The sequence below is a fragment of the Thalassotalea coralli genome (assembly GCF_055786205.1).
This window is the reverse complement of sequence record NZ_JBVVBK010000007.1, coordinates 57,672-115,342: the sequence shown is the minus strand read 5'-3', so window position 1 is coordinate 115,342 and position 57,671 is coordinate 57,672. Positions and strand designations below refer to the sequence as shown.

Below are 57,671 nucleotides of genomic sequence, written 5' to 3'. Positions count from 1 at the left end.
AGTGGAAAAATTACGCCCATGTCATTGGTGACATAGACAGCCAACTAGAACGCTACATTGAAAAATATGGTTATGCAGAATAAAACACAACTTTTTCATGTTTAACTCTATCCCGTAAAAATAGATAAATATTTAATTTTTTATGAATTGTGTTTTTTGTGAGAAATGATTGATTAGCGTTTTTATGGAACAACAAAAAACGCGATATTGTAACAGAATAGAAACAGGTAATTTAAGGGTATTTACGTTGTTTATCGCAGATATAGCAATGACTTTTTAAAAATGCACCTAAATCCTTAGCGCTTCATTATTTTTTGAATAGTCTGCCTCGACAAAGTATCCAACCCAAAAACAACTTTAACTAGTATTTAACAAATCATAATTAGCCTAAAGCTAACTTCATCGTTAAACCTAAATTATTCCTTTACTATTCATATAATTAAAATCGCGCCCATACTTACCTTTTTCGCTTCAATAAGTATAAACCACCACCATACATACTATAAATTTGTTACCAGCTCTTTACATATTTGTCACATTGATCAATATTATAAATAGCATAATACTATTTATAATATAAATAGTATTTGCGTAAGGAATCTCTCAAATATTGTTAGAACAACGGATATTGGACAACCCCCATGAATATAAAAAGAATAAGTCTAATGTTTGCTCTTCTTGGCGTTGCAAGTAGTTCGATTGCAACTCCTCTAAACAAAGCGCAAACTGACAAGGTCATAAAAAATAAAAATATAAGCAGTAAAATCAAAAAGCTTTCGAGCAATTCGTCAATTACTTCAATTGGCAAATCTACACTAGAGCAAGAAGCTCATCACGTGTGCGCTATCGATGATAACGGACAAGATTGGGCTAAATTACAATTAAAAATGAAGCAGCACCTTAACAAGGTGAAATTCAAGCTTGCAAAAAGTAGTGACAGAAATACCTTAAATACAGCCAGCTTCGAAGATAATGGTGTTGCTGGTCGCTATTATATTCCTGTCGTTTTTCATGTTTATGGAAGTGAATTTAACTGTTCCGATGCTGAGCAAAGCTGTTTAACGGAAGAAAAAATAGTTGATGCACTAAATCGTACCAACGAAGACTTTTTAGGAACAAATACGCTAGACGGCCCAATCGACCCCGTTTTCCAGGCCATTAGAGAAAATCTCAATATTGAATTTGTACTCGCTAAGAAAGATCCAAGCGGTAATACAACCAATGGTATCGTTAGATATGCTGAAGATAAAAAAGGATACGGTAATGGCTCAGGCTATAACGCTCAAATAGCCGCAGATGCTTGGGACAACGATCGCTATATGAATGTTTTCATTATGAAAGATTTATATGACGACGGCTCTACTAATAACTCTGGTGTTGCTTGGTACCCTGAGCAATCAATGACTGATAACAATCTTGCTCGCGTGGTCTACAACGGCTTGTATGTAGGTAGCAACACAGATGAAAATTTCCGTTCTGTATTAACGCATGAATTCGGTCATTGGCTAAACCTACCTCATACTTTTGCCGGTGAAACCTGTTCATTAGAAAACGAAAGTTTCTGTTCACTTACTGGTGATAGAAGTTGTGACACTCCACAAATGTCTCTAAGTGGTTTGTACGAAAATGCACCTAACTGTTTAGGGCAAAAAACGAATACAGAAAACTTCATGCACTATACCAGTAACTACGCCATGTTTACTGCTGATCAAGTTGACCGTATGACGGCTGCATTGCACAGTCCAATGCGAAGCAACTTATGGTCTAATGCCAACCTTGTGGCGACCGGTTTAGACGATTTCACCAGTAACTCCGAAAGATATTGGGATGGGGTTTCAGGTATAGATTCTGCACCTGAAGGCAACCTGATAGCGAGCCACTCGAACATTTCGGCCGAACAAGGTACGCAAACATCATTCGAAGTGAATGTGCCAGAAAATACCGAAGCTGTAGGGTTCTATCTTTCAGGCTATTCACAAGACCCAGACATGTATGTATCGTTAGGAAGAGAATCTACTCACGATGGTCAGGGTACTTGGGATGCTGATTACATTTCATTTGAAGCAGCCGGCTCTCCAGAATTTATCGGTGTGTTATCACCGGACTCAACTCAACCTTATCACGTAACAGTTGATGCCTACTCTGCCTATTCAAATGCTCAGCTTCAAGCGATTGGTGTTGACGATCCGCTTCTAGCGCCTGGTACAAAAAGACACCATGTGTATCTAGAAAAAGATATTTGGTCTTATCAAGGTAAAACACCAAAAGAGTATAAAATACAAGTTCCTGCTAATGCCGAAAAAACTGTTGTTGTACTTGCAGGAAAATATGGCGGTGATCCTGATATTTTTGTCAATCTAGACAGACCGATAGACTTTAGCAGAGATACTGATGACTGTGTTCCTTTTTCAGCAGCAAGGTTCGCCGAGTACTGTGAATTCGACCGCGGTGGCTTGATCAATATCGCCATTGACCCATTTGCAGAATACTGGGAAAGTACACTGCACGTTTACTATGAAACATCAGATTCAAGTAATCAGGCACCTATTGCTATCACTAAGCCAAAATACAGTGCAATTGTCGAACACGAAGTTCACTTTAAGGGTTTTAGCTCAACGGATGTAGACGGTGATATTACTGCCTACGCATGGGATTTTGGTGATGGTAACACTAGTACAGAGATAAACCCTATCCACCAATACAGTGAAATTGGCGACTATACTGCGACGTTAACGGTAACTGACGATCAAGGCGTTAGCGCAACCACCAGTACCAACGTCAGTATTACCTTACTTAGTCCAGATGACGAAACCCTTTGTAATAACTGTCGCCGAGTGTATTTAACGGAAGAAATTGATATTTCTGCCGAAGAAGGTGAAACACCTCGCGCATATCAATTTTTAGTACCAAACGCCGCTGCATTAGTTGCAATTGAAATTGTCGAAGGCTCGAACGGTGACCCTGATTTACACGTTAGCAGAAACCAAGAAGTATCAACCACAGTTTACGATTGTCGTCCTTTTGAAGGCCCTGGTGCAGCCGAAATCTGCCACTTCAGGGAAGGTGGTGTTTACAATGTCATCATAGATACGCCTAAAGCATACAGCGCAGTAACGTTTAAAGCGTATTATGACATTCCAATTGATGCTGATGACTCTTTACCGAATCAACTACCTGTAGCCCAAATTTTAAGTAGCACATACGCATACTTAAATAGCCCTGCACAACTAAGTGGTGAAAACTCTACAGACCCTGATGGCGAAATTGCTAGCTACGCTTGGCAGCTATCTGACGGGACTAATTACGGTTCAATGAGCCCTGCACATAGCTTTTCCAAACTAGGCGTTAATATGATTTCACTAACAGTTACCGATGATCAAGGTGCTACAGATAGTGAAACGAAAGAAATAACTGTGCTTCCTGTCGGTGATATGGACGCAGATGGCGATGTCGACAAAATCGATATGCAACAATTCATTTTAGCAGTTAGAAAGCGTGAAACGTTAGATCCTGCCTTTGACCTTAACGGCGATGGTGCAATCAATTCTCGCGACGCTAGACTATTTAGAGCACTTTGTTCTTACCAAAATTGTTCAACTGTTGCGCCTGAAGCACAAGCGCCAGTGGTAGAAATCAGTTCGTTAGATATGGTGACGCTAGGTGAATCGGTTGCTTTTAATAGTAACAACTCTCAAGCTGATGCTAGCGACCGATATGCTTATATTGAGAAATATGAGTGGACTTTTGGCGATAACCAAACTAGCACTGACGCGAACCCTAACTTCACTTTTGATGCAGTTGGCGAATACGAAGTCACACTAACATTAACCAACAACAAAGGCTTATCTTCAACGGCTAAGAAAACTATTTTCGTTGAGTTTCCTCCGTTAACGGGTGAAGAGTGTGCGACTTCAGAAAGTAACTCGCTTGAGAAGAACACCCCTAAATGTGTTACTGAAGATAAAGTACGTTACGACTTTACCATTCCAGGAATGAATCAACACAAAACTCTCGCCTTAACGGTTGCGTTTGCTGAAGGTGATTTCCAACTTTACTACGAAAATGGTGGCTGGCCTTCAGCACATTCAGAAGAGTACGACGAAAAGGTCATCGGTAATGGCAGTGCATGTTTATATATCAACCTAGATTCAGACACTGAATATTGGGGCTACTTGCAAGTGACCGGCGACCTACAAGGAGCGACAATTGTCGCAGACTTTGACACTCAAGGCTGTCGCGCCATCTCAAACTAAACACACTGGCGCATTCAAATTAAACCTCTTGAGTGCGCCACTTACTATTTATAAAAAAGGAATAAAGATAATGAAAAAGTTCTTTGCGCTATTAGTTTTAGCATTTAGCGTTACTGCAAATGCTGGCCTTATAACAGTCGACATTAATGAAACGACTGTTAATCAGGGTGAAACCGTAACCCTAGATATTTTAGGCTCCGGATTCGAAGAGTCTGATTTATTCTACTTCGACCTCAACTTTGACACTTCTATTTTTAGCTTTGACCCTCAATCTTTAACAAGTGACCTTGCACTTGTTGATGTGGACGCTTTTCTATTTGATGGCCTTGACGTTGAAGCGCTCGCTTCAGGGTTGTTATTTACCTTTTCTGATATGTTCGTGCCAGTTAGCGGCGACTTTACCATTGCATCATTTTCACTAACTGCGATTAATGCAGGTGACTCAGCATTTAGTCTAACGAATATTGACGGCTTCAATACAGATCCAAACTCAACGCCAAGCTATACCACTAGCTTTTCTAATGGTTCTTCTATTTCGAGTTTAACCACTCAAGTGCCAGAGCCGGGTATGTTTGCTGTATTTCTACTTTCATTAGGTGTTTTGCGTTTAGCCCTTAGAAAATAAGTAGCTAGCGATCATAGTCATAGCGGTGAGTAGTTTGCGCTTTCGCCGCTATTTAAATCATTCGGTAACTTAATTAACATCCTGCTCTGCCAACAATTGCTTTGCCTGTTCAATGGCTAATTCAAGTGACTCAAACATATGCATCTGATTGTACTTTGGTTCATTTTGCTCAACGACCATTTTGTTCATTATTCTTGGGTTAACAAGATAAAGCTGAACGCAATTATGGCTAACACTCCAATTTTGAATATCGATTAAGGCATCCATCAACTCCATTGGCCCGCCCTCGAAATTACTCAGTTCAGCGATTCTCACCCACTTATCTGATTTCAACGGCCCAGCCGCTTTTTTAACGGCCTCAAAATACACTGCGACCCCCTCTAAATTCCATACGCCATTCATATGAGTGATCATCACTCTATCAATAACATCGATGGTAAAGTCGTAGTGAGGTTTAAATTCCATAATTTGCTCAAAAAAGTTTAACGCACTTAAGCGTCGAGAATTTATTAACGAATAAAATAACTATAGCTTGAGAGTCGTAGATGGGGAAAACGGTCGACAAATTCAAGTGTTAACGATTAAGCTACCGGTAAAGGAAAAGAAATTTCGGCACAGCATCCACCGTCAGCGACACTAGAAAGAGAAATATCTCCGCCATGGGCTTCCACTATTTGACGACACAAAACTAGCCCAATACCAGAGCCTTTTTCTTTGGTGGAGTAAAAAGGAATGAACAAGTTATCTAGGTTGCTAATACCCGGCCCATTATCAATCAATTGAATTTTTACTCTTTCAGCACTTAATTCACTGGAAACAACAACCTTGTCGCCCGCTTCAAGGCCATTTTTAATCAAGTTTATTAACACCTGCTCTAACATTGTCGGGTCAAAATAGAGGTTTATATCATCCAGTTCAGCGTTATTGAACACGTGGTTTTTCTCAAATAACTGCATAACTTTTTCCACCACTGGCGATACAGCAAGGAACTGTTTTCTTGGCTCAGGCAATTTGGCGACTTTTGCATAACGCTTAATAAACTCATTTAAACGCTCGCTGCGCTCACTAATGATAGATAAACCTTGATTAACATCGTCTAGCCAATCGTCTGCTAGTGGCTGCTGGTTAACAACAGACTGTAATGTTTGGCTTAAAGAAGACACCGGATATAACGAATTATTCACCTCATGACTTATAACCCGCATGATGTTTTTCCACGCTTTTAACTCTTCGTTTCTAAGTACCTGCTTCACATCATTAATAAACAGTAACTGACGCTGTTCGCCACCCTCTCGATAGGTATCTAAACGAATTTGCCATCGCCCTCGTGCGCCTGGAAATTCCCGTTCGATGACTTGTGTTTCTTTGCTAAAAAGATCCAGTGACAAGCCAACTTGAGTCGCGGCTTTACCTACTAGTTTAATTGAAGCACTTGCCATAAGCCGCTCTGCGGCAGGGTTTACGAGCTTAATTTTTTCATCGCCATCAAAAGCAAATATAGCGACGTTAATTTCTTTGATCGCTTTATCTAACAGGCGGTACGCTTCTTCCGAGGCGAGTCTTTGCAATCGTAACGACTCCGCCAGCTGGTTAATTTGTTGGACAAGTTCGGCAAGTGGATCGTCTTTGGCATTTGCGACACCACGTAAGCTAAAATCCCCTTGATGAATCGCTTCTACTAGATTTGTTAAGGTATGCAATTGAAAGTTAATTTGGCTTTTTACCGCTAACGAAAAACCAGCCACAGTTAACAGAAGCAATAAAGAGCACAGTAGCTTGCCATAATGAGAAATATCCGTTTGCCACAACAAAAAAATAGCAACGACTAAGCTAGGTAGTGCCGCTAAGGCGACATAAATAAATATTTTCGACGCGTATTGATGGCTTGCCATTACAAATCAAATTTCTCTAAACGACGATAAAAAGCACTCTTACTATAACCAAGCGACAACGCCGCTTGCTTGGCATTACCTTGGTATTTTCGCATCACCAAGGCAATCAATTTTTTCTCTGCTTGCTCCATGGTAAGTTCTGCCCAATCATCATCACTTGACGTAGCTGAGCTTGCTAAAGAGTTTGCTCGTAACATTAAATCTTTTTCTTCTATTTCAGCGCTAGCCGACAATAAAACAGCGCGTTCAATAACATGATTAAGTTCGCGAATATTACCGGGCCAATCATAAGCGACAAGTGCTTGTTCCGCCGATACAGAAAAAGTCTTATCGATGTTCGCCTTCTTAACATACTTTGCTAAAAAACTATTGGCTAAAGGCAAAATATCTTCTTGGCGCTCAGCGAGTGTGGGTAGGTATATTTCGATACTATTTAGTCTGAATAACAAGTCTTTTCGAAATTCACCACGTTGCTCCATTGCTTGCAAGTCGCCATTGGTAGCACTGATCACTCTAACGTCAGCCGATTGCGTTTGACTAGAACCTAATTTTTCAAACTCACCACTTTCTAGTACGCGCAACAACTTCGCTTGTTGAGACAGCGGAATATTGGCAATTTCATCCATAAACAAAGTGCCGTGATCGGCTAACTCTATTCTACCTAAGCGAGTTTGTTTCGCGTCAGTAAAAGAGCCTTTAACATGACCAAATAACTCAGATTCAAACACTTGCTCATTTATCGCCCCCATGTTCACATTGACCAAGTTTGCTTCAGCGCGAGCAGAATGTTGGTGGATCAATTCAGCTAACAAGCTTTTACCTGTGCCATTTTCACCTGTAATTAAAATATTAATGTTAGTGTCAGCAACGCGATTAACAATATCCATTACTTGCTGCATCGCTTTCGATTCACATACCCAGGTTTCTGGCCATTTACTTTTTCGCGAAATTTGCTGCTCGTTTGCTAAAAGCTGAGAGCTCTTTAGACTTTTACTAAGTTGAATAAGGTTTTTAATGGTAATTAACAATCGATTGTTGTCACACGGTTTTTCGACGAAATCATTCGCCCCTAGTTGCATCGCTTTAACGGCTAATTCAATCGTCCCCCACCCTGTCATCACAACGATAGGAACAAACTCGTCTTGTTGACGAATGGTAGAAATAAGTTGTAAACCTTCTTCGCCTGAGGTGGTGTCGAGATGATAATTTAGATCTATTAATAACAGAGAAAAAGCTTGCTGTTTAATAGCCTGTTCTACTTCAGCAGGAGAGCTAGCCGTTTTGCAGTCAAAGCCTTCGCTTTTCAGTTGTATTTTAAGCGCAGCTAATATGGATGGGTCGTCATCAGCAATTAATATCGATTCTTTTTTCATATCTTAGTCACCCATGAGTCAATACTCGCTCATGGGTGTTATTTTGTCCTTTTTTATTCGTACCTTAATGCACTGTTTGGTTCAACACGCAGTGTTTTTAGCGCAGGAATAATGGTTGCCGTTAATGTTGTTAGCGCAATGGTTAACAGTACAGTAGCGCAAACCATTGGGAAATAACCAGATAAATTCATCATATTTCCAGATATAACTTTTATTCCCATGTAACCAACCGATGCGCCTGCTAAACCGCCAATCGCAAACATCCAGCCTGATTGTTTCGCCAATAGTTGATAAATATGGCTATCAGGCGCGCCAAGTGCTCTTCTTACACCAAACTCTTGGGTGCGTCGTGTCACGTTTTGACTCATCACTCCATAGATACCAGCTGAAGCAAGTAACAGTGACAAGACACCAAATATGATAAACAAGTGTCCAACAAACTGCATGCCCATCACCCGACGGTATAACCTTTCTTCTAGTGGAAGTATGGCAAATAACGGAATGTTCGCATCGATTTTACCCGCCACTTCCCTTAGCATTTGTTGATAGCTGTATGGGTCACCTTGTACTTTTAATGCAATGTTTTGCCAGCGATAAGCCAATTGCGAGTTAGGTACATATACCGCAGGCTTGATAAATGCATCACCAAAAGGCTGGGCATGAACAACATGGTCTACAACACCAACAATAGTGCGCCATTTTCGCTTGTCATCATTAGGTCTCACCTTAATACGCTTACCGATTGCCGAGCTGTCAGGAAAGAATTTCTTAGCAAAGGTGCTAGAGACAATAATCACTTGTTGGCTATCTTCTGTGTCACGCTCATCAAAATAACGGCCTTCCAGTAAAGGAACCGACAACACTGAGAAATAACTGTCGTGTACCGTTAAGAACATAGAACGATTGCTGTTGCCTTTGGTGGTTTCAAAGCCTTCTACTTTAATAGGCTCTCTGCCCGATGTTCTGCCTGGTAGCGCAGAGCCAATAGTTACGTCTATCACACCTTCTTGCTGTTTCAAGGCTGTTAGCAGTTTATTGTGAAATTGACGACGGCTTTCTTGCTCTAAATATTGTTCAGTATCAAGCATAAATGTTGCCGCAAGAATGCCGCTACTGTCGGCACCATAGTCAGCTTCTATCGCTTTATTCACGCCAAAGATAAGCGCACCAGCAACAATTAACACCGAGCAAGATAAAAAGATTTCAGCGCTGATCAATACCTTACTCATTTTGCCTGCTTTTTTACCTAATGCGCCACGGGTACCATCTCTTAATACTTGGTTCACATCAGCATCAGATGATTTTAACACCGGAAACAATGCAATTAATAACGCCGAGCCTAAAACAATCCAAAGTGCGGCAAATAGCTCTTCCCCGCCTAAGGTAAATGTCCACCATGGTGCAACCCAACCGCCCATTTTCATAAAAACAGGTTTAGTTGCTTCTAATGCCCAGCCTGCGCCAAGAACACCAAAGACACCACCAATGATACAAATCACTAAGGTTTCTAATAACATTTGACGAACAATACGATATTTAGGTGCGCCCAACGCCGTTCTAATTGCTAGTTCTTTACTGCGCTCACTCGCTCTTGCCAACATTAAGTTAGCAACATTGACCACCACAAGAATAAGGACAAATAAAGTGGCGCCCATCATCATATAAACAATGGTCATGGAGTTATCCATCATCATTTTGACTGGCGTTCGAGCGAATATGCCAACAGAGCCATTGGTTTCAGGATAAGTTTTCGAGATTTCACTGGCATAACCTTTTAGCTCGCTAACCGCACTGCTAAGAGAAACACCTTCTTTAAGGCGAGCTGCAACACTTACCCGCCAGCCTTGACCCGGTTTTTGTGACTCCATGATTTTAAAAGGCAACCAAACATCTTGATTCATTGGGTATGCATAGCCCTCTTTCATTACCCCAATAATGGTTGTTGGTGTGCCATCTAGCTGTGCTTTTTTACCAACAATATTAGCATCACCTTGGAAATAATCTTGCCATAAATTATGGCTAATAATCGCCACGGGTTCGCTACCTTCAAAGGTGTCAGCTTGTTCAAACAATCGACCTTGCCCCAACGAAATATTGCCATCAAATAAGTTAAAGGCTTCTATTTCAAAGTAAGCAGATTCATAACGTTTTGCCGTTGTACCATCCGAAACAATCGTCGAGGCGTGAGTATAAGGTGAAAACACCTCAAAGCTCTTTTGCTGCTTTTTGATAAACTGATAATCGTAGGCGTAAACGCTACCACCGTTTTGCTCAAAGCCATCAACAATGGCATCAATAACCACTAATCTATCGTACTCGGTAATATCAAGCTTTTTGTATGCCAACAAATTACCGATGGCAAACATATAAATCGCTAAACCTAAGCCGACAGAAATCACTAGCAAGGTTAACGCGCTAAATCCTGGCGTTTTCTTTAGCATCCGAAATGCATAATTAAGATCATTAAGCATAGTCAACTCCTAGGCTGCGTTTGAAGTATTGGCTTTGTCTTCCACGATTTGCCCATCGAACAGACTAATGGTTCGCTGTGCTTCGTCAGCGCCGCGCGGATCGTGAGTAACCATACAAATAGTGGTACCTTTTTTATGAAGCTCACTAAGTAACTCCATTACCGTTTGTGCGTTTTTAGAATCTAAATTACCTGTAGGCTCATCGGCTAACAGTAAAGAAGGCGAACCAGATAAAGCACGAGCAATAGCAACACGCTGCTGCTGACCGCCCGAGAGTTGAGAAGGGTAATGTTTTTTACGGTGTGCCATATCAACATCGGCAAGCGCTTTTTCCACGCGGGCTTTAATGTCGTCTTTGCTTAAATCGTTTCTATAGGTCAGTGGTAATTCGACATTTTCATAGACAGTTAAATCGGAAATCAGATTAAACGACTGAAAAACAAACCCTATTTCTTTGTTTCTAACACTGGCGCGTTGTGCTTTCGAAAGGCCAGTAACTTCATGGCCATTAATTTGATATTGACCCGAAGTGGCGACATCTAATAACCCTATCAATGACAATAGTGTTGATTTGCCGCAACCTGAAGGGCCTGTGATCGCTAAGTATTCCCCTTCATGAATAGCTAAATTGATATTTGATAAGGCTAACGTTTCAACCTCTTCCGTCGCAAACGTTTTTGAAAGTTGTTTAAGTTCGATAATCGGTTTATTCATGACACTATCCTAGTTTATTAATATGGTTTTAAAATCAGTCCAATCACTGGTGTCAGAAATAATGATCCGTTCACCTGGTGCTAAGCCTGACAAAATTTGAATTTGATTGGTAGAGGTTTTACCTACTTTCACGGCAACGCGCTCTGCATAGCCCGAGTCATTGACCTTAAAAAGGGTATTCATGCTGTTGTGTTTCACAAAGGCTGGGCGAGAAGCGTGCAAGGTATTGGTGATATCCGCAATAATAATCTCACCAACAACACTAAGCTCTGGGCGCGCATTTGAGGTTAGTTCGCCTGTTAATTTGATGTCTACTTGTACATTGCCATTAACAACACCCGGATCGATACGAGTAACAACGCCTTCAATGGTGCCACTTCGGGTATCTATAGAAGCCACTTGATTTAACGCAACTTCTCCTGATAGTAATTCCGGAATTTGTACTTCCGCCATCAGGCTATTGGGATCAGCAATCTTCGCGACATTAGTGCCTATGTTGACTTGCTCCCCCACCTCTAATGAAGACTCTTGTACTATGCCGTCCATCGATGCATAAATGGTGAGGTTTTTTACCTGATGCTCTGCGCGAAGTAGCATATTGTGCAGACGATTAACTTCCGCTTTTTTAGCGATTAACTGCGCACTGGCATTTTCAATGTTCTTAGCAGCTATCGCTTGCTCTATCTGCCAACTTCTTAATAACTGTTCCATATTAAGCTGTGTTTTTTGATGCTCTACTTTTGACACCACACCGCTTGCTTGTTCAAGCAAGGTTTTCTCAGCTTTGAATTGCAACTGAGCACTTTGATAAGCAAACTCTGCTCGAGTAACACGCGCTTCTTGATTTAACTTTTCCGCCTCTAAACTCACTTGTAAGGCATTAAGTTGTGCTAACTGTGCTTCGTAAGACCAACGCGTTTCATCGGCAAGCTGCTTAAGTTCAGGATTAGAAAGCAGTACTATCGCCTCGCCTTTTGTCACTTTAGCGCCAGCTTTTACATTCACTTGTTCAACGCGACCCACCACTTGGCTTGCCAACCATTTAAAATCATCAGGTACTAATAAACCGTTACCTGAGACTTTCACCGCCATTGGCCCTTGATCAATCGTTGCTATCATCACGCGTTCTTTATCGATGGCAAAATCAACGTCTTTTTGCAGCGCAGAAACAACCAAGGCGCTACCTAAAGCAGCCGACATTAATCCCCACGTTAAGGCTTTCTTGTTTATCCAGGTACTTTTAGGTTTTGATTTAACAATATCCATAAAGCTCTTCATTCATTAATCGGTTTCTTTGTATAGAGCAGGATCAATACCAAAACGGCAACTCACTGTTTTACAAGAAAAAAACCTTAAATCCTGGAATCTCAAAACAGGGCTATTCCCGTCAGGGGGAAGGATTTTTTCCCACTGATGGGAAAAATAAAAATGTATACCGTCATAAAATGTGACAAATAAACGGGTACTCATTGCGAACATGGCGCTACAATCATAAAGTCGCAAAGAACAACAATAAGCAGTAACAACAAGGAAAAACCATGAGAAAAATCATCCTGCTCACAGCACTTATTTGCAGTTTATCTTTTAACGCTTTCGCCTCTAGCTCAGACAGAGCAGCTGTTGTAGAAGCTGTCGAAAATTTTTATATCGGTGACAAAACCGGCTCGAAAGCTCACCGCATCAAATCTATGCACCCAGACGGCGCCTACCGCTATGTGAACAAAAAAGGTAAATACGTTGAGTACAAATTTGTCCTTAATGAAGGAAATGCCGACACCTCTTACGATCACGAACTACTCAGCATCGACATTTACGACAATGTCGCTTTAGCAAAACTTCGCTTAGAAAAGAAAAAATCTGGTGAACCTGAATACAAAATTATGCAGTTACATAAAGAAGATGGTAAGTGGTTAATTACCACAATTTCGTGGGGGTTTTCGGTTATTCAATAATTGGGGTATTTCCCCAATTTATTCCGCAATATTTCTTTACGACATTGACTGGATTTTTATCCAGTTATAATGATAGAAGTAAGATTTATCAACAAACGGCTCGTTATGTTAGATGTTAACTGGCTCGGTTTCTCCAGAGTAACCCTGCTAAGTTGTTGTTTTTATACCTCTATATAAAAATCATTATATACATAACGCGCCATTTTCATTCTCGTTAAATAAAATTCTCGGTTTCTCCAAGCCAATATCACGTTGAAGATTGTATAAATTGTTGCTAACGTACTAAAAATATTAAATAAAAATTAGCGTGTAGTGACTAGATACAAAGTATTGTATTTGGAGTTAATGAGAATTCACGCTAATACGCTGTTATATGTACGTAGATTTATGGATAAACTTTCGAAAATACATTTAGGATTGTTTCTACTAATACTTGTTATTTCCATACTATTTAGTTGGTCTTTTAAATATGATGAAAGAGCAAATTTAAAACTATCAAACAGCGAAATTTTATGTCATGAATCTAAAAGTAAATCTAGAGCTTACTTTTTAAAAGAAGATCAAAGGTACTATATAGGCTCAACTTACGAATCATGCGAGCAAGTTCAGAAAGAAATGGCGAATAAAGATATCCGTGCCAAATATCTAGTAAAAAATAATTCGATAGTTGAGTTGGAAATTGATGGTAAATTACTTAAAAATGACGCCCCAATAAAGAATGTATATGTAGGCATTTTTGTCGCAATAATAGTATTCAGTTTAATTAAAAAGCCAGTCGATGTATTGGTTAAAAAGTACATATAACAAGCTGTTTAAGCACGGGACTGCTAAAGTTTGGCTCGGTTTCGCTTCGCTAAACATTTTAGCCAAACATTATCAGCCCCTTAACAGGGCGTTATAAGGCCACTGAATTATCGTGAAATATTTAATGCTGTTAGGCATATTTTTAATCTCATCTTTTGCAAATGCCAATGAATGTAAGTCGTGGGAATTTGCAGCATTGTCCTATACGTCTAGCATTAAAAATTTGGGTGATGAAAAGGAAGTGTACAGCTATTTTGTAATGTTTCACCCTCCTGGGGAGCAGGAAATCTGGCAAGATAATAAATTGAAAATGGGCTTTTCAAACAAAACTCTAAAAGAATACTTTAATATAAAGTCTTTGCACCATATCGCTATCCTCAACTCACTAGGTAACATGGGTTGGGAAGCGTACGGTTATGATATAAATAGACCTACTAAATCTGATACTACCCAGAGGTGGCAATTTAAAAGGTGTAAGGCCTTATAACAAGCGCATCAAGAGGAGGACACAAAACAGCTTGGCTTGTGCTCGTACCTCGCAAAACTATAGCCAAGCATTTTGGTCCGCTTATGCGGGCGTTATATACCCTCGGGAGTTTAGTGAATGGAATCAGTCTGGATATTCAATAAAAACAACGCTGCTTTTTCAGGTGGTGTTTTTAGCGAACTCGATTTGGCTGAAAACTGGATTAAAGAGAATTTACTAACAGGTATTCTTACTAAATACCCACTTGATCAAGGTGTCTTTGACTGGGCACTCGAAAATGATATGCATAATATGAAAGCTGAAAAAGTTGCAGAGAAAAGTAAACAGCCTAATTTCATTGGTGGTTTTACTTCTGCTAGCCAAGAGCACTACCACTATGAAAACGGTATTCGTGCATAAGGTATATAACAAGCCAATTAAGTACGGGACTGCTAAAGCTTGGCTCAGTTCCGCTCCGCTACACAAGTTTAGCCAAGCATTTATCAGCCCCTTATTGGGGCGTTATAAGCACGGAGAGTTTGGTGTCAAATATTCGGATTGCCACTTTAGCTGATTCAAAATCAATTAATTCATTGTCTTTGCATCTTGGCTACGGGTCCACGCCTCAAGAGGTCGCAGACGAAAGGCTAAGGTGTGTACTTAAGTCAACCAATGATAAAGTCTGGGTGTTTGAAGAGTCGGGTATTATCTTAGGTTGGGTACATATCTTCAAAGCTCAGCGTGTTGCATCAGGCATGTTTTATGAAATAGGTGGTTTAGTAGTCGACCCTGAAGCTAGAAATAAAGGTGTTGGTCGCAAGTTGGTTGAGTTTGTGGCTAAAGAATCTGAAACTGAAAATATTGAGCTGAGGGTGAGGTGTAATTCCCAACGTAAGGAAACTCACGAATTTTATAAAAGGCTTGGTTTTTCAAGTAGTAAAACGCAAAGAGTATTTAAAATGTGCTTATAACAAGCACTTCAAGTCGGAACAAAAACAGTTAGCTTTGTTCCGCTTCACTACACAGTTTAGCCAAGCATTTTTCGCCTCTGATTGAGGCGTTATGAAACTCACAGGAAAAAGTGATGGGTAAGTTCATTTTTATAATCAGCATGATACTGATTGTATTATCAGTATCTATGTTTGTGTCAGATTTCCTGCCAGCAGATATCTTTGGGGGCTCTGGCAATGATACTTACCTTAAATCAACTCCGAGTGATTCTTTTTCTTGGGCACATTACAAAATTCACTTATTAATGGTAGGTTTGGTTTTGTTAGGTTTGTCTAAATTTACAAATTTGTTCAGCAAACGGTAAAGTTATATAGCTAGCCAATTAAGCGTGGAACTGCCAAAACCAACTTCCGCTCAAAGCCACTTTGATAAATGTCGAAAATATTCAATACCCCAATTAAATCAACCGTTATCTTATCTTCAACAACTTTTAAGGAGATAAGATATGACTTTACGTGCAAATTACTTTGTTTTAGCATCCAAAGGAATGCAGCTCCTAATGGAGAAGGAGAGCTATTTGCGAGAGCAATTTAGCACTTCAGCAACGGTAACAACTCCAATCTGGGAATTGGTTAAACTAAGAGTATCACAGATGAATCAGTGTGCATTCTGCATTGATATGCACAGCAAAGATGCCGTTCGCCAAGGGGAAACTCACGAACGTATTATTGGTTTAAGTGCATGGCGCGATATGCCTCTATATTCAGAGACAGAAATTGCAGCACTGGATTGGGCAGAATATTTAACCCTTGGTAAGCCAGTTGACGATAAAACCTATCAGAAAGTGTTAAACGCATTAGGTGAGCAGGCTTTAGTTGACTTGACCATTGCCATTAATGCTATCAACAGTTGGAATCGAATTGCCAGAACTTTTATGCCAGAGGTAGGCAGCTATAAACCGCAATAGATCATGTAAAGATGCATTAAACTTTGAGCTGTCTCACCCGTCAGGGCAGCTTTCTGCATTTGTACAAGGAATATGGACTGCATCTGTCATTCAGCAGACTCCGATAAAGAAGCCACTCTATTCAGATGCTGGCAGTGGAATTATTTTTAATCTTGTTGGTGAAGTCACTATAGGTAGTGAAACTCTTCCTGAAGGAGTTATCATCCTTCCAATTAAAAAACGTGCTGAGAATATTATTCTTGGAGCAGGAGCGGAGCTTTCTGGCATTCGCTTCCACCCAGCCATTGGCTATGGTGTCTTAGGGCAGCACTACGATAAGCCAACGCTATTATTGCCTGAACAAGACCTGCTATATAACCTATACGGCATTTATAATGAACTACAGACGCAACAAGACCGCAAGAGGCGTATTGAAACTCTGCACTTGTGGGCAAATAAAAGTCTGAGTTTTACCAAGGTCATTCCGAATTCTTTGGCGCAAGCACTAGAGTGTATTGGACAAGACGAAGCTCCAGGACAGCTCAGCGCCAGTATTGAAGTGAGCCAACGTCACATTGAGCGTACTTTTAACCTCTGGTTGGGGATGACTCCCAAACATTATCAACGCATTTTGAGAGTTAAAAAAACAATCAAATTTTTGCAACAGCATAAGGAGGCAAATTTAGCTGATGTTGCTCAACAATTTGGATTCAGTGATCAAGCTCATATGACAAGGGAATTCCGCACTATTGCATGTATTACACCTGGGAAACTATAGTGACCGATTGGTCTTCATTTTATTCCTCCCTCCATCAATCGCTACACAGCTTTTGTACCAGAAGCCCAATCATATAAGTTAAGTGGCTGAACTGTTTGACGTTGAAATGGAAAGAACAATAAGAATAAACCCAAACAAAAGCTGCCAAAGAGTACACTCATCGAAAAATTCAGCTGTATATTCAAACAAATAAGCATGTAAAGTGCGCAGGTGGATAACAGTGAACGAACCAATAACTTTGATGCACTCCCAGAGGATTTATTGTCTTTAAGGGAGTTATATTCAAGCCTAAAAAGAACATCACCCAAGGTTTGCTTTTTCATTACCGCAATGGCCAATGAGTTAAGTAAAATGTGACCAGCCCAAATGATGGCAACGATAACAAATACGTTATCAATGGGCGTAATTTCTAGAATGACGAAGTGCAGAAATAAGTAACTTATATAAAAGGTACTTAACAGCGAGAGTGTTTGTTTTAGTCGCTGATGCCAAATCTGCTTAACATCTAGTGATTTATTCATTTTATATTCCTTAGATTAATGTTGATTTAAGCAAAACGAAGAAGGCTCAAAGTTCTTGTTACGCCAGCCCCAAATAGTCGCCGAGCTTAGCTTTCCACAGCGGTTACTTAAATGATGCTCACCAATCTCCTGAGCTACGCATTCTATAACGAATAAATGCATAACCAACCCAAGCAGCAGGCATGATGAAGATTAATACTCCAGTTACGACATATTTAGCCCATGCGGCGGCATCAGACTCTTTAACGAACACCATAAATAGAAGTGGCAAAATAAAGGACAGCACACCAGTGATAAATAACCCAGATCTGATGTTTAACAACCATTTGGTTTTTTGCATTGTTTTGAGCTTAACTTCAGGGTCTATGTCCACTGCAACAGCTTGCTGAATCTGCTCTTCTTGGTTTGCTTTTAACTGTTGATAAAGCTTGTTCATTGACGCTGCAAATTTTGGATGTTCTTCAAAATAGGCTTCAATCAACGCACAGCTATCTTCACTGGCGTTACCTTCAAAATACAAAGGTAGCAAATCTACAATAACGTCTTGTTTAATATTCATTTTACTCTCCATAATCAACACTTAACGCTAACTTAACTCGTGCGCGATGCACGCGTATCTTCAAAGTGCTGACTGTCATATCGTAAATGGAAGAGATTTCTTGGTAAGACATCCCTTCGTAAGTTTTCATAATTAAAATGCTTCTATCTGGCTCTTCTAATGTTTGCAGAGCCTTTACTAACTGCAGCGTAGTAGCCTGTATTTCTGCGTCTGTTTCAAGGTCAGCCGAACCGCTATCAACGCTCGCTAAAACCTCTTGTGAAAGACTTAGCATCTCTTTTTTCTTCTTTAGCCCTTGCAAATAAATGTTTCTGGCGATTGTTAACATGTAGCCTTTGACGGTCTGTGCTTTTAACTCAGTGTCAATAGTCCATACTTTAGTAAAGGTTTCAGAAGCAATATCTTGCGCCTCGTCGCGATTTCCCGACAGCCAATAAGAGAAACGAAATACATCGGCATAGTATTTGTCGTAAAGTTCGCTAAATGACACTGCATCAAAAAATGACATTATCGTCCTAGCTCTGGATTTGGCTCTGAATTCAGCTCAATTTGGAGCATGGCCTCTTTAATTTCTTCAATTAAGTGATCTCCCGATGCACTATTGGTGAGAATAACAAAGCCATTGCCGGAGCTTCTATCGCCATGAAACAAAGCACGATAAGAATCATTGGCACCACCATGGTAAAAAGTATCACCCTTGATAACCGGCCCCAATCCATGACGACTATTTGATTGCGCTGTCATCATTTCATCTATGTAGCTCTTCTTTAGAAATGCATTTGCAGGATCTTTTGGCGCATTTAATAGCATCACTAATATTTGTCCTAAGTCTTTTGCAGAAGACCACAATCCAGACGCCGCTTTTTCTGGCATGCTTTCGTAACCTCTAGGTAGCGCCCTAGGTTGCCCATAGCTGTCGTGCGCCTTAGCAATATTGTCAAATGAAGGCGGTAGCGGGTTTTCAAAAGAACTACGCGTCATATGCAAAGGTGTAAACAACAGATTATTCGCTGCGTCTTCAAAGAAAAGCTCGGTTCTTTGCTCAATAATTAACTGTTGAACTGTCGTGCCACCGCCTGAGTAGCGATAACTTTCACCTGGCTTTAACGTCAACCTGACGGGTATATTTTTTGCTGGAGAACGACCATATAGGATATCAATGGTGGTTGGCACTTTTTCATCCGGTAAAAAGTCTCTAAAGCCATGCACATTAAAACCCGCCGTGTGTGACATAATTTGGCGTAGATTAACGCTGTAGTGTTTTCCGTTTAGCGCAGGAACCTGCCAACCAGACAAATACTGATTAATATCATTATCTAACGACAACTTTCCCTGCTGAACTAATCTAAGGCTCATTATTGCCGTAGCAACTTTACTCACTGACCCGACAGAAAACACCGTATTAACATCAACACATTCAGTATTTCCCGTTTGCTTAACACCATACGCTTTAGCCCAAGTCAGTTGACCATTTTCCACTGACGCAATACTTAGCCCTGGCACTCGATAAAGCTTCATTCTCTCTTCAATAGTGCGATAAGCAACTTTTCCTTCAGAGAAAGCTTTCTCAAACTGATTAGCTGTTAAAAGCGACTTCTTGGCTTGCTCTACTTGCCAAACGTTTTCACATTTCGCGACAACATCGACTGAGAAACAGCACATCAGGAAGAAAAGTAACGATTTGTTCATGGTCAGCTCTGCTCGTTTAATTAACTATAGAAGGAAACTTGGCACTTAAAATATCGATGACTTCCTTGTTGTTATTCATCGCCGCAATATCAAACACTGTATGCCCTTTTTTAGTTTTCAGTGTGCCGTCCGCACCCAGTGCGATTAATAACTTTAGTGCATCAACGGCGTTCGCTTCCGCAGCATGGTGAAGTGGCGTATAGCCAGAAAGATTAGTACCGTTAATTTCAGCCCCCGAAATAACTAATAGGGAAATCATGCCTAAATTGCCTTCAATAGCAGCCCAATTTAACGGCTTACGACCGTTCTTACCTGCCATTTTTTTACGAACATCTAACTCATGAATATCTATGCCCTTCTCAATTAACACTTTAGCAGACTTTAAATCATTCATAAGTATCGCATCAGACAGGCCATTTTTTCTGACTTGCTGAGCCGTTGCTTCATATTGAGCCACTAAAAAAGATTTTCGAAAATATTCAAGCTTACCTTTTGGCGTTATCAAGGCAACTTCATTAAAAACCCCAGCTACTTTGTCTGCAAAAGATACAGTAACCGGCGTACCTTTTAAGGTAAATTGATCATCCCCATTGCTTACCAAGGCAAACTTACCTTGCCCTTTTGATTCAGCAAATAACTGGTCGTTGTCTACAGTGACATTAAGCGCTCTTTGACTCATTAAATTAGGCAAAAACTCGCCTGTGTATTGGTCTAATTTGTCTTGCGCATAGCTAAGACTTGTAGCCAACAAAGATGCTAATAAATACACGCTCTTAAATACTTTTCTTCTCACAATTTTTCCTCAATTCTCGTGAAGCTCACAGATATATATTGTGAAAACAGAAAAAGGTTACAAAAAATATAAAACTTTTTATTTTATCTTTAAGAATCAATGTGTAACTAAATGCGACTATGACATTTCCGCAAGGTGGTAAGGTGGTAAACCACAAAGTCGAAGCCTCAAGTCGATAGCGTCAAACCCATAACCGCTGGCAATAGTAACTGCATGACAATTGTTCAATAAAACGCTATGGTAATTGAACTATTTATAATCAAATGGTTCAAATACCGAACAAAAAATAATATTCGGAATAAGAATAATAAAAAGGAGTCACATCATGTCGGAGACTACTCTCGGCAATCGGGAAACCGCTGCCGCCTCGACAGCTTCAGGGCCACTTAGCTATGGTCCCTATCCAGAATTATCCATACACGCCATTCTGGTCGGCTATTTTCTTGGGGTGATCATTGCCATTTCTATTGGCTATGCCTCGCTTAAATTAGGTTTTTCAATTGAAGGCTCAGAGCTCGCAGCAATTTTAGGCTTCGGGATCTTGCGTGGTATTTTAAGACGCCGTTCAATTATCGAAAACAACGTCACACAAACAGTCGCATCAGCCGTTAACGGTGCATCTTCTGGCTTAATGTTCTCAGTTCCCGCTATTTTCATACTCGGCTATGGCTCAGAGCTCAACCCTTATATCGTCACCTTTGGCGCAATTGCTGGGGCATTTTTAGGTATTGCCTTTATTATTCCTTTGCGCAAACAAATGATTGACTTTGAACGCTTAACCTACCCTGGCGGTGTTGCCGTTGCCACCATATTGAAGTCGCCTGGTGCAGGCATCGAAAAAGCAAAACTGCTGGTGGGCGCTATGCTATTTTCTGGGATTGTCCACGTTATCGCCCTCGCAAACGGTGTGCATGACTTACACGTCGGCGACTGGTTCGGTATTCCTGAAGACTTTGCTTACTTAAACTTAATGTTTTACGCGTCATTAATGACCATAGGTGTAGGTTTTATCGCTGGCCGAGGCGGTTTTGCTTTTATTGTTGGTGGTTTTGTTTGTTATTTCTTCTTATCGCCAATGCTAGATATCACAGGTATGTTACCTGTTGACGAGGCAGGAAAAACCATTACCGATGCCAATACATTACGTCTCACCTTATTCCGTCCTACCGGTATCGGCATGTTAATTGGTGGCGCCGTTATAGGAGTTTTATTCGCACTTCCACTAATTCGCTCAGCAATAAAGTCGATGCAAAATAGCGCTAAAGTTGAAAGCGCGATGAGCCGTGACGAAATGCCTATCAAACTGCTTTATGTTGCCATTGTTGGCGCAGCTATCTTATTGATGGTGATGGCATGGACCTCGGCAGAAGGTGTTGGTATTGGCCGTGGTATTGCCATGGGTTTGTTAGGCACTTTATGGATTTGGATGGCGGGTATTATTTTATCGGAAGCCATTGGTCGCACTAACTGGTCACCATTAAGTGGCATGACATTAGTAGCGGTAACTATTTTGATAATGATCACCAGCGGCATGGAAACCACTGGGGCAATTGTGGCTGCAGTTACGGTTGGTGCGGCAACGTGTGTGGCAATGAGCCAGGCAACTGATCTGATGCTGGACATGAAAACCGGCTACCTTGTGGGTGCTACACCACGCATGCAACAACTTGGTCAATTTGCTGGGGCATGGTTAGGCCCTATCGTTATCATTATTTTAATTTATGTTCTACACAGTGCGTTCGGTTTAGGTAGCGACGAGTTACCTGCACCTCAAGGACAAGCGTTAGCGTCTATGGTGCAAGGCATTACCGGTGGTGATGTACCCACTGAAAAATATGTTGCCGGTGCGCTATTAGGCGGATTGCTTTCTGCCATGATGGGTGGTTTAGGTATAACCGTTGGCTTAGGTTTCTACCTACCGTTTAACATTGTGCTTACTTATGCTTTAGGTACCTTACTTCGCGAAATATCTGACAGAAAAATGGGTAGCCATTGGTCCGACAATAAAGGGATCCCTATCGCTGCTGGCTTAATAGTCGGTGAAGCCTTGATAGGTGTCGGTTATGCCGTTGTTAAAATTGCTAGCGCATCATAGGAGAAGTCATCATGATTAATATCGCAAAATTCATCATAGTTGCCGCTTTCTTAGCAGGCGCATTTTTATCTTCTCTTAGCGAAGAAACCGTAAATTGGACCTACTTTGTGCCTGTAATTATTATTGGCGCAATCGGTGTTTACTTGCTGAAATCTGGTGAAAAGGCTGCAGCTCAAGACGACAGCCTTTTAGCGAGTGATAAAGCAACGTTAGAAGCAAGCTTACAAAATATTCTGGCCAACTTGAAAGAGCTCGATGGCCGAAAAGAAAAGGTGCCAACGTATGACATGCGTTTTGAAATCGACAAAATTTTTCGCGAAGACCTAAACAACTTTGCCGATAGTCGAGAAAGTATGAAGCACCTATTTGGCCTACTCGCCTATGCTGACATTATGTCGAGCTTTGCCGCTGGTGAGCGCTACTTAAACCGCGTATGGTCAGCGTCAACTGATGGCTATGTGGATGAAGTACTCACCTATGTGTCTAAAGCACATAGCCAGTTTGAACATGCACTAGAAGAGTGGAAAAAAGCAGAAGCGGCATAGAAAGCAAAACAATTTATATCTACAAGCTTATGTCACGATAAAGCCGCTATAACAGCGGCTTTATTTACTTTAGCAGCTTCGTGAGGTGTATTTTGGGCTAAGTGTATTTCAGTTTAGCTGAGCATTCTTTCTAGGTTTGATACTTTTTATATTTGCTCACTAATTTCGCAAACTAACCTAACTTCCTGAGCTGAGTTACTTGATCAAAACCTATACCCCAGTTGTCAGTATTTACTTCATCAATGACGACAAAAGTCGTTTCTGGCTTTTTGTCTAGTACATCGACCATTAGCTGGGTTGCACCTGCAATTAACGCTTTTTTCTGCTCATTGGTAACCCCCTCATCGGTAACTTTTATATTAATATACGGCATCTATCTCTCCTTTTATTGACTGACTTTTCATACAATTTATTGTGAATAAAGACCTTTTGGTTTCTATATCTAAAACCACCAAATCAATAATCTGCGTACATTTTATTGACGATTAACCATTTTCCGTTTTCTTTTAACAAACCAATAAAGTCGAGATATTCACTACCTAACAATGGGCATATTAGCTTGACCATTGCTTGGCTATTGACGACATCTATCGATATGACTCGGTAACCGAAATTGGCACCATTTACTGCAGGAATATCTCGAGTGGCAACCAAGGATAACCACTCATTTAACGTGCGCCGAATATTGGGTGCTTTTAATACTGTATCGGGGTGGAAAATGGCTTTCAACTTGGTCACATCAGCAAAATGTAGTCCTTCGAAATACATTTGAATGATCTGATTAATGTTGTCTAGATCCTGACTATGAACCTGCAATTTATTCACTGGGTTAACCTTCTTTGACATAGTTTTCGGTGACACAGTTTTAGTTTCCATAGCACTAACCCACTTATCGTCTATGCAGCTACCGCATGTTGCAGTTCAGCTTCCATCGATTGTTGAAAAGATGGCATAGCCATGACACGGTCAATCATGCTTTGCGTTTTAACGCCAATGGTTATATTTGCTGAAAAGAACTGTCCCCAGCGCGAGTAAACAGCAAGTAAAATATCCGCGACAGAAATACTCTCTCCACCTAAAAATGGCTTGTCCGACAATCTGTCTTCTACGATTGTCCATAACTTGCTGATCTTATCTGCCGCGACTTGCTGAAGCATTTCTTTGGTTGATTGATCTTCAACAATTCGCTCCAAAAAGAATAATTTGCTGTAAGCTGGATGGATAGTGGCATTGGCAAACATAATGTTTTCAATAGCCTCTTGCTTGTTGTTTTCCGTGATGAAGTTATTGCTATGCTTGTCGAGTAAATACAGCAGTGTTGCTGCACCTTCACGCATAATTTCATCGCCATTGACAAGAACAGGAACTGTACCTGTTGGATTGATTTTTTCGAAATCTGCTACGCTATTTTTATCAACTAACTCAAAGGATAAATTGAGTTCACGCATCACAACTTGAACTGCTAACGAGCAAGCACCTGGGAAATAATAAAGAGTGTACATAGTGTCCTCCAAAATAAAATTAATTGTCTCTCTCGTGATTTTCTTAACCATCAAATCACCAGTAGAGATAGTGTAGAAGCTTGTTACTACGTGATATATAGCTACAATAAGAACCAACTGTTTCCAAATTGAGAACAATGGTTAATCTTTTAGCCTAGTTACTTGATTGATTAGCCAGAATGAAAACATGGACAAACTGCGTGCAATTAAATATTTCCTACGTTTAGCGGAATTAGGTAGCTTTACCCGCGTTGCTGAACAAACAGGGGCTTCAAAATCAATGATTAGTAAGGAAATCAGCCGACTAGAAAAGGAACTTGGCGTACGTTTGTTTCACCGTTCAACCAGAAATTTAAAACTCACGCATGTTGGTCAAGGCTACTTACCACGAGCCAAAGAATTTATTGAACGCTTAGAGCAAGCTGATAATTTCGTGAAAGACCTACAACAAAGCCCGAAAGGTAAACTTAAAATTAATGCGCCAATGGCCTTAGGGATCACACATCTTACTGAAATGTTCACTCAGTTTATGAAACAGTACCCTGAAATTGAGCTAGATGTTCATTTTAGTGATGAAGATGTAGATTTAGTTGAGCATGGTTTTGATTTAGGCTTTCGTGCTTCAAGTAAACCAATAGAGTCAAGCTACATAGGTAAGCCATTGACGACCTTTGGTTATCATATTTGCGCCAGCCAAGAATATTTAAACAATCATTCGCCAATTCATTCTATCGCCGACCTAAAAGACCATAATTGCTTTATCTACAGTTATTTTAAAGGAAAGAATGTCTGGCCTATAGATGGAGGTGTTGCCGTTCACGGGAATCTAAAAGTGAATAGCGCCCTGCTTTCTCTAGAGGCTATAAAAGCAGGGCTTGGCATAGGTTTTATTCCGAGCTTTATTAGTGAAAAATCCTTGAAAAACCGTGACATTGTTGAAGTGCTCCCTGATTCAACTAAACCTATTTTACCTTTATATGCCCTTTACCCTGCACGGCACTTTGTTCCACCTCAAGTCGTTCAATGCATTGAATTTATTGAAGAGTGGTTTAAGAGTTAACGCCGTTTCTCCCCGACAACCAGTCTAAATGAAAGGCATGTCAGGAACTTAAAAAGTACTAGTCGATAAAATCTAATGTCATTACCAGTCGGTGCTCTCCCGCCAAAGGCTGTGGAGAGCGATGCACAAGACCACCACTTTCGTTATCAAACCAACCTTCACCTTTAGCTAAGGCAACATCACCCGTATTTAAGTGCTGAATATCGGCTGTCGATTGCATAATCCCTGCAGACTTATCTGGCATACCTGCACTTGCTAAACCAAGTCTAGATCTATCTACTCGATCATGGGGTAACCATTCAGTCGCGATACCTGAAAACGTGGTAATTAATCGACAAGGCACATGGTCGACATGAAATTTGGGGCACATGGCACTATCGATAAAATTAAGTCGTAAACCTACACGCTTTAATTCAAATAAAGTACAAAACATATCAACTAACACAGCAACATGTTGATTGAATGCCTTCTTATCACTTAACACCTCACTGTGATCTGCTAAACAAGAAACGACATTGTCAGGTGTTACTGTCATTACTGCTTTAAGGTGCTGAGCACTTGCCATGATGGCATCAATCTCCAGTTTGGTATCAGCGCTAATAGGATTTTGCCAAACCGCAAAATTAACATCTTCTTGATATATTTCAGTCAACACAGAGGGGGCTTGTGAAAAAACGGCTCTGCGTTGTTTGTCGAATGTTTGCGAAAGCGCAATCGCTGCATTTGTCATGTTATACCTCAAAAGACCGAAGAAAAAGATACGTTATAACATAACAAAAACAATAAAACACGCATGCTTGTTCATTCGCCGACACCACTTTTGATCGACATCGTTGGTAAACAAATACTCATATAGGTAGCAATAACTTTAAGTGTCGGCTCTATGTCGGGCAATGTCGGTAAGCTGTCGTCTTATTCTTTGCGATCCTTTAGGCATACTTTCCTGTGATTTTTACAGACAAAGTGGTTTAACGGAATGAGTACGAAAACACATCAAACAATCAACTTGAAACACCTAATAATTCTAACAACTTTAGCCGTTTTATTTGCGCTAACATTAACGCACAATCCAGCACTTGGTGCTTCAAACGACCTTGCTCAAAAATTAGATATGGTTGTTAGCGAATTCTCCGACAAACATCAGTTTATGGGGAGTATTTTGATCGTAGAAAATGGTACAGAGCTATATAGAAAAACAGCGGGTGTAAAAAATATAAATACGCCAAGCGGTATAGAAACTTCGACACCTTTTAAAATTGCTTCTCTTACCAAGCAGTTTACTGCTGCGGCTATTTTGATGTTAGAAGAAAGCGGTAAACTTTCTTTAGATGACAACATTAATCAATATTTGGAAAACCCTGTTGAGCAGTGGACTAATATTACCCTTAGACACTTGCTTGAACACAGTTCTGGCATACCCAACTATACAAATCTTAATAGCTATCACTCCCTGAAAAGCCACCATATTTCAAAAGTGGATTTAGTAAAAACTTTCGCAGTACAGCCATTAAATTACTCTCCTGGTTCAAAAAGCGAATACAGTAACTCAGGGTACTTCCTTTTAGGCATGGTGATTGAAAAAGTATCGACCTTAACCTACCAAGAATTTATACAACAACAGCTATTTCAGCCACTGAAAATGCACGATTCAGGTTTTATTGAAGAAACCAACATCAACCGACACAGAGCAATCGGTCATCAAGTTTCAGACAATAAACTAGGTTTAGCGAATGAAGTTGATATGAGCTCAGTGTTTTCCGCTGGCAATATCTTATCCACTACCGAAGATCTTATAAGATGGACTAATGCTCTATTTGCAAACAAGCTACTCTCTAACAAGTCACTTAAATTGATGACATCAAGCACTCTTCCTTCTGGTGCTTATGGAGTTTTCACATCTAACTTCTCTGGTATCACTAAATACCATCACAGCGGAGGAATTGACGGGTTTACCAGTGAATGGCGATATTTCCCAGAGCGAAGATTAGCGATTGTTGTCTTAGGAAATGTGCAGAGCCCAGCAATACAATCGCTTACTTATCAGATAGAAAAAATAGTGTTTGAACTGCCCCTTTCAACTAAACGCTCGAAGCAAGAAATATCACTAGAACCGTTGTCTTTAGATAACTTTACTGGCACCTATCAAATGGACAAACAAGGCGTAAACAGTCATTTTTTCGTCAAAGAAAAACAGTTGTTTGTCCTGCTACCAGGCAAGCCCCCGATAGCATTGAAGCAAACCAGTGAGCAAGTTTTTCATTCTGAATTGTTAAGTTTAAACGTCCACTTTGACTTAAAAAACGAAGCAAGCCCAACGGTTTTAATTGAGTTCTTGGCTTTAGCAAACAAAGTAACTGGTACAAAGATTTCAATAGACAATCAGGAATCGAGAATGTCTGCATTTACTGGCGTTTATAAAGTTAGAAACGGTTTCTATATCTCCGTTTTCAATACAAATAATGGCCTTTTCGCGCAAGCAACAGGACAGCCTGCAGTTGCTTTGAATTCCACATCTCTTTACCACTTTGATACGCCAATAGCCGGGCTATCCGTTAAGTTCTCGCAAGACCAACCAGCAAAGTATTTGATTTTAAAACAAGGAGGAAATCGCGCTAAAGCTAACAGGCTATAACACGAAGACAAACTTGCTTAAGAGCAATGTTGAATAAAAAATAAACTTTATTCTCCGCCATACCGTATAAAAAGTATCAATAGGAGGAATATAGCATGGCAATAACACCAACTATTTTAGGCATTGCTGAGTCAACGCATTATTTAGTGGGAGCGACAGATGAAAACCAAGACTTTGTCGCTCATCCTAGATTAAAGAAAGTCGCGGTATGTAAATCGCTCGTTGAAGCTAAGCAAATTTTAAAAGACAACAATATAGAAAACGTTGAAATTACTTGGCAAACACCTTACGACGAAATGTGTGGTTTGTGAGCTATTGAAGAGCATGCACTAGTCCATTCAAAAAGTTACAAGCGATTGTGCTGATTCATGAAAACTACTTGATCAGCACTAATCGATAATCACCACCTTTCATTCTGGGTCAATCTTCTGCCTCAACAATTGTATTCAATACTTGCTGAATCATCTCATCGGTTTGCACAATACACGAACTATGTCCATGGCAATTAAAAAATGCAGTAACCGTTGTATCTAATTCTTTGATGTACATATTAGATGACTTATAGCCAACTTCTTCTCCACCGTGATGGTAAATGGTGTACTCTCCTAATAAGTTTTTGAAGAGCCCCAAGCCAACGTAAAAGTTATTGTCCGCATCGGCGAGTACTAAGCTCTCTTCACCTAATAGTAATTGTCGGATTTCATCATTCACAAATGAATCATCGGTCATAATGAGGCGAAGAAGCGACGACAGGTCAGAAACTGTAGTCGCAATAGGAGCATCGGCAACCCCTATATTTTCATACAAAGGTTTAGTATTGATAATGTCTTCGTCATCAATTACATAACCAGAAATAATGTCGCCTAGCTCTTTTTCAAAACCTAAGTAAAACGTATTTGTTAAGCCAAATGGGTCTAGTATTCTGCTTCGCAAGGTTTTGTGATGGTGCTCGTTTAAGACTTGATCTAGGATAAGCCCTGTTAGCAGGTATCCCGTATTGGAGTAGTTAAAACCTTGACCTGGTTCAAAATAAGACGGTCGATTAAGGGCGAATTGCAATGCATCTATATCGGTTTTTAGAGTATCCAAGTTAGCACTCGCAGCATCAAACCACTCCTCAGACGATCTGGCATCCAAATAGTCATAAACGCCAGCGGTATGATTTAAAAGCTGACGTAATGTCATCTTTTCGCTATGTTCGATTTGAGACAGTATTGAGTCAGGTAACCAAGTACTAATTAACGCGTCGATATCCAAAACGCCATCTTGGTGCAATAACGCAACCAACAGAGCAGTTGCCTTTTTTCCTGCACTCCCTGCTGGCATCGCGTGATAAGTTTGCATTAACTCTTGGCTCTCGGTATCTGCGTACCCAGCAGCACCAATAAACTGAATATCTGGCCCGTCAATTTCTAAAATAATGCCAGGAACATCTTCATTAACAGCGCCATCAATCAAAGCCTGATAATCAAACTCTTGCGTCACTGGGGTTGGTTCAGGTTCCGATGCAACTACAGGCTTGGATGATGAGCTACCACCGCATGCAGATAGTAATGAGATTGATATTGCTAATATAGCAATGCTACTTTTGTTCACAGTAAAAAATGACATAATTAATCGTCCTAGTGTTTGATGTTTGGGTTCTATGGAAGAAAAAGCCTGATTGCTTTACCCTCCTTCGTTGACCAGTAGTTTTCCAAAGGAAGGGTAAAGAAAAGGTGAATTAAGCTGTTTTTTATTGGCGTAGAACTTCAACCGCAGCTTCAATACCTAAATCGATTTCCTGGCGCCTCTGTTCCAAGGTAGAATAAGGCACTTCAATATCAACTGGGATACCGCTAGCTTCAAACCATAATCCATCATGAGATAGATAACGTTCATTCGATAAGGACACTTCAAATCCATTAGGCAACACTTTTTCTAATCGATAAGAAAGTGCGCCATGCGTTGCTTCTCCTAAAATTGTTACATTTGGCAAAGCACGTAAAGCTAAGGTGAGTTTTTCAGCTGAAGAGGTTGTAGTGGCACTGGTCAGCAAAACAATGTCACCCAAAAATTGTTGATCGCCTCTAGGTGCAATGAATACTTCTACCAATGGTGTAAATGTAGCTCCAAGACGAGCTTGTTTACTAAAGGCTAAAGTTTCACTAGCAACAAATCGGCTGGCAATTGCTAAGGAATAAAGGTCTGTGCCCCCTTGGTTGTCTCTCAAATCGATAATTAAGCCACTGATATTTCCCAGATCATTTAAAATAGTATCTATCAAGTTATCAATCGCTTGAACATGAGCTTCAGAGCTAGCATCTTCATTCAGTAGACCATGCATTTTACCAATATATAGGTAACCTATTCCCTCATTACTAAACCAACGGACCATGGCATCATCCAATGAGTTAACATCTGAGCTGTCTTCCGCGTAATCGTCAATAATGGAGGTTTTAGTAGCCTTTTGCTCTTCGATGTACTGACCAAGTTCACTCAAAACTGTCGACGTGGCTAACTCTGCAGGAATTGGAAAAGGCAATCCGTTTTGTTGGGCAAACTCTTGCGCGAGTAACCCTTCAAACGTCAATTTATTGTAGTGTGTAAAATTACCGTATTCTGTAGCAATATTGACATGCGAATCGCTCAGAGGAGCTAACATGTCATACATAACATCGAGCAGCTCTAGCTCCGAGCTAGCATTGTTTATTTCAACTTGATAGGTCTGATAAAGCGCTTCCCAATCAACCGATTTCAATTGAAAATCAACATAATACTCCTTAAATAATTCATACAAGTAAGCCATATCTGTAGTGGCATCAGCCTGAAAACCTTGCTGGTGTTTAAACGGAATAAGCTTGTCTTCACATGATGGTGGCAAAGATGCTTCCTTGTGAAACACAACAGCGGGTGCGTGAAAATCTCTACTGCCAAATTCACTATAGTTCTCCATCGTCTGACCGTTTTGATCAAATACAAATAACGTCTCCAGATCTTGTGTGGTGACGTCATTTTCATCTAAATCTTTCAGGCAAAAATTCGACGTATAATGAAATCGTTCAATACTGCTATTCGTTATATTGTACGCAACACCATAAGCTGGCGCTTGCCAGATCCCTTGATAAGCACTCTTTATCGTTTCTTTTCCGTTGCCTGAAGTTGTTTGCTCTCCAGAACCTGAACCGCCACCACAAGCACTTACTAACAAAGTAACAATGCCTGTGTAGAATAATTGTTTAGCTTTCATCACGTTAATCCTTTATTAATCTAGAAAAATAGCGTTAGAACCGTTAAGTTTTAAACAGTAAAAACGCTCGAGTTGGCGCTAGGTTAGAATGATGAAGGTCAAATTGAGGTAAAGTTATTCCGAGTTTTTCAAATAATGAATATTGTTTGTTGACCAAATTTCGGAAAAACTTCACCCTGATATCACCCGATGATTCTTACTATGTGTTTCAGTTAAATTTGATTACAAAGAGTCGTGAATGAAAAAGAAAATGACAGCGTTATTGATTGAAGATAACCAAGCAATTGCAACTCAAATCATTAGTTTTTTGGAAGGGCATAATTGGTCTATAGATTACGCCGCCACAGGAAATTTAGGGATAACGCTTGCCTTAAAACAGCGCTTTGACTGCATTATCTTAGATTTAAACCTACCTGACATTGACGGTTTGCAGGTGTGTACAACCTTAAAGAGCCAATCAAAATCAAATACCCCTATTTTAATGCTTACTGCACGTGACGCCTTCGAGGATAAACATAAAGGATTTAGCTTAGGCGCTGATGATTATTTAACGAAACCTTTTGATTTAAGAGAATTAGTACTGCGATGTGAAGCACTGTCGAGAAGACGGCAATTACATGAAAACAATGAAATCATTCAAGGAAACCTAGTCGTCGATAGCAGGGCACACAAAGCAACATGGCAAGGTACGGAAATAAAGCTAACAAAACTCGGCTTTTCAATTTTGAAAATACTCGTTGACGCTTATCCTTACCCAGTAAGCCGCTCTGATCTCATCCAACACATTTGGGGTGATGAGCCACCAGAAAGCAATGCATTAAAGTCACATATTTATACTTTGAGAAAGTCCTTCGAGCAGGTGGGGATGCATAACGTACTTTGCACCATCAGCAATATAGGATATCAACTGCAGGACCTAGATGATTAAATTTAAAAGTCTAAGAAGCCGATTACTTATCGCATTCTTATTATTATCAACCACAATATGCGCTTTTTTCATACATTTGAGTGTGTTACTGGTAGAACAAGCACGCGAGAACACGTTTCAGCAAATGTTAGCCATTCAAGCCGAAAGCATAAAAAAGGCTTATGAAATGAGTGGAATGCTTAATACCGCAATTCATCCTCACATAGCGTTACTGGAAGAAAAACAGCAAGTTACGAAGCTTTTAGAGGAAAATAACTACCCGTTAAAAAACTTTAATAGTGCACTTATTCGTACCGGCTCAAAAATCATTTTTCAATATCCATTAGATACTACTAAATCCATATGGTTGGTGCTCGATACTGAGAAATTACAAGAAGTTACTTTGGTGAATGATTATATGATGCTGTTTTTGTATTGCATTTCTGCCGGCGTATTCATATTAGCCATTCTCTGTTCATGGTATCTAGCAAAAATACTTTCTTCACCTATCAGCAAGTTAAGCAAGGACGTATCTGATAGCGCCTCATCTAATACAACAACATTTTACGGCAGCAATAGAAACGACGAAATAGGTACCTTATCAAGAACTTTGGGCTATGCCTTTGAACAACTTCAAGAAGTATTGCTGCGGGAACAAAATTTCACACGAGATGTGAGTCACGAACTTAGAACGCCTATTACATTAATCAAAAATACACTGGCTATTAATCACGACAAGCCTATAGATAGCGAAGCTGTTAAAGTTATTGAGCAAGCATCAAAAGAATTAGAGCAAACGGTTGAAGTGTTATTAGCGTTAGCGCGGCAGGAAAACGTAGCTTTTGAGCCTTGTACTATTTTACCCATTATTGAAAAAACCGTGTTGGCTATATACACAAGCCACCCAGGGCTTGAGTTTAACGTCCGCTTGAATCTACCTTCAAACCTCATCGCTTCGGGTAACCCTTACTTGATAAGTTTACTCTGTCAAAACTTAGTCAATAACGGCTTCTATCATGGCGACGGCGCGCAAATGAACATCACCGCTGTTGATGGCAACATAGTATTTGAGAATCATATTAGCCAGGAAAACGAACGACCTTATTATCAAGGCCTAGGTCATGGCCAATACCTTGTAAAACGCATTGCTAGCGCAATGGGCTGGGATGTGAAAGTAGAACAAACAAGCGCACTATATAAAGTGACAGTTTTTACCCAATGTTGCGATTACAGTTAATAAACGCTTTTTAAACAATTTAATTTTGATATCCAAGGGTTCCTAGCGTATAAAATAATCTACACATTCAAATAATTAATAGTGTTTAAAGCAGCTAAAGACGATTCTGTTTTATCCAGACATAAAAGCTAATACTAATAAATGATTAAACTTTCAAACAATAGCCACCGCATCGGTGGAGTCTCAGCTTTAGTTTGTTCCATCTGTTACTTTATTGGCTTAGTGACTCTAGTATTTATAGCACCTGATTTATATGACTTCCCAGCGGGTCGTTTACGCGTGATTGACCAATATGGCGTGTTGCTTTACCTATGGTATTTTGTAGTATTTGCACTGGTCGGCATATGTGTTCTATTCATTAACTATTCATTAATTAGACTCTACAGTAAAGAAGCTAACTGGATAGTGATTGTCACCACTTTAATGGCTTATCTCTCAGCTAGCTACCTCTTCATTATTTGTTCTATTGAAATCATTTCCAATGAATTTTTTCTCGCGGAGCACTCGGGCGTTACAACAAATAAAAGCCAACTTACCGAACAAATTTATACGGTATTAACCAACCTTCGAATGTACACAGAGTGGACACTGGATGTTTGGCTAATTCTCATAAACGCTATGTTGTTTAACACCAAATTTTTCAGTCGCTTTTTACATGCTTTTGGCTTAATTATCGGGTGGTTTGGCATTTTAATACTAAATCCAGCGTTTCAACCCTATGCAATGTATTACGTAGCAGCAATTGCCCTATGGTTTTTGTTAATAGGGCTTAAGCTATTGCGGCTAAACGAGCCAAAATCGAATCGATATTGAAGCTATACGAAACAAGACTTTTTAAATGAATAAAAAGCCAGCATAAGGCTGGCTTTAATTTAGGATTGAATCGATTATGAGCTTTGTTCTCATTCGATGTTATATCTATTACGCGCCCCACATACCTTTATGTAACACGTTTGTAGGAACTTGCGAAGGCTTAGGCTGCGCACAACCATCTTGCTCAGGCAAAGCTACTCCCATTGCAGAAAGTGCTAGGTCACAAGATCGAAGCGAGCCATTAACCCACCCTTGCATATCCGATATCGCTTCATTACAGAAGAATACGTTTGCCAGTGGTGAGGCAAGATAATCACGCACTGCGATATCATCAACACCCAATCGCCACTGATGATAGGCAAACTCAAAATCTTCAGCACCATCCCATAACCGATAACTGGTGAGCACAGGTTCAGGTACGGCTTCTTCCTCGATGGCGAACAGTTGACTCAGCTGCTTTTTCAATTCGGAAACAACGGCAACAGATGCAGGAAACAAAGTTTGCGGTGGAACGCTTTGCTTTTCCTGCAGGGGCGAAGTAAACATTTCTCCGACATTCTGAAGACCTTGCCAAAACATGGAATTTTCAAAATCGCAATACATGGTTAATGCTGCGGCTTTGTACTGCTCCCCTTCTTCAGCCGACAGTTTGCTTTGCTCTGATGCTGTTAAACTTTCTGGTATTGAATAAAAAGGATAGATTGAATTTAGCGGTAAGCTGCTAAAATTTGGACCAAACTGCACTGGCGGTTCAACCGCTCCATCTTTATCGAGCCACCAGGGTTGATCAAAATAAAGGTTAATCTTCATCAATCTCATGCCACGGGCAGAATGGATATTATCCCATAACTTTTGCGCATCAGGACTTTCATTAAACGCTGGCGATGTCGCAAAAAGCTCTTCCATACTCTTGGTTGCAGTAGCAACTACAATTTGATCGCAGGAAATTGTTTTTCTAACTCCACCAGGAATATTAGGAGACGCATTTTTTTGATCTGGCGCTTGCGTTAAGCCCAGCTTAAAACCTTCACCCTCTCGCTCTATCACGTTAACGTTAGTGCTCAATGCGATACTTACCTGATCTTCAGGTAACGCATCTCGAACCGCATTGGGTAACGTGCTAAACCCTTTAACAAACGTAAAATACGTAGGATCTTTAGGAAAGTCGGCAAGAATCTGAAAAGCATCTCCGGCATTAATTGGTGCTTTAAATGGCCCAGCAAAACCAATCGATTCAGAGAGCATTTGCACACATTCTTCCGAATAGTTCATATCTCGTAGTAACCCCCACATCTGCCAGTCACGTAAGGGGGTTCCTTTCCATTGAAACTCATTACGTAACATGGTCCAGTAATCTGGTGTTTGATTTTCCGGTTGTGTGGTGTGGTTGGCATCAAGTACTGCTGTGTACACATCATGAATAATATCTACCGGGCTTTTGCCTTTTTCATCTTCGTTGAGATTATAAATTTCTCCCCAAATTTGATTGTCGCCGGCAATTGCTTCTTGTGCAGTAAAACTTCTTCCTCGGAGCAGAAAGCGATTAGTATTGCCTAACGTTCCAATGTCACTTGCCATTGGGAAAGGGACTATTTGATCACAAAGTCCCATTTCTTTAACAAGCGCCATAAGTTCGGTCATCGAATACTGAAAGCGCATGCCACCTTCTTCTTCACGCACCACTTCACCAGGTTTCACAGCAATAAGGTCGGTATCGAGTCGGCCCCCTGTTCTATTGAGCCTTTCGACTATTGCAATCTTTTTCGATGGATAAGATTGATTAATTCGAAGAGCACAATAAAGCCCGGAAATACCTGCGCCGATAACGGCAATATCAGCATGCATGGATTCGTCTAAATCTTTAAAATAAGTGATAGTCATTATTTATTCTCCTATTGCAAGGTTAGGCACGCGTGTGCTTCATTTGATATTTTACGGGCTCAGGACTATCTGTTGACTCTTGCTCAGCTTCCGTTGGCAACTGGATCGGTTGAAAACGTTTATCTGCTGGAATATCTTCTTCGCGTCTAAGCGTGTTCACTTGAATATGCGGCCACAAGGTTGTACCGCCGTCTGAGCCGAACATAAATTCAAAATCGACAATTTGCTCGTATTGCAATTGCTCGACGACTTTCTTTAAAGAGGGATCGTAAACTTCTTCTAACCACATGCGATATCGCATTCTGGCGACTCGGCAATAGCGTTCAATCATCACGTTATTGATGGCTGCACCTTGAACACCTGTTGGGTGGAAAGTATCTAGCTCAATCAAATCATATTTATTAAAGGTAAGGCCATCATTGGCATCACTTAAGGTCAAATTTGGTTGCACTGTATAGGGAAACTTGGCACCAAACTCGTCGTAATTAAATATTTTCTCAAAGTATGCTCGACCACTGTTTACACCACTTTCTCTAGGCCCGCCATCAGGCTTTTGATCTTCGCGAGGCAGCTTTGTCCACGCTGGTTTTTCTAACGAACCTGGGATAAGGTCAGGATCATCACCCGTTAAATTTATGCCCATTGTCGGTGAAACTGAAAGGTACTCTTGCTGCCACAATTCCGCTATTTCAGGAGGCTGATCAGTTACTGATTGAGTAATGTTACCCGTTAAGTGAATTGTAGTGCCGTGAGGAATAACACCTGAACGGGAAATGGTATAAGGAGGGATAAACTGCGATCCAAGCTCTCCTGGCCCTAACACTGGTTCAGCACCATCAGTTTTTACCGATTCAGCGTCAGAAGTATGTTTAAACAAACTCCGTGGGTTCTGATATGGACTATTTGCATCCCAAGGCATTTTGTTATCGCCAAGCCACAAATACATGCCATTTTCGAAGTGCTGCAAAGCATCGTCATTATCGATTATCGCCGTTTCATATTTAACAGCACCGTTAAACTGCTCGTTCGAGCCAGCTCGGTTTCGCACCGGCGCGTTTACTTGGGTAAACTTAAGCTGCTCTCGATACTCTTGAGATTTGAAATGAAATACGCCAAAAACCGTTTCCGCTGAGGTTCCTGGCGAAGGCATAGGGGTAGTATGTAAGCCCTTTGGACCGCCTTTCCAATTCACCCAAGTACCGTGAAGTTTTGATAATATGCCAAATTGCGTGCCAGTAGGGAGCCCTTCTTCCCACTCTGGATAAGATTTTACCGATGACTTTTGAATTTTAGAATCAGACATTTTTCGCTCCTTGTTTTAGTGCGCCTGGTCGTACAACTCTGGCCAACTAACTACCCTTATTTTTCGGGCCTGCGTCCAAGCAGTAAAAGCCGCTAATGTCAAAACGGCTCGTTGAATCGAAAGTGTAGTTCAAGGAAATAAAATCTGCGAGGAAGGAAATAGAAAGCGTTAAACTAAATTTATTCCTTCCATTTAGTGATCAGGTATAGAGAAAAAAGCTATCCATTTTTATTGGCAAGTACACAGGCTTTATGCTCTTCTGACTCAGCACAGAGCTGCTCAAACTGTCGCTTAATTCCTTGATATTGCGGAAAGCTAATGTGTAACCAATGATACAAATCAATGGCCTTGGCTGTATTTCCCGACCAATTTAATTGCTGAGCTAAATCAACAACAAGTGAAGCAACATCTAGGTCTGTTAAAGGGTTCTGCTGCTGTGTCAACAAGGTTTCTGACCATGAATTATCTAAGATAGATTGGTTTAGAGATAGCGATGGTAATCGTTCCCTGTTTGGTATTGTCGCTCGATAAAATGCACGTAAAATATCATCAGCTAACAGCTGTTTGTGCCCATATCCCATGCCTGTATTATTGAGTAAAACTAAGCTAACATTATCTTCAACAACTTGATAAACATAGCTGCTATGTCCCAGTAATTGGCCATTGCCACTGTGTATCTTAATGTCGGTTTTACCATCTAAAGCTAACGTTTCAATCTGCCAAGCATAAGGTGTTTTTGAAAACATCTGCGCTTTACTTTGTTCAGATAAAAAGTCGCCTTGATGTATAGCAGTCATAAATTTCAGATAATCTTCGCCTGTAGTAAAAATGCCACTTCCAGCGTGAAAAATCTGCATATGAATGTTTTCTTGAGGACCCCAGCTCCCATTTTTACCCCAACGGAAGCCGGTTACCAATGGTTCTTTTGTTTGATAAACCATCCCTGTATGTTCCATCGCTAAAGGCTTGAATATAACGTCATCAAAAACTGCTGCAATTTCTTTCCCCGTTACCTTTTCAACAACTTCACCTAACAGAACCCAGCCAAGGTTTGTATATAAACTTTGGGTACCGGGCGTAAAATTTAATGATGTATTGGCAATATCTTGGATCAGCTCGTTATGGGGTATGGTTTTTCGGTACTTACCTGCCTTCCAACCAGGTAACGTAAAATGAGTCGGTATGCCGGAACGGTTAGTTAACAAATGATCTATGGTGACTTCACCAGCCCAAGAAGCGTTAAATTTTGGCAGATAGTATTTTAAACTTTTATTTAAATCGATTAGCCCCTGTTCTTTCAGTTTTAAAACCAAAGCAGCCATCACAGGCTTACTTAATGAAGCGATTGGAAAGCGAGTTGTGTCTGTAATCTTTTTTTCGAAAAGATTGTCAGCAAAGCCAACACTTTGCTGACACAAAACTTTTCCATTCTTAGCCAATAAAAGAGTGCCTTGAAACATTTTATATTGTACAAACGGCGACAACGCAGAAGACAAAAGGTCACAATTAAAATCACTATTATGTAGAGACTTACTTTGAACACTTTGACCATAGGCTGACAAGCTCAACATTAAAAACACCAAGGCCAATGACATCAATTTCATCGATAAATTATCCATACAGTTGAATTAGAGTTTTCATGCTAGTATTGTTCCCTGAAAAAAGTCCTTAAATAATTCTCTTTTTATTCTAACAACCACTAAAAACTCATGGAAAGTGTCACTTTTACTCACGATGAATATCAGCTAGGTCCCTTTATTATCAAGGGGAAGGAAAATTTGTTGCTGAGTGATTCTGGTGAAGTAGTTATTAAACCGAAAGTGATGCATTTGCTTCTTTATCTATGCCAACATTCAGAAAAAGTCGTGACATTCGATGAGCTAAATACGGCTATTTGGCCAAAAGAAGTGGTGGGCGACAACGCCATTTACAACCTAATCGGCCAACTTAGAAAGGTACTTGGTGATAGTGCGAGCAAGCCCATTTATATTCAATCCATTTCAAAAGTAGGCTATCGATTAATCGTCAATGCAAAAGCTATTAAGCCAGAATCGATCGCTGAAAACCTATCGAGAGATGAACAAGCGAGCTCTCTTGCCGAAAAGCCCGCAAAAGTGTCAAAGCGTAATGTTAAGTTTATATGGAGCATAACGATTAGCTTAGTTGCCTTGTTATTAATACTAGGTTTACGTTACCTAACTACCGAAGAAAATCCTCTTTATAATCAAGACGATTTACGACAATTAAAACTGGCTAATTATCAGCTTTATCGAGGTGATGCGGAAGGAGTTAACCAAGCGATAGAGACACTACAACAACTTGTGATAGTCGCTCCTGAATGGCCTACTCCCAAGTTAACACTCGCCTTTGCCTATATTAGAAACGCTAAACGCGAGCCGAACCAAAAATCCTTTTGGCTGGAAAAAGCGCGAGTAATTAGCAATATGCCTGACCTAGGCATTAACGGAAAATTACTAACCTCAGTACTCGAACCTGATGCTAGTAACACCGAACATTTAAAGACGCTTCTGCATCAAGCATACGGTGACAAAGTATTAGTAAGTGCAAAACTCGCCTTTAGTGAATTATTATTTCAGCGAGGAAAAACAAAAGACGCGTTAACGCTGTTAACTGCAACGGTTCAACATTGTATGGATTGCCCGTTCGTTTATCGCAAGCTCGCTAATGTGCAAATAGTACAAGGCTTAGTAGAAGAGGGATTCAAAAGCTACACGAATTACCGCCAGTTAAGCGTCAGAGCTCAAAATAAGCCAAAAGACGATATAGGTTTAATGCCACTTACGTTCGACAATGTAAAAGAAATGGCACAATGGCACTTTCAAACAGACTTACCTAGTAACTTACCTGAAAATTTACCCCATAGTCAGCGTAATACTCTGGCGCTATTTTACCTATCACTAGATAGAATCAAGTTGGCAGAAAATATCCTCATTTCAAGCCCAGAATCTAGCACAGGTTTTTATGATTTATACACTCATGCTGCAATAGCCGGTGCTAAAGGCGACTTTGCTGCAGCTTACGAACTTCTGCAAAAGCGCCAATTAAGCTACCCAGATAACGACTACTTTAAACTCTCAGTTGTTTTTGCGCTATGGACGCTTGAAAAGCACGAACAGGCCCTGCAACTTTTCAAACAGTTTAATCTATTACCGTTAAAAGACGATTTACCTCAATCGATGTCTTTTGCGCCCTGGAGCCTATATGCGGCACTGTTACTTGAAACAGGGAATGAATCCCAAGGGAGAGAGATTTTACAGTATTTAGAACAGCAACTTAGCGCTGGTTTAATGCCTGGAAGTCAAAGCGCAAATACTCAATTTGCATCAATTCTTGCTCTACTAGGTAAAGACGAAGAAGCATTAGAGCAACTAACCATTGCTATCAAGCAAGGATGGGTCAGCGATTTTAATCAGAACTGGTGGAATCTAGAAGACTCGCCCTACTTTCGTTCAATTAAATCTCATCCCCGATTCAAGCAATTGGTAAATGATTACCATCACAAAATAAGCGGTATTACTAAAACATTGAACTAAGTTTATATTTTGAGTGACATAAGAGCGGAGAGCAATGCTGCTAAACTAACATTACCCTCTACTATGGCATAACCTAATCACTAAATTTTTTTGTGTATTTCTGCAGGAATGAGCTTTTCATAATAGCTGTCTTTCGGCATTTTCGGTGAAATTCCAACCACCTTTCCATCATTAGAAAAATGGAACAGCATATGCGAAGAGTCCGTGCGGCCTTTAAGTTCAAACTTTTTAGGTGATAAAGGACTAAGCGCAAAATTAAACTTACCATCTTGCATCACAAACAAGAGACCATTATTTACGCTAACTTCTAAAAGGTTTCCATTACTTGTTTGATATATCCCTTCATATGTTTTTAAGACGTTGCTAGCGATGTTATAAACAGGACGAAACTCTAATTCTATCAACTGTGTGATATTGTATTTAATCCATTCAGGTTTATCGCGATATATAGGATAGATTGCCACTGCCTTTAGCAATTCTTGATCGGTCGTCATTTCTTCAACAGACATCCCAGCGCGATGTTTTTTACCTACTAAATTGGTAAAGTTAGTTAATATCTCACTCGCTTGTTTCAATTCATCCCGTTGGCTAAACAAGCGTAAATCTTTATGGCCTGAAACAATTCGCGTTTCATCGTTGGCCATCTCATAAGCTAGATTAAAGCCATCAATATGACCTTTTACCCCATGATAGCCCGTGTATACCAATCGGTTTGTGCGAAACGCATCTCCTAATAACATCACATTACTATTTTCTAAATAGACGATGGTTTGGCCATTATTATGTGCCAATGTATGGCGAGCAGTTAACACCTCATCACCAAATGACATCGAAAAATAGTCATCAAACACAATATCTGTCCTTGCTTTAGTGTATCTAAGGTCTTTATGAGCGATTGCCTGAGCGCCTCGTTCCCTAAAATACTCGTTAGCATGATAATGGAAGTAATCTGAAGCTGGGTTAAAAACATAAGTGATTGGCTTATCTGTTAATTCTTTTATTTTTGCTTCTAAACTTGGTGCTACCGTCGCCATTTGCGCAGTAATCAATAGTACACCTTTATCGCCAATAACAATTGCACTATTAATGAATGACGTTTCACTCCAAGCCACGGATAACACATACACTTGATCGGTAACTTTTTCTGCGGTGATGTTGTAATGTTCGACTTTTTCCGATTGTTCAGCGGTGACGGCAAATACTGAAATTGATTGGGAAAATAACAACATTAATAACACTAGGTACATTTTCTTCATTTGAATAACTTTCTCCGTGATGTTTTTTATTCACCTCATCATCACACTTCAACTAACCAACACAATGTAGGGAGGCTGATAAAAAGCTATAGAAAAGCTGATGGCTTAATTATCAATAACTTAAACGGGAGATTTTTAGCGCTTCACAGTAATAATTTTTTGATATTTACCGACAAATTAGGTGACTGAATAAGACCAATGAGTAATTAAATGATTTAGATAGCGGAATTATTTAGGCACGGTATACTGCGTTTTTAGCTTTTATGGAATTGTCACTTTTGGGGGAGTTTAGTGATTGAGTTTTATGTCGGTGATTGCCGCATTGATATGGCACGTTCACAAATTGTTACCCAAGATGCAACGATTTCAATTGAGCCAAAAGTACTTCAAGTTTTGCTTATTCTTGCTGAAAATCAGGGACAAGTTGTTCCTCATGATCTCATTCTAGAAAAAGTATGGCCTGACTCTGTTGTCGGCGCTAATGCAATTCAACGCTGTATAGCTCAGTTACGAAAGGCATTTAAAGATGACGCTAAAACACAGAGAGTGATTTCAACTCACCCTAAAGTGGGTTACAGCTTACTCACTGATGTTAGATGGCAAACCGATAAAACAAGTACCCAAAACCAAGATAAGGCAGAACAACAAAAAACAGCTCAACTTAAAGTCGATAAAGTTTATATTCCTAAGCTGGTAGGCGTTATATTAATAGCCCTTTTCATCATAGTCTCATTTATCTACCAAGCGCTGCAGCCAGCTGAAAATCTTAACATTACTAAGCTCACTCCGTTAACAGCAACAGACAATAAAGAACTAAAGCCAAGTTATTCACCTGATGGTCGTTACATTGCCTTTGAGCGCTATATTGATGGTTGTGAAAATCAGCTTTGGGCAAAAGATACGCAAAATAACAAAGAATACTTACTCACTAAAGAGGTCGGGATATATGGTACACCTAATTGGTCACCGGACGGCTCCCAAATTGTATTTTCAAGTGTTTCTCGTTGCAGTAAAAATGATGTTCTAAAGGGTTGTACTGCGTTAAAAGCGTTATCTTTTGCGCTAGCGAAATCTTCCCCACAAACAACTAGAGAAATACTAGGTTGTGAAAGTAATGATTACCACTCACCTGTGTGGTTAGACAATGAGAGTATTGCTTTTATAAGCACTAAAGATGGTCAAGACAAATTACTCACCTTGTCATTAGCTGACAGTAAAATTAACACGCTTTATGTCCCGCAAAAAGAATCTCTGTATTCCCTAGATTTTTCAAACTCTCTTAATTTACTCGCTTTGTCACAGTTTGATGCGGCGCATAAGTATAGCTTAGTTCTTGTCGACCCTGAAACAACAGAGACGACTATCACTCCCCTAAAACCAGAAGGTGAACATGCAAACTATGGGTTTTGGCAGCTAAACTGGCACCCCACTCAAGAAAGTTTTATTACCTCTGCTGGAAAGTCTCTTTATACCGTCAATCTAAACGGTCAATTTACCGAGTACAGCTTCCCAACGATGCAAAATATATATGGCCCTAGATATCATCCACAAGCACATAGTGTAGTCGCGGCATTTGGGATGTTTGATTTTGATATGGGGCAGTTAACTTGGGAGAAGAGTGAAAACAATTCACAAAAAGAAAGGCATATCGCAACGAATCAACATATTTTTGCCCGTAGTACCGCTAATGAGCATAGCGCTAAATATCAACCTCAGGGTGATAAAATCGCTTTTATTTCAAACCGTTCAGGCAGAAATCAGATCTGGTTGTTAAACTCGGAACAGACAAGTAGCGCCCCAACGCAATTAAGTTATTTCCCAGCAGATAAGCCTGTTGACGCCTTTGCTTGGTCACCTGATGGCAGCTTAATTATTATTAACTCAGCAAGAAAGTTAACGATACTTGATCTTAACGGCGGAGCTACACCAATAAAGATGCCTTTTGATGTTGTTGATATTTACCACACCATAGGTGAAAGCCAGCTATTAATTAAAGTGGTTGATAATAATCAATACGCTATCAAACTGTTTGATTTTGACAGTCAGCATATAGAAACCCTTTATATTGGTGATAGCCAGCATGCATTACTGTCAGAACAGGGAAATCTATTTGTAATAGATGCTCAATTGGCACTAAAACAGGTAGTTGATCTTGCAGAGCAACCCGTCACAGAATTCGCAGAAAGTAAATCTGTCTCCATTCATCAAGGCGACAACAATAACTTATTGGTTTTAGACAGTCTGGGTAAACTTTGGCAATTTAATGTGGATACGTCTTCAAAATCTTTGTATTTGCCCGCCACTTTACACGTTGACAGTATTAACGACGTTGTGCCTGAGAAAAACACTCTGCTATTTTCCAAAGTGGTATCGATTAAAAAAGGCATTGTATTGCTCAATTAACACTGAATTATTTGGATAAAAACCATAGCTAACTTCAATCGTTGAGTTTTTCGCAACTAACTTAAATTTAACGGAATCGCAAAGGCGACGTTTAAGGTTTTCAGATTTAAAAAGCCTGCTTTATCGCAGGCTTTTTAAATTAAATCGGAGTAAAGGGCCCAGACCGCTATAATTAACAACTTCCTTGTCAATCGTCTAACTTTTCATCAATCCAATCTGATAATTGTTCGTCTTTAGTACTACTTAATAAACGTTTATAAATTTTATTCGCTTCATCTATTTGACCAGCTTGTTGATGAATATTAGCAATTCTAAATTCTGCCCATTCATGTGATGGCAAGTGAGAATAAGGCTTGTCTTCATGTAACTGCATATATTGCTGCAAAGACTTTATTCCTTTTTCATGTATGGAATTGCTATAGACACTCAACCTTCCAAGATCATAAAGAGCCAAGAGTTTAATATCGCTGTGTGTAGTTGAAGAGGCTGCAATAACTGCATCAAAGTAATCGACGGCTTTTTGATATTTTCGCTTGCCCATCCAGTGTTGCGCCATGATGAAGTCGAGCTCAGAGACGATATCAAATTTTTCTTTGGCGAGGTCGTAAAGTTCATACATATCGTCATAGTATTGTAGTTCTCTATATGTCTCCATCAGTAACTGATAGCTACTCTTATCGTGATGAACTAAGGACTTTTTCGCTATCGATAACGCTTGTTCAGGGTCACCACCTAATAAAGAGGGAGCATCTAAATAAAAGTGCACTAAAGAAGAAATGTATTGCTTATTTTCGGGTTGTAGTCTGACAGCTTCGCGCAATGATAGTTTTGCTTGTTTTGCGTAACTAGGCATGGCAAAAACGTTGCTATCTTCAGCTAGTTTTTCGTTGATTATCCCCTTTAAATGAAAGGACTCCGCTAACATCGATTTATCGCTATTTACCGTATATTTTTTTGCCAAATTGACGTAATCATCGGCCTCTTTAAGTTCATTTAGTGCCAAACTGATTTTTGCTAGATTTAACAAAACTTTCGGCTCTTTAGGGTTTTGTTTCATACTCTGCAAATATAGTGATTTAGCTTGTGGGTAGTTCAAATCCGCAAATGCTTTATCTGCATTTTCATTAGCAAACGTTACGTTTGAAACTAGCACACATGTTGCTATTACATTCATCAAAAATTTCATATTCCTATTCCTGCTGGTGACTGATGTTTAACAACATATCTAAAGAAATAGGCTGACAAAAGTTTTACTCTATTTTTGTGACAAACTGTGTTAAAACCTACATGAACTAGCGAAATCTTCGGAAAATAGAGCTTAACGATGTTAAGAAACGTGAACGTGTTGATATTAATTATCACAATTTTGGCATCGTGTATTATGGTAGGTATACGCGGTTTAGCGTTAGTCGAGTCGAGAAGCTTTGCTAATTCGTTGCTTGTCATCATATATACAAGTTACGGCTTATTATCCATTTTTAGTATCAGTTATATATTTCGATACAAGGCTTTGCCTTATAACTCAACCTACACGCTTGCTATTCTTAGTTGGAGCTTTTTCTGTGGCGTTGGTAGTCTGATTGTTATTATTGATTGGTTTGATCAAAGGCTAACTTACAATTTGGCCACATCGTCTCTTTATATTTTACTGACGATAAACCTCATCTACTTTTTTAATAAAAAAATTAGAGAAATTACCAATAGACTAACAATAAAAGGAAACGGGTTTTACCTCGCCTATTTGTTGGTTTGCATCTCGATATTCTTAGCTAGCCTTACCATGGATAAAGATGATCCATGGGGACCTCATATTCAACTAAAATTAGTCGCACTAACACTCTTCTGTCACTTGCTGTTGAGCTGGTGGCTCAGACAGCTAAAACTCCGATATCATTTTATTGGTGAACGCAAAAAACATGAGCTTGCTAGCTTATCAAATCAAATAACACCACACTTTTTGTTTAATACATTAAACAACATATATGGCTTGGCAGTAGAAAGCTCAGAGCAAACGGCACCTCTTGTAGAGAAACTAGAGAGTTTGATGACCTATACTATTTTTGAAGGAGAAAAGAGCACAACGACCATTACTAAGGAGCTCCAATATTTAGAAGATTACATAGAATTACAGTCGATACGATTTCATCGTCCTGTTTCCGTCAATATCGATAGTGAAATAGATGACAATAGTTTTGAACTTGCGCCGTTGTTGCTGATCATTTTAGTGGAGAACGCCTTCAAACACGGTGTTGATACACTAACAAGTGACGCTTGGGTTGACCTAAATCTAACGGTAAAAAATGGGATGCTGACTTTTCTTATTAGCAATAATTATACGTCAAAGAAAAGTCATGACGATTCTGGCATAGGCTTAACTAACTTCAAGAAACGGTTGACGCTATTTTACCCGCAAAGCTCTCAATACCATATTATTGATAACGACAAAGAGTATCAGGTATCGCTTTCACTGCCTGATTTAAAAACGAGTTCCTGACTACGTGTTACGTTGAAAGCATATTGATAACTTCAGACACTTGTTTTTTGTAGGTTTGCCCTATCGGAATTTCTTTTTTATCGACAAAGATAGTCGACTTAGAAATTGCTGATATATGCTTTTTAGACACGATAAATGATTTATGAACACGAATAAATTCACTTTCTGCTAAGTGTTTTTGGTAGTTAGATATTTTCTCCAGTGTCATCAACTTCCTTTCCTGCAACTGCAAGATACAGTAGTTTCCACAAGCTTCTATATACTTAATATCGCGGATATTTACTTGGTGATGAACCTTATCAACTTTAACAAACAAGCTGTCTCCTGCACTTGTTTGTGATTTATCATCATCAGCATCCTTTTCAGGTACTCTAGATGCTTTATCAACTTTTTGCACTGCCTGTAAGAACCGTTGTAAATTAAACGGTTTTACAAGGTAATCGCATACTGCCAATTCATAGCCTTCTAGCGCAAACTCGTCATAAGCCGTCGTAACAATTATTTGGGGTCGAGTAGGCAACGCTTTAACCATTTCAAAACCGCTCAACTGTGGCATATTGATATCTAAGAAGACCAAATCCACTTGATTTTGTTTGATAAAGTTCAAACCTTCAATCGCGTCATAGCATTGTCCAACCAAGTTTAGTTGAGGTAGTGCTTCACAGTATTTTAAAATTACCCTGTGAGCAATCGGCTCATCATCAATGATAATAAAGTTAATTTGTTCCATTTGATTCACTTTCATTCCTCTAGAGACAGAATAAACTTGAGTTCCTGACCTGAGTTTTTGGCGGAATTGTTCTCATAGCAGGCACTACTAACATAAACATCATCAAATAATGCTTTTAATCGAGTATCTAGTTGCTCACTAGTAAAAGAAAAGCCGAGCTTTGAAGAAATTATTAATGACAATTTATTGCCTAGCATTGCAATTGTTATATGCAGTTTTTCAGTCTGCCCTTGTTCAACGTTAGCTAAACAAAACTCAATAGCCGACACAAGCGATAAAGACGGCAACATACCGCTATTATTCTTTTTTCCAGGATCATCAAGCTTATTTGTCACGACAATTTCCATGTTATCGAACATGTTATTTGCCAATATAGCAAAGTTCTGTAAGTGCTCTATTTCATTACTCAAGGGCTGGTTATCTTGCTTACCTTTGTACAAAACATAACGCATGAATTGTGATAGCGTCATTATGAACTCAGGCGTAAGCGGGTCATTCTTAGTTGCTAACTGTTGAATCTTTCGTAAGGATGCAAAAAAAAACGCTGGCTTGATACGAGTTTTAAGCTGAGTAAGTTCAGCTAATTGAGTTTGTTTCTGCAATAGCTTGATTTCACGCCACTGTCTAAACAACCACATGGAAATGACAGTTGCTAGTAATAACCAAATTATGAAATAAACATTATTTTCAGACATGAAAAACAAAACATTTTAATCGTCAACATTAGCGCTCTATTTTTAACATAGCATTATAAATCGTTATCTAACAAGCAGGTTTTTATTGGCCTATAGGTTATTTACTCAATAAAACGAGTAAAATCTAGCATTGATGTCAGCGAGAAAAATAATAGAGCCCTAAAACTGACATTGTTCATCCTTAAAAAGAGGGTGTTCATCACAAAAAAGCTAAATTTCTGTATTTATCAACTCACAAATCTACCATGCCAATAAAGTTATTTAATGGTAGACAACGATGATACAAAATAATTTAAACGCCCAAAATCAGCTAAAAATTAATGGCATTCACAAGCAATATAAAAATGGTGTTAAAGCACTAAACGGTATTAGCTTAACGCTTTCAAACGGCATGTTTGGCTTACTTGGCCCAAATGGCGCGGGTAAATCAAGTTTAATGCGCACTATCGCCACAATTCAAACGCCAGATACAGGAAGCATTACCTTTAACAATCAAGATATTGTGGAATCACCTACCTCTATTCGCCCTTTCTTGGGCTACTTGCCTCAGGAATTTGGTGTTTACCCAAATACTTCTGCAGTTGATCTATTAGATTACCTAGCTGTTCTCAAAGGAATATTGGACAAAAAACAACGCAGCCAACAAATTGCCCAGCTTTTGGAAATGACAAATCTAACACACGCAAAAGATAAAGCAGTAGCAAGTTACTCAGGCGGAATGAAGCAACGATTTGGTATTGCACAAGCGCTGTTAGGAAAGCCCAAACTATTGATTGTCGATGAACCTACGGCTGGATTAGATCCTGCAGAGCGAAATCGTTTTCACAATATTTTGAATCGTGTTGCTGAGAATATGATTGTTATTTTATCTACTCATATTGTTGAAGATATTCACAACCTTTGCCCGCGTATGGCAATCCAGAAAAACGGTACTATCGAATATACTGGTAGCCCTCATGATTTGCTGTTAACCATGCAAGGTAAAGTATGGTTCAAGCATATTAACCCCTCTGAAGCGGATGCAATTCAACTCTCTCAACAAGTATTATCTGAAAGGCTGATTGCAGGCCAATGCCAAGTTAGAATATTTTCAGAAACACCACCAGGAAATGGCTTTGTTGCAGTAGCTCCTGATTTAGAAGATGCGTATTTCCACATATTAAACAAGCAAGAAGCAACCAAGGGAGTGTCAGCATGTTAAAGCAGCTCATTCAATTGGAATCAAAATTACACTTGAAACAACCGTCTTTTGTACTGCTATGCATTGCCGTGTTTGTCTATGGCGCGTTAATTTCTCTAGATAGCTTGGGACCAACCAATAATAACTTGGCACTTAATGCCCCTTATCGAATTTCGTTTTGGCTAGCCCTGTGCAGTATTGCTGTTAGCTTGCTGTATATATTCAGTAATATTGGCGTTCTCTTAAAAGATACTGACCACAAGTTTGACGCTATAACGGCAAATTTAGAGCAAAAAGCAAAATTAAAAAGTAGATTGGTCGCTTTGTTTTTGGGAGGAATTACCCTGCAAGGTGTTATTGCCCTTGGAATCGGCATTGCGATTAATTTTGTCGATACGGAAACATTTGTTAGCCAAAATACGTCATATTGGGATTATGTGACGCCATGGTTTATCTTCGGTGTTACTAACAATATGGTGTTTCTCCCCCTAATAGCTTGGGTAACTTTACGTTGGCGCACGCCTTTATTCACCGCTATTTGTGGCACATTATTGTTCATGTTTAGCTGGGGAATTATTCTAGGCGCAGGTTCTCCTGTTGCAGGGGAGTCGGTAATGAAATCAGCAGATGTACTATCCTTGTTGACGCTTATAGATCCGAGCGGTGTAGTCGCATTTTTTGAACAGTCCCAATTTTTAACGATAAACCAGAAAAACCTGTCGTTAGCTTTGCCCGACACAAATTGGTTGCTAAATAGAATAATTTGGATAACCCTTTCTAGCTTTGCCCTTTTTAGAGCAATAAACCTCGATACGACCTTAGTTACTACCTACCCAATTAAGAAATTGATTAGAAAAAAACAAGAGGTAAATATCGATAATAAAACTGGCACACCTTCTTTTGCTAGTTCAAATACAGTCAATGTAGATATCACGGAGAAATTCGCTTTTTCTCGATTTGTCGCATGTTTAAAGTTTGAAAGCCGATTAACATTCTCAGGTCGCCCATTTATTGTTGGAATGTTGATTTGGTCACTCATGACCATTCTAGCTCTACTCAATGGAATCGGCCTTTTCAGCTCGTCAGAATTTTCCAGTTATTACCCTAGTTCGTCTCGATTATTAAGCTACGTATTTGAGCCTTATGAGCTTTTTGCATTGATGTTTATTGTCTATTTCTCTGCAGAGCGAATATGGGCAGCGAAGCGTTGTAATTTTGGTGATATTTCAACAGCAACTAGCACTGAAGCGCTCAGCTTATTTTTCGCTAAACTTCTACCTATAGTTGCCATTCCAATCCTCATGTTAGTTATCGCCAACTTCCTTTCGATATTGCTGCTAACAAGTATGCCAAACGCCATTGTAGAACCGATGTTTCATTTGACTACCCTGTATTGGTTTACAGTTCCAGTATTGTTTAAAGTGGCTTTTGTATTCTTAATTGTCGTCGTTTGTCGACAACTTTCCAGCATGAACTATTTCACCGCCATGTTGGTAGCCATTGTAGCCCTATGCTTAGTACTTAACCTCAATATGGTATTAGGGTTGGAGCACCCGTTGACGAAAGTATTACAATTTCCAAGCTTAGTGCGAGGATATTCACCAATAGCTAGTTTCGGTAATAAGGGGGACCTTTTTGATTTTTATATTGTCTGCTGGAGCCTATTAGCTTTAGCCTTAATGATCGCTAGCTACATTATCAGTAAGAAATCGTTGACTCGGGCAACTCTTAACTCCCTAAAATCAGTCAAAGTATTTGCGGTAATTGCTATAGGCCTTTTAATTCAGCAAGGTTATTTGTTTGGCATCATAAACTCGGAGCTAGGTTATAAGTCTTCATCAGATAGACTTGCTCAACATGCAAATTATGAAAGAACATACCAAAAGTATTCAAAACAGCCTATTCCTGACATATTGAGCAGTACACTTGAAGTTGACATTTATCCTGGTGAACAGGCTTATAAAGTGTCAGCTAACAATGTTATAAAAAATAACAGCAATACATCACTATCGCGTATGTTGGTGACAAGTCGCTTTGCACTATCAAATGTATCTATTGAAGGAGCCTCCTTAGTAAAAGCAGACCCAAATCAGTTTGCTTATACATTTGAATTTAAGAAACCTCTAAAGCCTAAACAATCCACTAATTTTATTTATGATCTGAAAGTGAATGCGACATTATTTAGCAATAACAATTCGGTTTCTCCGAATAATAGCTACATAAACTTAAGTGACTTTGAACCAATTCTTGGTTATGCCAGCTACTTAGAAATAAAAAATCCATTCGAACGACAATCCCTTGGGTTGCCTGAAAAAGAATTTGGTAACAGCCGTCAAGCTTTAGGGAAATTTGTCACGAGCAAGCGTTTATTCAGTGTTATGTTATCCACAGAGTCTGATCAGACGGCAATCACGTCTGGCGAACTCAAAGCAACAGAAAAAAGCGATGGCCGTAACATTTACCATTACGAAACCGTTGCGCCAGTTTATCCAGCAATATCTTTTGCATCAGGCAGATATACTTCACGCTCGTTGCGTCATAATGACGTTAATATAGAATTATTCTATGACGCGGCGCATGATAAAAATATTGAAGAAATATTATCAGTCGCTAAACAGACGATAAGTTACAGCGAATTAAATTTTGCGAAATACCACGCACCAACACTGCGATTGGTAGAAGTAGCAGACTTCCACCCTTTTGGCGGCAAATCAACTCCAGGAATGATTGCACTTACTGAAGGGTTATTTCTTCAAGCCATAAATGATGGAGCAAGTATTAATAATGTTGCTCGAAATGTCGCCCATGAAGTTTCACACCAATGGTGGGGAGAAATACTAACACCTGAGCTAACCGCAGGAGACCAAGTTTTACTCGAGTCTTTAGCAAAATATACAGAACTGCAAATACTAGAAAACCTGTACGGCGGTGAAATGGCACAATCTTTAGCCGACTATAATGAGCGAAGATATCGCTCAGGAAAGGCTTTTGCTGCAGAAGCAGAGCCACCATTAATAGAAATGGATAATCAAAATTATCTTAGTTATGGCAAAGGACCTATCGTTTTTCTTAGAACAAAACAACTATTGGGTGAACAGCTATTTCACAAGAAATTAGCAGAGTTTATACGTCTACACTCAGGTGACATTCAAGGCACATTACCGGAATTAGTGGAATCATTGAAAGCGAGTGAAAGCATTGAGGCTCAGAGAAAAATTGACCAACTGTTTTCAACAGCAACTACAATTTAAAATCGGACTATATCAAGTTACATCTACTATTTTTACGAGGCATTTATTGTAATTAAACACTTCAATGGTGTAACTTGGTATTGCTATTCTCATAAATTTCAGACACAAAAAAACCAGCTTTATGCTGGTTTTTGTTTCTCATTCGCTCTTGAATAAGAATGGTACCGGAGGACGGACTTGAACCGTCACGCCCGCAAAGGCAACGGATTTTGAATCCGTCGTGTCTACCAATTCCACCACTCCGGCGACACAGTGACTATCGATAAAATTTATCGAAGTGGCTGGCATTATACGATTTTTTGATCGCCTTGCAATCATTTTATCTTGCATACCATCCAGTTGCTGAATTTTCATCCTAACTGAGAGCTATGTGTATTATTAACGCTTTGACTGCAGCAGGTGTAATCGGTCTTGGAAATAGCCAACATTAGTTAATTTTTGCTGTTGGGCCAAGTCTACCGCTTGTTGTTGAATCACTATCGCCTTTGCAACATCGCCCTTGCTTTCATATCCTTCTGCCAGACTGTCATATAGATTTGCTATATCCGGATATCGCTGAACATTCTCTTTGAAAAGCTTTATAGCACTATCGATGTTACCTCGCCACATAAGATGATAGGCAAATTGGTTTATCCCTCTAGCTGAAATTCTTTTTTTCTGATGCTGGCTCTGGATAAACGCGAGTGCTTCTTCTGTGCGATTGTTTTCCAGTAAATTTACGCTGTAAGCATCTATCACTGAAGGCGTTGGCTCTACTTTATAACCCAGCTGCTTCGATATGTTTTTAAAGTGCTTCTCCACTTTGTCAAAGCTTCCGTTAAGTACTTCAGAAGAAACTCGATAGCCCTGATAGTAAGTTAACGCGTTTAATGCTGGGTGAATAGTTCTAGATGGCGTCGACATATGACTTTCATCTTGATAAATGTGACTTTGCCACTGCAAGTTTTCTGGCGACTGATTTTTCAAAGCTGTTTCGAGCTTTGTATAAGCAGGCTTTAGATCGGACTCGTTACCTAAGGTCATAAACAGAAAGCTATTGAGAGCTTTACTCTTACTCATTTTCTGCTGATATCGCTTAACTAATTCAGCATCATCAAAACTAACAAAAGGGCTCATAGCGACATAAGCATTGAAAGTATCAGGCTGGGTGAGCAAGGTGTTTAACGCGAATAGACCACCGAAAGAGTGCCCTGTGAGTACCTTGAATGAACTCGTTCGATAGTTTGATTCTATATATGGAATTAACTCCTGAGACATAAAGCTTACAAATTTTTTTGCTCCTCCTGCATTAGAGTCTGGTTCATCTTGAGGCTTGCTTGGAGAAAAGTCGCGATAGCGATCTGTGTTAACAACATTCACTACAATATATTCAGGAATAACCCTAGCTCCTCTGCTTAGCCAGTCGGTTACGCCGACCAAATATTTAAAATTTGACTCATCTAAGGCATAAATCACGGGATAGCGTATTGTTGAATTACTGTCATAGCTAGGCGGTAAATAAACATTAATCTCACGTTGTTCATTCAATACTTTGGAATGCAACGCCTCCTTAAAGCCAAATGTAAATTCGTTCCCGAATGAATATGTACAAACAATAAAAATAAGAATTGCCGTTAAACCTTTCATAAAAATCCTATTAAGACGAAAACAAAACTGTGACAAATACTGATACAAACTCTATATAAAACAAAGTGTTTGAAACTGATTTAATGCTGATGTTTTGCTGTTGTAATAATGAAAGTAATTGGCTAATTAATTAGCGAACTTATTAGTAAAACAATCCTTTTTAGGTAATTTACCATCGTCAGTCTAGTGTCTTGCTTCCCATCTTTGGTACACTAGCGCAAACGAATATTGAGATGAATTTATGTCTGACACAACAGTTATTGAATGCCCGCGAGCAGGCTTTTTTAGACGGTTAGCCGCTTGGGTATACGATGCATTGTTAGCCCTGTCTATTTATATGGTGGCGGGTGCCACCGCTTTTGCTATTTTCGGAGGATTGGCTGCGGCAGGCATCATCGATAAAGGCGGCTTTGAGCACTTAATTGATGTAAAAGAAAGCTCTATTCTCTATACCGTATTAATTGATGGATTCGCGGTTTTAAGTGTCTGCTATTTCTTTATTTTCTTTTGGACTCGCGGTGGTCAAACGCTAGGCATGCGTGCTTGGCGAATGCGCTTACAACGTCTAGACGGTCAGTTAATTGACAAGCCAACAGGAATAAAACGCATAATTTACAGTTTATTAGGTATAGGAAATATTTGGCTGTTTATTGAATGGCAAGCCAAGTTAAGTTTGCAAGATAAGCTCACTGATTGTGAAATTATCGTATTACCTAAGCCAGTTAAAAACAAATAAGTAGAACGTCAGTATAAAAAAAGCGAAGTTGATACTTCGCTTTTTTTATACATACAGGTTTATTAGCTGCGCGGTTAAGTTGCCTTTTTAGTCATAAAGTACATAGCAATCGCGGTAAACAATACGCTGGGCATAACTGCGCCAAACATAGCAGGTAGTTGATAGACCAAACTCATCGAACCCAGCACTTCATTAACAATAAAGAAGCCAATACCCGTTGCTACTCCCATCATAATGCGCGCGCCCATAGAAACCGAGCGCAACGGGCCAAAAATAAATGACAAAGCGAGTAGCAACATAACCGCTACGGTAACGGGTTGCACTATCTTTCGCCAAAAAGCTAACTTGTAACGCGATGGGTCTTGATCATTAGCATCGAGGTAATCTAAATAGTCGATTAAGCCGCGAATAGATAAAGATTCTGGTTTTACCGTTACTACGCCGAGCTTGTCTGGGGTTAGTGACGATACCCATTCTTTAATTGCCGATTCTCGACTGACAATTTGTTCATTTTCAACAAAGGTTTCTACTACGTCTATCAGCTGCCATGCATTGTTCTCATAACGAGCAGAGTCGGCTGATAACCAAGAGTCGAGCTTTAATTCATCGTTAAAACGGTATATCTGGATGGTGTTTAACGAGCCGGTATCTTCAACTTCCTGAATGTGAACAAAGTAATCCCCATCTTTGGCCCAGGTCCCCCCGGAAGAAGAGATCAGACTGCCACCAGAGATAGCCTGTGCTTTAACCTGTCTTGCCGCCGCTTCACCTTCGGGTGCCAAAAACTCACCGACTATCATGCTGATAACAATAAGCACGGACGCCGCTTTCATTACCGAACGAATAATATCTAAACGAGATAAACCCGAGGCTTGCATGACCACTAGTTCAGAATTGCTCGCCAGCATACCGATACCGATTAAGCCGCCAATTAAAGCAGCCATTGGAAAGAAGAGTTCAATGTCACGAGGAATCGCATAGAGTACGAACAGTGCAGCATGCGACAAGTCGTAGCTACCTCGACCGACATATTTCATCTGCTCTACAAATTTAATAATGCCACTTAAACTAACAAAAACGGCCAAGGTTAAAAATGTCGTCGAAGCAATGATACGTGCTATGTATAAATCTAAAATCTTCATCTATGCTTCTCCCGCTTTCACATGTGGGAGTTTAGCGCGTAGCTTCAATCCTGCAGTTCGCCCTTTCATCAACAGGCTAATACCAAGTAGCAGCGCCATCAAGTGTATAGGCCACATACCAATATTCGCTGGAATTTTGCCGCTTTCCAATCCACTGCGCATTGCGGTAAGTAATAAGAAATACCCTAAAAATAGCAGTAACGCAGGCAGCATTTTGGCAAATTTACCTTGTCTTGGATTTACCACACTCAGCGGCACTGCCACTAAGGTTAAGATCAAACACGCCAACGGGAAAGCCAATCGCCAATGTATCGCCGCTTTAAACTCAGGAACATCTTCACCAAACAACTGCGAGGTAGGAATGGCATTTAATTTTCTGCGCTTTTCTTCTACTTTTTGATCTTGAATCTGCAAGTAGTATTTGCCAAAGGCTATTTGCCGATATTCTTGGGTTTCATCGTCATAGCGATAACGAGTACCTTCGCTGAGTATTAAACTCTGTGAGCCAGAAGCTTCTTCAATCACTTCACCTTTCTTGGCGTACACCAGACTTGAGTTAATAATACTTCGAGTTCGATCGTTAGTATCAGGTAGTTGTGCAACGAACACTTTA

Annotated in this window: 51 protein-coding genes and 1 tRNA gene (2 of these 52 cut by a window edge); 24 read left to right on the top strand and 28 right to left on the bottom strand. The window is 39.8% G+C overall.

Annotated elements, in window-relative coordinates; genetic code table 11:
* The 3 genes from ACOB80_RS17135 to ACOB80_RS17125 all read left to right on the top strand — a co-directional run.
* On the top strand, window positions 1-83 hold the end of the coding sequence (locus ACOB80_RS17135) for a tetratricopeptide repeat-containing sulfotransferase family protein (RefSeq protein WP_473167081.1). The gene continues 1,648 nt to the left of window position 1, outside the view; only the last 83 of its 1,731 coding nucleotides appear in the window; the start codon falls outside the window, past its left edge; the stop codon is at window positions 81-83.
* A 558-nt stretch (window positions 84-641) separates the two neighbouring features.
* Window positions 642-4,253: a PKD domain-containing protein gene (locus ACOB80_RS17130; protein WP_473167080.1), complete on the top strand. Its 3,612-nt coding sequence runs from the start codon at window positions 642-644 to the stop codon at window positions 4,251-4,253.
* Window positions 4,254-4,323: 70 nt separating this feature from the next.
* Window positions 4,324-4,878, top strand: coding sequence for a cohesin domain-containing protein (locus ACOB80_RS17125; protein WP_473167079.1), 555 nt, complete (start codon window positions 4,324-4,326; stop codon window positions 4,876-4,878).
* Between the two features lie 69 nt (window positions 4,879-4,947).
* Here the strand turns inward: ACOB80_RS17125 and ACOB80_RS17120 are convergent, their stop codons facing one another.
* The 6 genes from ACOB80_RS17120 to ACOB80_RS17095 form a co-directional block, all read right to left on the bottom strand.
* A complete protein-coding gene (locus ACOB80_RS17120) occupies window positions 4,948-5,343 on the bottom strand; it encodes a hypothetical protein (protein ID WP_473167078.1) in 396 nt (131 codons plus the stop codon).
* A 116-nt stretch (window positions 5,344-5,459) separates the two neighbouring features.
* A complete protein-coding gene (locus ACOB80_RS17115; protein WP_473167077.1) occupies window positions 5,460-6,770 on the bottom strand; it encodes a sensor histidine kinase in 1,311 nt (436 codons plus the stop codon).
* Complete coding sequence (locus ACOB80_RS17110) at window positions 6,770-8,143, bottom strand: sigma-54-dependent transcriptional regulator (RefSeq protein ID WP_473167076.1); 1,374 nt, start codon at window positions 8,141-8,143, stop codon at window positions 6,770-6,772. Before ACOB80_RS17110 ends, ACOB80_RS17115 begins: the two co-directional genes overlap by 1 nt.
* A gap of 53 nt (window positions 8,144-8,196) precedes the next feature.
* On the bottom strand, window positions 8,197-10,614 hold the full coding sequence (locus tag ACOB80_RS17105) for an ADOP family duplicated permease (protein WP_473167075.1): 2,418 nt from the start codon (window positions 10,612-10,614) through the stop codon (window positions 8,197-8,199).
* 9 nt (window positions 10,615-10,623) lie between these two features.
* Window positions 10,624-11,328: an ABC transporter ATP-binding protein gene (locus ACOB80_RS17100; RefSeq protein ID WP_473167074.1), complete on the bottom strand. Its 705-nt coding sequence runs from the start codon at window positions 11,326-11,328 to the stop codon at window positions 10,624-10,626.
* A 9-nt stretch (window positions 11,329-11,337) separates the two neighbouring features.
* A complete protein-coding gene (locus ACOB80_RS17095; RefSeq protein ID WP_473167073.1) occupies window positions 11,338-12,594 on the bottom strand; it encodes an efflux RND transporter periplasmic adaptor subunit in 1,257 nt (418 codons plus the stop codon).
* Window positions 12,595-12,866: 272 nt separating this feature from the next.
* On the opposite strand from ACOB80_RS17095, the gene ACOB80_RS17090 reads away from it, so the two are divergent.
* The 7 genes from ACOB80_RS17090 (at window position 12,867) to ACOB80_RS17060 (ending at window position 17,225) form a co-directional block, all read left to right on the top strand.
* The gene (locus tag ACOB80_RS17090; RefSeq protein ID WP_473167072.1) at window positions 12,867-13,280 is read left to right on the top strand and encodes a nuclear transport factor 2 family protein; all 414 of its coding nucleotides are present in this window, start codon (window positions 12,867-12,869) and stop codon (window positions 13,278-13,280) included.
* A gap of 387 nt (window positions 13,281-13,667) precedes the next feature.
* A complete protein-coding gene (locus ACOB80_RS17085; RefSeq protein ID WP_473167071.1) occupies window positions 13,668-14,084 on the top strand; it encodes a hypothetical protein in 417 nt (138 codons plus the stop codon).
* Between the two features lie 112 nt (window positions 14,085-14,196).
* Window positions 14,197-14,571, top strand: coding sequence for a hypothetical protein (locus ACOB80_RS17080; protein ID WP_473167070.1), 375 nt, complete (start codon window positions 14,197-14,199; stop codon window positions 14,569-14,571).
* Between the two features lie 117 nt (window positions 14,572-14,688).
* Window positions 14,689-14,970: a DUF7710 domain-containing protein gene (locus ACOB80_RS17075; RefSeq protein ID WP_473167069.1), complete on the top strand. Its 282-nt coding sequence runs from the start codon at window positions 14,689-14,691 to the stop codon at window positions 14,968-14,970.
* Between the two features lie 122 nt (window positions 14,971-15,092).
* Window positions 15,093-15,521: a GNAT family N-acetyltransferase gene (locus tag ACOB80_RS17070; RefSeq protein WP_473167068.1), complete on the top strand. Its 429-nt coding sequence runs from the start codon at window positions 15,093-15,095 to the stop codon at window positions 15,519-15,521.
* 485 nt (window positions 15,522-16,006) lie between these two features.
* On the top strand, window positions 16,007-16,468 hold the full coding sequence (locus ACOB80_RS17065; protein WP_473167067.1) for a carboxymuconolactone decarboxylase family protein: 462 nt from the start codon (window positions 16,007-16,009) through the stop codon (window positions 16,466-16,468).
* A gap of 331 nt (window positions 16,469-16,799) precedes the next feature.
* Window positions 16,800-17,225, top strand: coding sequence for a helix-turn-helix domain-containing protein (locus ACOB80_RS17060; RefSeq protein WP_473167066.1), 426 nt, complete (start codon window positions 16,800-16,802; stop codon window positions 17,223-17,225).
* A 41-nt stretch (window positions 17,226-17,266) separates the two neighbouring features.
* Here ACOB80_RS17060 and ACOB80_RS17055 read toward each other — a convergent pair whose 3' ends face one another.
* From ACOB80_RS17055 to ACOB80_RS17035, 5 genes are all read right to left on the bottom strand, one after another.
* Window positions 17,267-17,746, bottom strand: a complete 480-nt coding sequence (locus tag ACOB80_RS17055) for a hypothetical protein (RefSeq protein WP_473167065.1) — start codon at window positions 17,744-17,746, stop codon at window positions 17,267-17,269.
* Window positions 17,747-17,864: 118 nt separating this feature from the next.
* A complete protein-coding gene (locus tag ACOB80_RS17050; RefSeq protein WP_473167064.1) occupies window positions 17,865-18,305 on the bottom strand; it encodes a hypothetical protein in 441 nt (146 codons plus the stop codon).
* Between the two features lies 1 nt (window position 18,306).
* The gene (locus tag ACOB80_RS17045; RefSeq protein ID WP_473167063.1) at window positions 18,307-18,813 is read right to left on the bottom strand and encodes an RNA polymerase sigma factor; all 507 of its coding nucleotides are present in this window, start codon (window positions 18,811-18,813) and stop codon (window positions 18,307-18,309) included.
* Window positions 18,813-19,994, bottom strand: a complete 1,182-nt coding sequence (locus ACOB80_RS17040) for a serine hydrolase domain-containing protein (protein ID WP_473167062.1) — start codon at window positions 19,992-19,994, stop codon at window positions 18,813-18,815. The genes ACOB80_RS17045 and ACOB80_RS17040 overlap by 1 nt, the downstream gene beginning before the upstream one ends.
* Before the next feature lie 16 nt (window positions 19,995-20,010).
* A complete protein-coding gene (locus ACOB80_RS17035; RefSeq protein ID WP_473167061.1) occupies window positions 20,011-20,787 on the bottom strand; it encodes an ankyrin repeat domain-containing protein in 777 nt (258 codons plus the stop codon).
* A 325-nt stretch (window positions 20,788-21,112) separates the two neighbouring features.
* Between ACOB80_RS17035 and ACOB80_RS17030 the strand changes: the two genes are divergently transcribed.
* Together ACOB80_RS17030 and ACOB80_RS17025 are read left to right on the top strand one after the other, a co-directional pair.
* Window positions 21,113-22,882 (top strand): OPT family oligopeptide transporter, encoded by a 1,770-nt coding sequence (locus ACOB80_RS17030; RefSeq protein ID WP_473167060.1) that lies wholly within the window; start codon window positions 21,113-21,115, stop codon window positions 22,880-22,882.
* Window positions 22,883-22,893: 11 nt separating this feature from the next.
* On the top strand, window positions 22,894-23,427 hold the full coding sequence (locus ACOB80_RS17025; RefSeq protein WP_473167059.1) for a hypothetical protein: 534 nt from the start codon (window positions 22,894-22,896) through the stop codon (window positions 23,425-23,427).
* Between the two features lie 172 nt (window positions 23,428-23,599).
* On the opposite strand, the gene ACOB80_RS17020 is transcribed toward ACOB80_RS17025, so the two are convergent.
* From ACOB80_RS17020 to ACOB80_RS17010, 3 genes are all read right to left on the bottom strand, one after another.
* Window positions 23,600-23,800 carry a tautomerase family protein gene (locus tag ACOB80_RS17020; RefSeq protein ID WP_473167058.1) on the bottom strand — a complete coding sequence of 67 codons (201 nt, stop codon included), beginning with the start codon at window positions 23,798-23,800 and terminating at the stop codon, window positions 23,600-23,602.
* Between the two features lie 83 nt (window positions 23,801-23,883).
* Complete coding sequence (locus tag ACOB80_RS17015; RefSeq protein ID WP_473167057.1) at window positions 23,884-24,303, bottom strand: nuclear transport factor 2 family protein; 420 nt, start codon at window positions 24,301-24,303, stop codon at window positions 23,884-23,886.
* 20 nt (window positions 24,304-24,323) lie between these two features.
* Window positions 24,324-24,929 carry a glutathione S-transferase family protein gene (locus tag ACOB80_RS17010; RefSeq protein WP_473167056.1) on the bottom strand — a complete coding sequence of 202 codons (606 nt, stop codon included), beginning with the start codon at window positions 24,927-24,929 and terminating at the stop codon, window positions 24,324-24,326.
* Window positions 24,930-25,116: 187 nt separating this feature from the next.
* On the opposite strand from ACOB80_RS17010, the gene ACOB80_RS17005 reads away from it, so the two are divergent.
* Window positions 25,117-25,989, top strand: coding sequence for a LysR family transcriptional regulator (locus ACOB80_RS17005; RefSeq protein ID WP_473167055.1), 873 nt, complete (start codon window positions 25,117-25,119; stop codon window positions 25,987-25,989).
* Window positions 25,990-26,047: 58 nt separating this feature from the next.
* On the opposite strand, the gene ACOB80_RS17000 is transcribed toward ACOB80_RS17005, so the two are convergent.
* Window positions 26,048-26,719, bottom strand: coding sequence for a DUF1826 domain-containing protein (locus tag ACOB80_RS17000; protein WP_473167054.1), 672 nt, complete (start codon window positions 26,717-26,719; stop codon window positions 26,048-26,050).
* A gap of 246 nt (window positions 26,720-26,965) precedes the next feature.
* Here ACOB80_RS17000 and ACOB80_RS16995 point away from each other — a divergent pair, with 246 nt between their 5' ends.
* Together ACOB80_RS16995 and ACOB80_RS16990 are read left to right on the top strand one after the other, a co-directional pair.
* The gene (locus tag ACOB80_RS16995) at window positions 26,966-28,621 is read left to right on the top strand and encodes a serine hydrolase domain-containing protein (RefSeq protein WP_473167053.1); all 1,656 of its coding nucleotides are present in this window, start codon (window positions 26,966-26,968) and stop codon (window positions 28,619-28,621) included.
* A gap of 95 nt (window positions 28,622-28,716) precedes the next feature.
* Window positions 28,717-28,932, top strand: a complete 216-nt coding sequence (locus tag ACOB80_RS16990; protein ID WP_473167052.1) for a DUF6482 family protein — start codon at window positions 28,717-28,719, stop codon at window positions 28,930-28,932.
* A 109-nt stretch (window positions 28,933-29,041) separates the two neighbouring features.
* On the opposite strand, the gene ACOB80_RS16985 is transcribed toward ACOB80_RS16990, so the two are convergent.
* Together ACOB80_RS16985 and ACOB80_RS16980 are read right to left on the bottom strand one after the other, a co-directional pair.
* Window positions 29,042-30,232 carry a serine hydrolase domain-containing protein gene (locus ACOB80_RS16985; protein WP_473167051.1) on the bottom strand — a complete coding sequence of 397 codons (1,191 nt, stop codon included), beginning with the start codon at window positions 30,230-30,232 and terminating at the stop codon, window positions 29,042-29,044.
* Between the two features lie 124 nt (window positions 30,233-30,356).
* Window positions 30,357-31,850 (bottom strand): S41 family peptidase, encoded by a 1,494-nt coding sequence (locus ACOB80_RS16980; RefSeq protein ID WP_473167050.1) that lies wholly within the window; start codon window positions 31,848-31,850, stop codon window positions 30,357-30,359.
* A gap of 238 nt (window positions 31,851-32,088) precedes the next feature.
* On the opposite strand from ACOB80_RS16980, the gene ACOB80_RS16975 reads away from it, so the two are divergent.
* From ACOB80_RS16975 to ACOB80_RS16965, 3 genes are all read left to right on the top strand, one after another.
* A complete protein-coding gene (locus ACOB80_RS16975; RefSeq protein ID WP_473167049.1) occupies window positions 32,089-32,778 on the top strand; it encodes a response regulator transcription factor in 690 nt (229 codons plus the stop codon).
* Window positions 32,771-33,994, top strand: coding sequence for a sensor histidine kinase (locus tag ACOB80_RS16970; protein ID WP_473167048.1), 1,224 nt, complete (start codon window positions 32,771-32,773; stop codon window positions 33,992-33,994). The genes ACOB80_RS16975 and ACOB80_RS16970 overlap by 8 nt, the downstream gene beginning before the upstream one ends.
* A gap of 141 nt (window positions 33,995-34,135) precedes the next feature.
* Window positions 34,136-34,807, top strand: coding sequence for a hypothetical protein (locus ACOB80_RS16965; protein WP_473167047.1), 672 nt, complete (start codon window positions 34,136-34,138; stop codon window positions 34,805-34,807).
* A gap of 108 nt (window positions 34,808-34,915) precedes the next feature.
* On the opposite strand, the gene ACOB80_RS16960 is transcribed toward ACOB80_RS16965, so the two are convergent.
* The 3 genes from ACOB80_RS16960 to ACOB80_RS16950 form a co-directional block, all read right to left on the bottom strand.
* Window positions 34,916-36,688, bottom strand: coding sequence for a flavin monoamine oxidase family protein (locus ACOB80_RS16960; RefSeq protein ID WP_473167046.1), 1,773 nt, complete (start codon window positions 36,686-36,688; stop codon window positions 34,916-34,918).
* A gap of 22 nt (window positions 36,689-36,710) precedes the next feature.
* Window positions 36,711-37,991: a peroxidase, FMP-type gene (locus ACOB80_RS16955; protein WP_473167045.1), complete on the bottom strand. Its 1,281-nt coding sequence runs from the start codon at window positions 37,989-37,991 to the stop codon at window positions 36,711-36,713.
* 218 nt (window positions 37,992-38,209) lie between these two features.
* Window positions 38,210-39,595 (bottom strand): serine hydrolase domain-containing protein, encoded by a 1,386-nt coding sequence (locus ACOB80_RS16950; protein WP_473167044.1) that lies wholly within the window; start codon window positions 39,593-39,595, stop codon window positions 38,210-38,212.
* Between the two features lie 105 nt (window positions 39,596-39,700).
* Between ACOB80_RS16950 and ACOB80_RS16945 the strand changes: the two genes are divergently transcribed.
* On the top strand, window positions 39,701-41,545 hold the full coding sequence (locus ACOB80_RS16945) for a winged helix-turn-helix domain-containing protein (protein WP_473167043.1): 1,845 nt from the start codon (window positions 39,701-39,703) through the stop codon (window positions 41,543-41,545).
* Between the two features lie 80 nt (window positions 41,546-41,625).
* Here the strand turns inward: ACOB80_RS16945 and ACOB80_RS16940 are convergent, their stop codons facing one another.
* Window positions 41,626-42,801 carry an MBL fold metallo-hydrolase gene (locus tag ACOB80_RS16940; RefSeq protein ID WP_473167042.1) on the bottom strand — a complete coding sequence of 392 codons (1,176 nt, stop codon included), beginning with the start codon at window positions 42,799-42,801 and terminating at the stop codon, window positions 41,626-41,628.
* 291 nt (window positions 42,802-43,092) lie between these two features.
* Here ACOB80_RS16940 and ACOB80_RS16935 point away from each other — a divergent pair, with 291 nt between their 5' ends.
* Window positions 43,093-45,204, top strand: coding sequence for a winged helix-turn-helix domain-containing protein (locus tag ACOB80_RS16935; RefSeq protein ID WP_473167041.1), 2,112 nt, complete (start codon window positions 43,093-43,095; stop codon window positions 45,202-45,204).
* Window positions 45,205-45,391: 187 nt separating this feature from the next.
* Here ACOB80_RS16935 and ACOB80_RS16930 read toward each other — a convergent pair whose 3' ends face one another.
* Window positions 45,392-46,390 carry a tetratricopeptide repeat protein gene (locus ACOB80_RS16930; RefSeq protein ID WP_473167040.1) on the bottom strand — a complete coding sequence of 333 codons (999 nt, stop codon included), beginning with the start codon at window positions 46,388-46,390 and terminating at the stop codon, window positions 45,392-45,394.
* A 138-nt stretch (window positions 46,391-46,528) separates the two neighbouring features.
* Between ACOB80_RS16930 and ACOB80_RS16925 the strand changes: the two genes are divergently transcribed.
* Complete coding sequence (locus ACOB80_RS16925; RefSeq protein ID WP_473167039.1) at window positions 46,529-47,698, top strand: sensor histidine kinase; 1,170 nt, start codon at window positions 46,529-46,531, stop codon at window positions 47,696-47,698.
* A 7-nt stretch (window positions 47,699-47,705) separates the two neighbouring features.
* Here the strand turns inward: ACOB80_RS16925 and ACOB80_RS16920 are convergent, their stop codons facing one another.
* Both ACOB80_RS16920 and ACOB80_RS16915 read right to left on the bottom strand, forming a co-directional pair.
* Window positions 47,706-48,428 (bottom strand): LytR/AlgR family response regulator transcription factor, encoded by a 723-nt coding sequence (locus ACOB80_RS16920; RefSeq protein WP_473167305.1) that lies wholly within the window; start codon window positions 48,426-48,428, stop codon window positions 47,706-47,708.
* An 11-nt stretch (window positions 48,429-48,439) separates the two neighbouring features.
* On the bottom strand, window positions 48,440-49,123 hold the full coding sequence (locus ACOB80_RS16915; RefSeq protein ID WP_473167038.1) for a histidine kinase: 684 nt from the start codon (window positions 49,121-49,123) through the stop codon (window positions 48,440-48,442).
* Between the two features lie 277 nt (window positions 49,124-49,400).
* Here ACOB80_RS16915 and ACOB80_RS16910 point away from each other — a divergent pair, with 277 nt between their 5' ends.
* The gene (locus ACOB80_RS16910) at window positions 49,401-50,324 is read left to right on the top strand and encodes an ABC transporter ATP-binding protein (RefSeq protein WP_473167037.1); all 924 of its coding nucleotides are present in this window, start codon (window positions 49,401-49,403) and stop codon (window positions 50,322-50,324) included.
* Entirely contained in the window at window positions 50,318-53,554 is a 3,237-nt protein-coding gene (locus tag ACOB80_RS16905; protein ID WP_473167036.1) for a M1 family aminopeptidase, read from the top strand. The genes ACOB80_RS16910 and ACOB80_RS16905 overlap by 7 nt, the downstream gene beginning before the upstream one ends.
* A gap of 159 nt (window positions 53,555-53,713) precedes the next feature.
* On the opposite strand, the gene ACOB80_RS16900 is transcribed toward ACOB80_RS16905, so the two are convergent.
* Window positions 53,714-53,800, bottom strand: a tRNA-Leu gene (locus ACOB80_RS16900).
* A 132-nt stretch (window positions 53,801-53,932) separates the two neighbouring features.
* Window positions 53,933-55,180 carry an alpha/beta hydrolase-fold protein gene (locus tag ACOB80_RS16895; RefSeq protein WP_473167035.1) on the bottom strand — a complete coding sequence of 416 codons (1,248 nt, stop codon included), beginning with the start codon at window positions 55,178-55,180 and terminating at the stop codon, window positions 53,933-53,935.
* 241 nt (window positions 55,181-55,421) lie between these two features.
* On the opposite strand from ACOB80_RS16895, the gene ACOB80_RS16890 reads away from it, so the two are divergent.
* Window positions 55,422-55,916, top strand: coding sequence for an RDD family protein (locus tag ACOB80_RS16890; protein ID WP_473167034.1), 495 nt, complete (start codon window positions 55,422-55,424; stop codon window positions 55,914-55,916).
* A 74-nt stretch (window positions 55,917-55,990) separates the two neighbouring features.
* Here the strand turns inward: ACOB80_RS16890 and lptG are convergent, their stop codons facing one another.
* Together lptG and lptF are read right to left on the bottom strand one after the other, a co-directional pair.
* Window positions 55,991-57,058 (bottom strand): LPS export ABC transporter permease LptG, encoded by a 1,068-nt coding sequence (gene lptG, locus ACOB80_RS16885; RefSeq protein ID WP_473167033.1) that lies wholly within the window; start codon window positions 57,056-57,058, stop codon window positions 55,991-55,993.
* Window positions 57,059-57,671, bottom strand: partial view of an LPS export ABC transporter permease LptF gene (gene lptF, locus ACOB80_RS16880; RefSeq protein WP_473167032.1) — the 3' portion only. The gene runs 515 nt beyond the window's last position; the window shows 613 of its 1,128 coding nt (coding positions 516-1,128); the start codon falls outside the window, past its right edge; it ends in the stop codon at window positions 57,059-57,061. It abuts the gene before it with no gap.

Bases quoted from the DNA above. Each gene is read 5' to 3' on its own strand.
- ACOB80_RS17130 (WP_473167080.1), top strand. From the start codon at position 642: ATGAATATAAAAAGAATAAGTCTAATGTTTGCTCTTCTTGGCGTTGCA.
- ACOB80_RS17125 (WP_473167079.1), top strand. From the start codon at position 4,324: ATGAAAAAGTTCTTTGCGCTATTAGTTTTAGCATTTAGCGTTACTGCA.
- ACOB80_RS17120 (WP_473167078.1), bottom strand. From the start codon at position 5,343: ATGGAATTTAAACCTCACTACGACTTTACCATCGATGTTATTGATAGA.
- ACOB80_RS17115 (WP_473167077.1), bottom strand. From the start codon at position 6,770: ATGGCAAGCCATCAATACGCGTCGAAAATATTTATTTATGTCGCCTTA.
- ACOB80_RS17110 (WP_473167076.1), bottom strand. From the start codon at position 8,143: ATGAAAAAAGAATCGATATTAATTGCTGATGACGACCCATCCATATTA.
- ACOB80_RS17105 (WP_473167075.1), bottom strand. From the start codon at position 10,614: ATGCTTAATGATCTTAATTATGCATTTCGGATGCTAAAGAAAACGCCA.
- ACOB80_RS17100 (WP_473167074.1), bottom strand. From the start codon at position 11,328: ATGAATAAACCGATTATCGAACTTAAACAACTTTCAAAAACGTTTGCG.
- ACOB80_RS17095 (WP_473167073.1), bottom strand. From the start codon at position 12,594: ATGGATATTGTTAAATCAAAACCTAAAAGTACCTGGATAAACAAGAAA.
- ACOB80_RS17090 (WP_473167072.1), top strand. From the start codon at position 12,867: ATGAGAAAAATCATCCTGCTCACAGCACTTATTTGCAGTTTATCTTTT.
- ACOB80_RS17085 (WP_473167071.1), top strand. From the start codon at position 13,668: ATGGATAAACTTTCGAAAATACATTTAGGATTGTTTCTACTAATACTT.
- ACOB80_RS17075 (WP_473167069.1), top strand. From the start codon at position 14,689: ATGGAATCAGTCTGGATATTCAATAAAAACAACGCTGCTTTTTCAGGT.
- ACOB80_RS17065 (WP_473167067.1), top strand. From the start codon at position 16,007: ATGACTTTACGTGCAAATTACTTTGTTTTAGCATCCAAAGGAATGCAG.
- ACOB80_RS17055 (WP_473167065.1), bottom strand. From the start codon at position 17,746: ATGAATAAATCACTAGATGTTAAGCAGATTTGGCATCAGCGACTAAAA.
- ACOB80_RS17050 (WP_473167064.1), bottom strand. From the start codon at position 18,305: ATGAATATTAAACAAGACGTTATTGTAGATTTGCTACCTTTGTATTTT.
- ACOB80_RS17045 (WP_473167063.1), bottom strand. From the start codon at position 18,813: ATGTCATTTTTTGATGCAGTGTCATTTAGCGAACTTTACGACAAATAC.
- ACOB80_RS17040 (WP_473167062.1), bottom strand. From the start codon at position 19,994: ATGAACAAATCGTTACTTTTCTTCCTGATGTGCTGTTTCTCAGTCGAT.
- ACOB80_RS17030 (WP_473167060.1), top strand. From the start codon at position 21,113: ATGTCGGAGACTACTCTCGGCAATCGGGAAACCGCTGCCGCCTCGACA.
- ACOB80_RS17025 (WP_473167059.1), top strand. From the start codon at position 22,894: ATGATTAATATCGCAAAATTCATCATAGTTGCCGCTTTCTTAGCAGGC.
- ACOB80_RS17020 (WP_473167058.1), bottom strand. From the start codon at position 23,800: ATGCCGTATATTAATATAAAAGTTACCGATGAGGGGGTTACCAATGAG.
- ACOB80_RS17015 (WP_473167057.1), bottom strand. From the start codon at position 24,303: ATGGAAACTAAAACTGTGTCACCGAAAACTATGTCAAAGAAGGTTAAC.
- ACOB80_RS17010 (WP_473167056.1), bottom strand. From the start codon at position 24,929: ATGTACACTCTTTATTATTTCCCAGGTGCTTGCTCGTTAGCAGTTCAA.
- ACOB80_RS17005 (WP_473167055.1), top strand. From the start codon at position 25,117: ATGGACAAACTGCGTGCAATTAAATATTTCCTACGTTTAGCGGAATTA.
- ACOB80_RS17000 (WP_473167054.1), bottom strand. From the start codon at position 26,719: ATGACAAATGCAGCGATTGCGCTTTCGCAAACATTCGACAAACAACGC.
- ACOB80_RS16995 (WP_473167053.1), top strand. From the start codon at position 26,966: ATGAGTACGAAAACACATCAAACAATCAACTTGAAACACCTAATAATT.
- ACOB80_RS16990 (WP_473167052.1), top strand. From the start codon at position 28,717: ATGGCAATAACACCAACTATTTTAGGCATTGCTGAGTCAACGCATTAT.
- ACOB80_RS16985 (WP_473167051.1), bottom strand. From the start codon at position 30,232: ATGTCATTTTTTACTGTGAACAAAAGTAGCATTGCTATATTAGCAATA.
- ACOB80_RS16980 (WP_473167050.1), bottom strand. From the start codon at position 31,850: ATGAAAGCTAAACAATTATTCTACACAGGCATTGTTACTTTGTTAGTA.
- ACOB80_RS16975 (WP_473167049.1), top strand. From the start codon at position 32,089: ATGAAAAAGAAAATGACAGCGTTATTGATTGAAGATAACCAAGCAATT.
- ACOB80_RS16970 (WP_473167048.1), top strand. From the start codon at position 32,771: ATGATTAAATTTAAAAGTCTAAGAAGCCGATTACTTATCGCATTCTTA.
- ACOB80_RS16965 (WP_473167047.1), top strand. From the start codon at position 34,136: ATGATTAAACTTTCAAACAATAGCCACCGCATCGGTGGAGTCTCAGCT.
- ACOB80_RS16960 (WP_473167046.1), bottom strand. From the start codon at position 36,688: ATGACTATCACTTATTTTAAAGATTTAGACGAATCCATGCATGCTGAT.
- ACOB80_RS16955 (WP_473167045.1), bottom strand. From the start codon at position 37,991: ATGTCTGATTCTAAAATTCAAAAGTCATCGGTAAAATCTTATCCAGAG.
- ACOB80_RS16950 (WP_473167044.1), bottom strand. From the start codon at position 39,595: ATGAAATTGATGTCATTGGCCTTGGTGTTTTTAATGTTGAGCTTGTCA.
- ACOB80_RS16945 (WP_473167043.1), top strand. From the start codon at position 39,701: ATGGAAAGTGTCACTTTTACTCACGATGAATATCAGCTAGGTCCCTTT.
- ACOB80_RS16940 (WP_473167042.1), bottom strand. From the start codon at position 42,801: ATGAAGAAAATGTACCTAGTGTTATTAATGTTGTTATTTTCCCAATCA.
- ACOB80_RS16930 (WP_473167040.1), bottom strand. From the start codon at position 46,390: ATGAAATTTTTGATGAATGTAATAGCAACATGTGTGCTAGTTTCAAAC.
- ACOB80_RS16925 (WP_473167039.1), top strand. From the start codon at position 46,529: ATGTTAAGAAACGTGAACGTGTTGATATTAATTATCACAATTTTGGCA.
- ACOB80_RS16920 (WP_473167305.1), bottom strand. From the start codon at position 48,428: ATGGAACAAATTAACTTTATTATCATTGATGATGAGCCGATTGCTCAC.
- ACOB80_RS16915 (WP_473167038.1), bottom strand. From the start codon at position 49,123: ATGTCTGAAAATAATGTTTATTTCATAATTTGGTTATTACTAGCAACT.
- ACOB80_RS16910 (WP_473167037.1), top strand. From the start codon at position 49,401: ATGATACAAAATAATTTAAACGCCCAAAATCAGCTAAAAATTAATGGC.
- ACOB80_RS16905 (WP_473167036.1), top strand. From the start codon at position 50,318: ATGTTAAAGCAGCTCATTCAATTGGAATCAAAATTACACTTGAAACAA.
- ACOB80_RS16895 (WP_473167035.1), bottom strand. From the start codon at position 55,180: ATGAAAGGTTTAACGGCAATTCTTATTTTTATTGTTTGTACATATTCA.
- ACOB80_RS16890 (WP_473167034.1), top strand. From the start codon at position 55,422: ATGTCTGACACAACAGTTATTGAATGCCCGCGAGCAGGCTTTTTTAGA.
- lptG (WP_473167033.1), bottom strand. From the start codon at position 57,058: ATGAAGATTTTAGATTTATACATAGCACGTATCATTGCTTCGACGACA.